Origin of the sequence: Neobacillus terrae (assembly GCF_011393025.1) — a bacterium.
Taxonomy (GTDB): domain Bacteria; phylum Bacillota; class Bacilli; order Bacillales; family Cytobacillaceae; genus Neobacillus_A; species Neobacillus_A terrae.
Genome location: NZ_JAAOEO010000005.1, coordinates 288,357 through 346,027 on the forward strand (window position 1 = coordinate 288,357; position 57,671 = coordinate 346,027).

62 protein-coding genes, 1 pseudogene and 1 riboswitch are annotated in these 57,671 nt (G+C 36.8%); of the genes and pseudogenes, 23 read left to right on the forward strand and 40 right to left on the reverse strand.

Annotated elements, in window-relative coordinates:
* Nucleotides 1–751 precede the first annotated feature (751 nt).
* Nucleotides 752–1,186 (forward strand): YfmQ family protein, encoded by a 435-nt coding sequence (locus G8761_RS09770; RefSeq protein WP_166026031.1) that lies wholly within the window; start codon nt 752–754, stop codon nt 1,184–1,186.
* A gap of 138 nt (nt 1,187–1,324) precedes the next feature.
* Here the strand turns inward: G8761_RS09770 and pdxR are convergent, their stop codons facing one another.
* The 7 genes from pdxR to G8761_RS09810 form a co-directional block, all read right to left on the reverse strand.
* Entirely contained in the window at nt 1,325–2,761 is a 1,437-nt protein-coding gene (gene pdxR / locus G8761_RS09775) for a MocR-like pyridoxine biosynthesis transcription factor PdxR (RefSeq protein WP_166026033.1), read from the reverse strand.
* A gap of 443 nt (nt 2,762–3,204) precedes the next feature.
* Complete coding sequence (locus G8761_RS09785; RefSeq protein ID WP_166026212.1) at nt 3,205–3,753, reverse strand: GNAT family N-acetyltransferase; 549 nt, start codon at nt 3,751–3,753, stop codon at nt 3,205–3,207.
* 96 nt (nt 3,754–3,849) lie between these two features.
* On the reverse strand, nt 3,850–4,833 hold the full coding sequence (locus G8761_RS09790; RefSeq protein ID WP_166026037.1) for a bile acid:sodium symporter family protein: 984 nt from the start codon (nt 4,831–4,833) through the stop codon (nt 3,850–3,852).
* 386 nt (nt 4,834–5,219) lie between these two features.
* Entirely contained in the window at nt 5,220–5,669 is a 450-nt protein-coding gene (locus tag G8761_RS09795; protein WP_166026039.1) for a GNAT family N-acetyltransferase, read from the reverse strand.
* 9 nt (nt 5,670–5,678) lie between these two features.
* A complete protein-coding gene (locus G8761_RS09800; RefSeq protein WP_166026041.1) occupies nt 5,679–6,185 on the reverse strand; it encodes an MOSC domain-containing protein in 507 nt (168 codons plus the stop codon).
* Between the two features lie 68 nt (nt 6,186–6,253).
* Nucleotides 6,254–6,679 carry an O-methyltransferase gene (locus G8761_RS09805; protein WP_166026043.1) on the reverse strand — a complete coding sequence of 142 codons (426 nt, stop codon included), beginning with the start codon at nt 6,677–6,679 and terminating at the stop codon, nt 6,254–6,256.
* Nucleotides 6,630–6,839 (reverse strand): hypothetical protein, encoded by a 210-nt coding sequence (locus tag G8761_RS09810; RefSeq protein WP_166026045.1) that lies wholly within the window; start codon nt 6,837–6,839, stop codon nt 6,630–6,632. The genes G8761_RS09805 and G8761_RS09810 overlap by 50 nt, the downstream gene beginning before the upstream one ends.
* Nucleotides 6,840–7,068: 229 nt before the next feature.
* Between G8761_RS09810 and G8761_RS09815 the strand changes: the two genes are divergently transcribed.
* The 3 genes from G8761_RS09815 to G8761_RS09825 all read left to right on the forward strand — a co-directional run bounded on the left by G8761_RS09815 (nt 7,069) and on the right by G8761_RS09825 (nt 10,170).
* Nucleotides 7,069–9,051, forward strand: coding sequence for a M6 family metalloprotease domain-containing protein (locus tag G8761_RS09815; protein WP_166026047.1), 1,983 nt, complete (start codon nt 7,069–7,071; stop codon nt 9,049–9,051).
* Between the two features lie 127 nt (nt 9,052–9,178).
* Nucleotides 9,179–9,859 carry a DUF421 domain-containing protein gene (locus G8761_RS09820; protein ID WP_420800237.1) on the forward strand — a complete coding sequence of 227 codons (681 nt, stop codon included), beginning with the start codon at nt 9,179–9,181 and terminating at the stop codon, nt 9,857–9,859.
* A gap of 98 nt (nt 9,860–9,957) precedes the next feature.
* Nucleotides 9,958–10,170, forward strand: coding sequence for an aspartyl-phosphate phosphatase Spo0E family protein (locus tag G8761_RS09825; protein WP_166026050.1), 213 nt, complete (start codon nt 9,958–9,960; stop codon nt 10,168–10,170).
* Between the two features lie 5 nt (nt 10,171–10,175).
* On the opposite strand, the gene G8761_RS09830 is transcribed toward G8761_RS09825, so the two are convergent.
* Nucleotides 10,176–10,550: a DUF4362 domain-containing protein gene (locus tag G8761_RS09830; protein WP_166026052.1), complete on the reverse strand. Its 375-nt coding sequence runs from the start codon at nt 10,548–10,550 to the stop codon at nt 10,176–10,178.
* Nucleotides 10,551–10,958: 408 nt separating this feature from the next.
* On the opposite strand from G8761_RS09830, the gene G8761_RS09835 reads away from it, so the two are divergent.
* Nucleotides 10,959–11,813: a DMT family transporter gene (locus G8761_RS09835; RefSeq protein WP_166026054.1), complete on the forward strand. Its 855-nt coding sequence runs from the start codon at nt 10,959–10,961 to the stop codon at nt 11,811–11,813.
* 796 nt (nt 11,814–12,609) lie between these two features.
* Here the strand turns inward: G8761_RS09835 and G8761_RS09840 are convergent.
* From G8761_RS09840 to G8761_RS09870, 7 genes are all read right to left on the reverse strand, one after another.
* The gene (locus G8761_RS09840; protein ID WP_166026056.1) at nt 12,610–13,095 is read right to left on the reverse strand and encodes a DinB family protein; all 486 of its coding nucleotides are present in this window, start codon (nt 13,093–13,095) and stop codon (nt 12,610–12,612) included.
* Between the two features lie 364 nt (nt 13,096–13,459).
* Nucleotides 13,460–15,034, reverse strand: a complete 1,575-nt coding sequence (locus G8761_RS09845; protein WP_166026216.1) for a SagB family peptide dehydrogenase — start codon at nt 15,032–15,034, stop codon at nt 13,460–13,462.
* A 22-nt stretch (nt 15,035–15,056) separates the two neighbouring features.
* Complete coding sequence (locus tag G8761_RS09850; protein ID WP_166026058.1) at nt 15,057–16,997, reverse strand: TOMM precursor leader peptide-binding protein; 1,941 nt, start codon at nt 16,995–16,997, stop codon at nt 15,057–15,059.
* A complete protein-coding gene (locus tag G8761_RS09855; protein WP_166026060.1) occupies nt 16,997–18,922 on the reverse strand; it encodes a putative thiazole-containing bacteriocin maturation protein in 1,926 nt (641 codons plus the stop codon). The genes G8761_RS09850 and G8761_RS09855 overlap by 1 nt, the downstream gene beginning before the upstream one ends.
* Nucleotides 18,923–18,975: 53 nt before the next feature.
* Entirely contained in the window at nt 18,976–19,173 is a 198-nt protein-coding gene (locus tag G8761_RS09860) for a hypothetical protein (protein ID WP_166026062.1), read from the reverse strand.
* Between the two features lie 241 nt (nt 19,174–19,414).
* The gene (locus G8761_RS09865) at nt 19,415–19,810 is read right to left on the reverse strand and encodes a heterocycloanthracin/sonorensin family bacteriocin (RefSeq protein ID WP_207789174.1); all 396 of its coding nucleotides are present in this window, start codon (nt 19,808–19,810) and stop codon (nt 19,415–19,417) included.
* A gap of 846 nt (nt 19,811–20,656) precedes the next feature.
* On the reverse strand, nt 20,657–21,934 hold the full coding sequence (locus tag G8761_RS09870) for an MFS transporter (protein WP_166026064.1): 1,278 nt from the start codon (nt 21,932–21,934) through the stop codon (nt 20,657–20,659).
* 1,201 nt (nt 21,935–23,135) lie between these two features.
* On the opposite strand from G8761_RS09870, the gene G8761_RS09875 reads away from it, so the two are divergent.
* Nucleotides 23,136–23,459: an antibiotic biosynthesis monooxygenase family protein gene (locus tag G8761_RS09875; RefSeq protein ID WP_166026066.1), complete on the forward strand. Its 324-nt coding sequence runs from the start codon at nt 23,136–23,138 to the stop codon at nt 23,457–23,459.
* Between the two features lie 43 nt (nt 23,460–23,502).
* On the opposite strand, the gene G8761_RS09880 is transcribed toward G8761_RS09875, so the two are convergent.
* The 4 genes from G8761_RS09880 to G8761_RS09895 form a co-directional block, all read right to left on the reverse strand.
* The gene (locus G8761_RS09880) at nt 23,503–24,048 is read right to left on the reverse strand and encodes a DUF1697 domain-containing protein (RefSeq protein ID WP_166026068.1); all 546 of its coding nucleotides are present in this window, start codon (nt 24,046–24,048) and stop codon (nt 23,503–23,505) included.
* Between the two features lie 21 nt (nt 24,049–24,069).
* Entirely contained in the window at nt 24,070–24,492 is a 423-nt protein-coding gene (locus tag G8761_RS09885; RefSeq protein ID WP_166026070.1) for a DUF1801 domain-containing protein, read from the reverse strand.
* Between the two features lie 109 nt (nt 24,493–24,601).
* Nucleotides 24,602–25,912 carry a hemolysin family protein gene (locus G8761_RS09890; RefSeq protein ID WP_166026072.1) on the reverse strand — a complete coding sequence of 437 codons (1,311 nt, stop codon included), beginning with the start codon at nt 25,910–25,912 and terminating at the stop codon, nt 24,602–24,604.
* A gap of 63 nt (nt 25,913–25,975) precedes the next feature.
* Complete coding sequence (locus G8761_RS09895) at nt 25,976–26,404, reverse strand: MerR family transcriptional regulator (protein WP_166026075.1); 429 nt, start codon at nt 26,402–26,404, stop codon at nt 25,976–25,978.
* Nucleotides 26,405–26,725: 321 nt separating this feature from the next.
* Between G8761_RS09895 and G8761_RS09900 the strand changes: the two genes are divergently transcribed.
* Nucleotides 26,726–27,343 carry a DUF47 family protein gene (locus G8761_RS09900; RefSeq protein WP_166026220.1) on the forward strand — a complete coding sequence of 206 codons (618 nt, stop codon included), beginning with the start codon at nt 26,726–26,728 and terminating at the stop codon, nt 27,341–27,343.
* Nucleotides 27,344–27,366: 23 nt separating this feature from the next.
* Entirely contained in the window at nt 27,367–28,353 is a 987-nt protein-coding gene (locus G8761_RS09905; RefSeq protein WP_166026077.1) for an inorganic phosphate transporter, read from the forward strand.
* 383 nt (nt 28,354–28,736) lie between these two features.
* On the opposite strand, the gene G8761_RS09910 is transcribed toward G8761_RS09905, so the two are convergent.
* Together G8761_RS09910 and G8761_RS09915 are read right to left on the reverse strand one after the other, a co-directional pair.
* Complete coding sequence (locus G8761_RS09910; RefSeq protein WP_166026079.1) at nt 28,737–29,270, reverse strand: histidine phosphatase family protein; 534 nt, start codon at nt 29,268–29,270, stop codon at nt 28,737–28,739.
* A gap of 365 nt (nt 29,271–29,635) precedes the next feature.
* Nucleotides 29,636–30,448 (reverse strand): uroporphyrinogen-III synthase, encoded by an 813-nt coding sequence (locus G8761_RS09915; protein WP_166026081.1) that lies wholly within the window; start codon nt 30,446–30,448, stop codon nt 29,636–29,638.
* Between the two features lie 122 nt (nt 30,449–30,570).
* On the opposite strand from G8761_RS09915, the gene G8761_RS09920 reads away from it, so the two are divergent.
* A complete protein-coding gene (locus G8761_RS09920) occupies nt 30,571–30,789 on the forward strand; it encodes a hypothetical protein (protein ID WP_166026083.1) in 219 nt (72 codons plus the stop codon).
* A gap of 55 nt (nt 30,790–30,844) precedes the next feature.
* Here the strand turns inward: G8761_RS09920 and G8761_RS09925 are convergent, their stop codons facing one another.
* Nucleotides 30,845–31,555 carry a YjjG family noncanonical pyrimidine nucleotidase gene (locus tag G8761_RS09925; protein ID WP_166026085.1) on the reverse strand — a complete coding sequence of 237 codons (711 nt, stop codon included), beginning with the start codon at nt 31,553–31,555 and terminating at the stop codon, nt 30,845–30,847.
* A 519-nt stretch (nt 31,556–32,074) separates the two neighbouring features.
* Complete coding sequence (locus tag G8761_RS09930; RefSeq protein ID WP_166026087.1) at nt 32,075–32,281, reverse strand: hypothetical protein; 207 nt, start codon at nt 32,279–32,281, stop codon at nt 32,075–32,077.
* 331 nt (nt 32,282–32,612) lie between these two features.
* Here G8761_RS09930 and G8761_RS09935 point away from each other — a divergent pair, with 331 nt between their 5' ends.
* Nucleotides 32,613–32,822, forward strand: coding sequence for an alpha/beta-type small acid-soluble spore protein (locus G8761_RS09935; RefSeq protein WP_166026089.1), 210 nt, complete (start codon nt 32,613–32,615; stop codon nt 32,820–32,822).
* Nucleotides 32,823–33,155: 333 nt separating this feature from the next.
* Nucleotides 33,156–33,395 carry a hypothetical protein gene (locus G8761_RS09940; RefSeq protein WP_166026091.1) on the forward strand — a complete coding sequence of 80 codons (240 nt, stop codon included), beginning with the start codon at nt 33,156–33,158 and terminating at the stop codon, nt 33,393–33,395.
* 333 nt (nt 33,396–33,728) lie between these two features.
* Here G8761_RS09940 and G8761_RS09945 read toward each other — a convergent pair whose 3' ends face one another.
* Both G8761_RS09945 and G8761_RS09950 read right to left on the reverse strand, forming a co-directional pair.
* Nucleotides 33,729–34,748 (reverse strand): STAS domain-containing protein, encoded by a 1,020-nt coding sequence (locus G8761_RS09945; RefSeq protein ID WP_166026092.1) that lies wholly within the window; start codon nt 34,746–34,748, stop codon nt 33,729–33,731.
* A 146-nt stretch (nt 34,749–34,894) separates the two neighbouring features.
* The gene (locus G8761_RS09950) at nt 34,895–35,104 is read right to left on the reverse strand and encodes a hypothetical protein (protein WP_166026094.1); all 210 of its coding nucleotides are present in this window, start codon (nt 35,102–35,104) and stop codon (nt 34,895–34,897) included.
* A gap of 848 nt (nt 35,105–35,952) precedes the next feature.
* Between G8761_RS09950 and G8761_RS09955 the strand changes: the two are divergent.
* A pseudogene (locus G8761_RS09955) lies at nt 35,953–36,078 on the forward strand (transposase); the annotation flags it as partial.
* A gap of 162 nt (nt 36,079–36,240) precedes the next feature.
* Here the strand turns inward: G8761_RS09955 and G8761_RS09960 are convergent.
* Together G8761_RS09960 and G8761_RS09965 are read right to left on the reverse strand one after the other, a co-directional pair.
* A complete protein-coding gene (locus G8761_RS09960; RefSeq protein ID WP_166026097.1) occupies nt 36,241–37,833 on the reverse strand; it encodes a long-chain-fatty-acid--CoA ligase in 1,593 nt (530 codons plus the stop codon).
* Between the two features lie 542 nt (nt 37,834–38,375).
* The gene (locus G8761_RS09965; protein WP_420800238.1) at nt 38,376–39,935 is read right to left on the reverse strand and encodes an acetate--CoA ligase; all 1,560 of its coding nucleotides are present in this window, start codon (nt 39,933–39,935) and stop codon (nt 38,376–38,378) included.
* A 575-nt stretch (nt 39,936–40,510) separates the two neighbouring features.
* Here G8761_RS09965 and G8761_RS09970 point away from each other — a divergent pair.
* Together G8761_RS09970 and G8761_RS09975 are read left to right on the forward strand one after the other, a co-directional pair.
* Nucleotides 40,511–41,044, forward strand: a complete 534-nt coding sequence (locus G8761_RS09970; RefSeq protein WP_166026101.1) for a GNAT family N-acetyltransferase — start codon at nt 40,511–40,513, stop codon at nt 41,042–41,044.
* Nucleotides 41,045–41,133: 89 nt separating this feature from the next.
* On the forward strand, nt 41,134–41,961 hold the full coding sequence (locus G8761_RS09975; RefSeq protein WP_207789176.1) for a DUF2935 domain-containing protein: 828 nt from the start codon (nt 41,134–41,136) through the stop codon (nt 41,959–41,961).
* 45 nt (nt 41,962–42,006) lie between these two features.
* Here the strand turns inward: G8761_RS09975 and G8761_RS09980 are convergent, their stop codons facing one another.
* The gene (locus G8761_RS09980; protein ID WP_166026105.1) at nt 42,007–42,888 is read right to left on the reverse strand and encodes a sulfite exporter TauE/SafE family protein; all 882 of its coding nucleotides are present in this window, start codon (nt 42,886–42,888) and stop codon (nt 42,007–42,009) included.
* 173 nt (nt 42,889–43,061) lie between these two features.
* On the opposite strand from G8761_RS09980, the gene G8761_RS09985 reads away from it, so the two are divergent.
* Both G8761_RS09985 and G8761_RS09990 read left to right on the forward strand, forming a co-directional pair.
* Nucleotides 43,062–43,481, forward strand: a complete 420-nt coding sequence (locus G8761_RS09985; RefSeq protein WP_166026107.1) for an RrF2 family transcriptional regulator — start codon at nt 43,062–43,064, stop codon at nt 43,479–43,481.
* A gap of 85 nt (nt 43,482–43,566) precedes the next feature.
* A complete protein-coding gene (locus G8761_RS09990; RefSeq protein ID WP_166026109.1) occupies nt 43,567–43,776 on the forward strand; it encodes a hypothetical protein in 210 nt (69 codons plus the stop codon).
* 182 nt (nt 43,777–43,958) lie between these two features.
* Here the strand turns inward: G8761_RS09990 and G8761_RS09995 are convergent, their stop codons facing one another.
* Together G8761_RS09995 and G8761_RS10000 are read right to left on the reverse strand one after the other, a co-directional pair.
* Nucleotides 43,959–44,321: a hypothetical protein gene (locus tag G8761_RS09995; protein ID WP_275940692.1), complete on the reverse strand. Its 363-nt coding sequence runs from the start codon at nt 44,319–44,321 to the stop codon at nt 43,959–43,961.
* A gap of 135 nt (nt 44,322–44,456) precedes the next feature.
* Nucleotides 44,457–44,783, reverse strand: a complete 327-nt coding sequence (locus G8761_RS10000; RefSeq protein WP_166026111.1) for a hypothetical protein — start codon at nt 44,781–44,783, stop codon at nt 44,457–44,459.
* A gap of 238 nt (nt 44,784–45,021) precedes the next feature.
* Here G8761_RS10000 and G8761_RS27830 point away from each other — a divergent pair, with 238 nt between their 5' ends.
* Nucleotides 45,022–45,267: a CBO0543 family protein gene (locus tag G8761_RS27830; RefSeq protein WP_338000935.1), complete on the forward strand. Its 246-nt coding sequence runs from the start codon at nt 45,022–45,024 to the stop codon at nt 45,265–45,267.
* Between the two features lie 727 nt (nt 45,268–45,994).
* On the opposite strand, the gene G8761_RS10005 is transcribed toward G8761_RS27830, so the two are convergent.
* The 6 genes from G8761_RS10005 to G8761_RS10030 form a co-directional block, all read right to left on the reverse strand.
* A complete protein-coding gene (locus G8761_RS10005; RefSeq protein WP_166026113.1) occupies nt 45,995–46,270 on the reverse strand; it encodes a hypothetical protein in 276 nt (91 codons plus the stop codon).
* 102 nt (nt 46,271–46,372) lie between these two features.
* Nucleotides 46,373–46,606, reverse strand: a complete 234-nt coding sequence (locus G8761_RS10010) for a hypothetical protein (protein ID WP_166026115.1) — start codon at nt 46,604–46,606, stop codon at nt 46,373–46,375.
* A 264-nt stretch (nt 46,607–46,870) separates the two neighbouring features.
* On the reverse strand, nt 46,871–47,539 hold the full coding sequence (locus G8761_RS10015) for a hypothetical protein (RefSeq protein WP_166026117.1): 669 nt from the start codon (nt 47,537–47,539) through the stop codon (nt 46,871–46,873).
* A 116-nt stretch (nt 47,540–47,655) separates the two neighbouring features.
* Nucleotides 47,656–47,802, reverse strand: a complete 147-nt coding sequence (locus G8761_RS10020; protein WP_166026119.1) for a hypothetical protein — start codon at nt 47,800–47,802, stop codon at nt 47,656–47,658.
* A gap of 196 nt (nt 47,803–47,998) precedes the next feature.
* On the reverse strand, nt 47,999–48,814 hold the full coding sequence (locus tag G8761_RS10025; RefSeq protein ID WP_166026120.1) for a phosphotransferase: 816 nt from the start codon (nt 48,812–48,814) through the stop codon (nt 47,999–48,001).
* 158 nt (nt 48,815–48,972) lie between these two features.
* Nucleotides 48,973–49,215, reverse strand: coding sequence for a hypothetical protein (locus G8761_RS10030; protein ID WP_166026122.1), 243 nt, complete (start codon nt 49,213–49,215; stop codon nt 48,973–48,975).
* Between the two features lie 244 nt (nt 49,216–49,459).
* Between G8761_RS10030 and G8761_RS10035 the strand changes: the two genes are divergently transcribed.
* A complete protein-coding gene (locus G8761_RS10035) occupies nt 49,460–49,651 on the forward strand; it encodes a hypothetical protein (protein ID WP_166026124.1) in 192 nt (63 codons plus the stop codon).
* Here the strand turns inward: G8761_RS10035 and G8761_RS10040 are convergent.
* Entirely contained in the window at nt 49,648–50,037 is a 390-nt protein-coding gene (locus tag G8761_RS10040) for a hypothetical protein (RefSeq protein WP_166026126.1), read from the reverse strand. The genes G8761_RS10035 and G8761_RS10040 overlap by 4 nt on opposite strands.
* Nucleotides 50,038–50,154: 117 nt before the next feature.
* Nucleotides 50,155–50,240: riboswitch (cyclic di-GMP riboswitch) on the reverse strand.
* 1,072 nt (nt 50,241–51,312) lie between these two features.
* Here G8761_RS10040 and G8761_RS10045 point away from each other — a divergent pair.
* Nucleotides 51,313–52,305, forward strand: coding sequence for a DUF3231 family protein (locus G8761_RS10045; RefSeq protein WP_166026128.1), 993 nt, complete (start codon nt 51,313–51,315; stop codon nt 52,303–52,305).
* Nucleotides 52,306–52,473: 168 nt separating this feature from the next.
* Here G8761_RS10045 and G8761_RS10050 read toward each other — a convergent pair whose 3' ends face one another.
* Together G8761_RS10050 and G8761_RS27635 are read right to left on the reverse strand one after the other, a co-directional pair.
* Nucleotides 52,474–53,448 carry an alpha/beta fold hydrolase gene (locus G8761_RS10050; RefSeq protein ID WP_166026130.1) on the reverse strand — a complete coding sequence of 325 codons (975 nt, stop codon included), beginning with the start codon at nt 53,446–53,448 and terminating at the stop codon, nt 52,474–52,476.
* A 284-nt stretch (nt 53,449–53,732) separates the two neighbouring features.
* Complete coding sequence (locus G8761_RS27635) at nt 53,733–53,855, reverse strand: hypothetical protein (protein ID WP_275940693.1); 123 nt, start codon at nt 53,853–53,855, stop codon at nt 53,733–53,735.
* A gap of 437 nt (nt 53,856–54,292) precedes the next feature.
* Between G8761_RS27635 and G8761_RS10055 the strand changes: the two genes are divergently transcribed.
* Complete coding sequence (locus G8761_RS10055; protein WP_166026132.1) at nt 54,293–55,774, forward strand: M1 family metallopeptidase; 1,482 nt, start codon at nt 54,293–54,295, stop codon at nt 55,772–55,774.
* 33 nt (nt 55,775–55,807) lie between these two features.
* Here the strand turns inward: G8761_RS10055 and G8761_RS10060 are convergent, their stop codons facing one another.
* Nucleotides 55,808–56,344, reverse strand: a complete 537-nt coding sequence (locus G8761_RS10060; RefSeq protein ID WP_166026134.1) for a GNAT family N-acetyltransferase — start codon at nt 56,342–56,344, stop codon at nt 55,808–55,810.
* Between the two features lie 313 nt (nt 56,345–56,657).
* Between G8761_RS10060 and G8761_RS28055 the strand changes: the two genes are divergently transcribed.
* The 3 genes from G8761_RS28055 to G8761_RS27130 are packed head-to-tail and all read left to right on the forward strand — an operon-like array spanning nt 56,658 to nt 57,437.
* Nucleotides 56,658–56,771 carry a TlpA family protein disulfide reductase gene (locus tag G8761_RS28055; protein ID WP_420800239.1) on the forward strand — a complete coding sequence of 38 codons (114 nt, stop codon included), beginning with the start codon at nt 56,658–56,660 and terminating at the stop codon, nt 56,769–56,771.
* A gap of 15 nt (nt 56,772–56,786) precedes the next feature.
* Nucleotides 56,787–57,077 (forward strand): peroxiredoxin family protein, encoded by a 291-nt coding sequence (locus tag G8761_RS27125; RefSeq protein WP_275940696.1) that lies wholly within the window; start codon nt 56,787–56,789, stop codon nt 57,075–57,077.
* Nucleotides 57,078–57,089: 12 nt separating this feature from the next.
* The gene (locus G8761_RS27130) at nt 57,090–57,437 is read left to right on the forward strand and encodes a tetratricopeptide repeat protein (protein ID WP_243449961.1); all 348 of its coding nucleotides are present in this window, start codon (nt 57,090–57,092) and stop codon (nt 57,435–57,437) included.
* Nucleotides 57,438–57,671: the final 234 nt, after the last annotated feature.

Below are 57,671 nucleotides of genomic sequence, written 5' to 3' on the forward strand. Positions count from 1 at the left end.
TCTTTCTCCTCGGTCGCTAACGACCTGCGGGGTCTCGCCTGGTTTGCTTTTCCCGCTGGAGTCTCGCCTATTTTTGCTCATAGTTTCTTCAAGTTGCAACTATCTTTTAGAAAAGAGCCCATGATTAAAAAAAATACGCTTTGGATTAGCCCCCAAAGCGTGTTTGTTTTTTATCGGTTAGGTAATTATAGATTTTCACCTTGTGGAAAACTCCGAACTAGGTTATTGTAATCCAGCTCCAGCGCCCAGCCCCTCGGGGTCATAAGCCAAATCACTTCAGAAATCAGGATTTCCTACGTGATTCGTCTTATGCCTGTTGGGGCTAACCAGGGCGCTTGCGCCTTTTGTTCTGCGTTATAAATTAACATATATCTCAGAGTGCATTTTAGCTTACAAGCTAGATATTGACTAATCATTATACGCACAAAAAACAGGTAGGATAAACCTATTGCTAATTCGAAAAATAACCCCCGTCAAATCAACATTTATGGGCAAATTAAATGTATTTTTACCTTTTTCAATCTTCCTTCTTTTAAATTGGATGGTGCATTTTCGGAAGAATTGGATGGTTAATAATTAATCAGGCAGCGTTATTATATATAAGTGTGATTCAATCTATACCCTTTTATATTTAAGAAAAGGTGGTTCCTGGTAATAGGAATCTCAAATATTTTCAAAGTGGTGAGACTGATATTGGCACCCCCTTTTCAAGGGTGTCTAAATCAAGCTAGAGTTTCGGAGGTGATGAAATATGACTTGGGTTGTGGTACTTTCTTTAGTTCTCATAAGTCTTGTTAAAATAGTAATGACCTGCCTGCCAACTGGTGTTGTAGAATGGCTAATCAGCAAATTTAAATTACATGCTGAACTAAATGAAGCAAATGCTATTATATCTATCAACGGAAAACCATTAGCGGTTGAAGATAAAAAACAAGTAATCAATTATTTTAACGAGGCTACTTTTTTACAACGTTATTATATATGGCCCGGAAACGAGGAAACGTATTTACATCCAGAGAACGGTATAACTCCTTTAGTCATTGATACAAAAAGAGGCAAAATGGATGTTAGGTTATTGGTGTTCAGCTATGCCGACCATATTGATGTCGTAAAACAATATAAAAAGAAAGTCATTGCCTATAGTGTACTTTCAGATGGCCTCCAAAAAGGGGCTATGTCATCATAAGAAAAACTTGGCGATTAGCGAGCCTTCGTTGAGAGCAGAGCCGTAGTTGCCATTATGCGATTAGAATTTATAGATTTAAATTCTTATTAGCTAAAAAAGACGGTCCTTTAAGACTGTCTTTTTATTTTTTAATTTATTCTAGGTGGATATTGTAGAAAGGGCATCAGCAAACCTTTTGATTCCTTCATTAATATTTTCTTCCTTTTCCCTTCCAAACGTAAAACGCACAAACCCCTTTTCAGATCCCATCGTGGAGCCAGGAACATATATGACTCCTCTTTTAATTGATTCTTCCAGCAATTGTACTTCATTAAACTCATTTTTAATCCTGCACCATAAATGAATTCCTCCCTGAGGAATGTAAAAATCAACTTGCTCCTTTAAAAAGTAATGAAGGCTCGCGACTATTTGGTCTTTTCTGTTTTCAAGCTCACTTACTAAACTTTTGATATGCATTTCAAACTTTTTGGATTCTAAAAAGTCATTTGCAATCCATTGACTGTAACTGGCATGTCCAAAGTCCACTTGTTGCTTGGCATCAGATAACCTTTCTATTACTGCCCTTGGCCCTATAATCCACCCTATTCTCAAACCTGAAGCGACAATTTTTGTCAGTGAACTAATATATAAAACATTTCCATTACAATCTTGTGATTTGAGAGTTTGAATTTTTTCACCTGAAAAGGAAGTTAAGCTGTAGGGATCATCTTCCACGACTGGAATCCCATATTCTGAAGATAATTCAAGAACTCTTTTTCGTCGTTCTTCAGCCATTAGTACACCTGTAGGATTTTGAAAAATAGGATTCAAAAATATCATCTTGATACGATGCTTTTTGTATAAATCACTTATATCGTCTGGATTTATACCTTCCTGATCGACTTTTAAATAGTACGTTTTAATTCCTGCTGATTTAAATATCGGCAGATTATAATTATATGATGGATTTTCTATAGCAACTGCGTCTCCGGGTTTCAACAAACATTGAACAACAAGATGCAAAGCTTGCTGAGCTCCGGATGTAATTAATATAGATGATGGGTTTGTTTCTATACTGCGGTATAGTTTCACATGGTTAGAAATAGTTTCCCTAAGCATAGCGTTTCCCTGGGGATGGTCATATCCCAATGTGCCTATAAAGGACCTGTTTGATGTAATCTCTCTAAGGGAACTCATAGGGAAAAGATCTTCAGATAATTCACCGCTTGCTAAATTTATTAGTTTATTTTCCACGGATTTCTGCCGTATTTTTTGAGTAACAGGTAAATTGGGCAAAAACGATCCAGCTTCAATGTACCTATTCCAGCTTGGGATTCGTTTTTTGGTAATTCCCCAAATATCTTTGCTGATTGTTGTGCCGCTTCCTCGGTTTCTTTCAATTAGACCTTTTGATTCCAATTCGTCATAGGCAGCAATTACAGTGCTTCTATTTATTCCAAGTTCTTTAGCGAAACTTCTTTCTGAAGGCAAAGATCTATCCGGAGGAAAAGTCCCATCACCGATCCCATTCTCAATATATCCAGCAAGTTGTTTATAAATAGGTACTCTAGATTCTCTGTCAGGTTGCCAATCCATATGCTACATCCTTAATTTAATTTAGGTATTGTTTTACTATAATAACTCATTACTAAAACCAAATAAATAATCTATAGCCTATGACTATAGATTAGACATTCATTCTTACGTTAACCAAATATAGATTCCTAGTGAAGTTAACGCCAAAAAAATAATCACTACATAAATTAAGGTTAAGTTAGTTGTATTTCTTTTGGTTGAACTGCTGTAGTCTTCATCAGACTTTCCGGTTAATAATAAAGTTGAAACTACAGATAAGATTAATATAAAGATAACCAACCCAAACATAATGTCCATGCTGCACCTCTTATCATTTTAATCACTTAAATACTTTAATCATATCGTAATGGGGAAATATTTTAACCATCCAATTTACATAAAAATCCACCATCCATTTTGAAAATTAAAACCATTAAAAAGTCCGCCACAACTGGCGGACTTCACTATATTTTATTATTCAATTCTTCTGCTAATACTCCATAAACAACGTGGTCTACGAAATGATCATATAACCATTCGGCTTGCCGTATCGTTCCTTCCTTTACAAAGCCCAGTTTTTCCGGAATGCTTCTGCTTTTTTTATTCCCCGCTGCAGCTCTAATTTCAACTTTATTTAATTTGAGATGCTTAAAGGCATAATCAGTCAAGGCTTTAGCAACCTTTGTCATTATTCCATTCCGCTGGTATTCTTCTCCCAGCCAATAACCAATATATGCTGTTTTGTTTGACCAATTGATACTATTGAACCCAGCGACTCCCACCACTTCACCGCAGAATAAAATAGCGGTAGTCATGCTCTTATTTGCTGCATAACCGTTTAAAGTACCCTGAATAAATTCCTTAGAATCCTCCACTTGGGTTGTAAAATCGAGCCAAGCCAGCCACTCTTTAAGATGATTCCTTGATTTGTCGGTTAGCTCAAAAACTCTTTCAGCATCATTTAAGTCTAATAATCTTAAAGATATTTCTTCATCAATATTATGTACAAACATCATACATCCCCCCTGTTGTTATCATACACAAATCTCTTTATAAAGAATACTAATGAAAAAACCACCATGTGCAGTGGCACAAGGTGGTTATATAGGTTAAACTCCTTTATTTACAGGCTGCATGTCAGGGTTGATATTTTGAACTGGTTCATTTTTATCTTTCATTCGGCTATAAATATTTGCGAGAACTGAACCGGATAGGTTGTGCCATACACTGAAGATGGCACTTGGTACTGCCGCTAATGGCGAAAAATGAGCTGTAGCGATGGCGACACCCAATCCTGAATTCTGCATACCAACTTCCATTGATACTGCTTTTTGTTTCGCCAGGTCCATACCACACAACCGAGCAAAGAAAAAGCCTAATAAAAATCCAAGAAGATTATGCAGGATTACTACACCAAAAATAAGCAAACCAGTTTGTGCTAGTTTTTCAGCACTTCCGGCTACGACACCAGATACGATTAACACTATAGCAATAACGGAAACAAGTGGCATTGCTTTTGCTCCGGCTTTTGCTTGTTTTCCAAAGAACTTTTTAATGATAAAGCCAACAAGTAAAGGAACAATGATTACTTGGACGATAGATAGGAATAAGGAAGCTACGCTGATATTAACCCATTTGCTTGCAAACAGCAGAATCAGCAGCGGTGTTACTATTGGAGCAAGAATAGTAGATACAGAGGCAATCGCTACTGCAAGCGCCACATTTCCTCTTGCAAGAAACACCATAACATTGGAGGCAGTTCCACTCGGACAGCAGCCCACTAAAATAACCCCCACCGCTACATCCTTTGGTAAATCCAGTCCGACCGCCAGCAAGAAGGCAATAACTGGCATGATAACAAAATGCCCGATAACTCCAAGTGACACTTCCTTTGGCCGTTTCAGTACTTCTTTAAAATCAGATAACTCAAGTGTCAGGCCCATTCCAAACATGACAATACCTAACAAAGGAACAATGTAACCTCCCACCCACTTGAAATTCTCTGGCATAAGATAGGCAAGGACAGCAAAGACCAAAACCCAGAGTGTAAATGTCTTACCAGCAAAGCCGCTGATCTTCTCGATGACTCCCATTAAAAACCCTCCAAATACTTTTCTAATTTTTCTAACAATTAATTTATTTTATTATACTAGTCCAAATATTTTTAAAAATCAATACATCATTGAAAAATATTTTGGTATCCGAAATAATGATAGCGCTTACTAAAATTATTCCTCCCAGAAACATGAAAAAAGCTTGCCTTCAAAAAGAAGAAAAGCTTTTCTCAATCTATTAGATTATCTACCAGGCGAAACTAATATAAAATCTGTCCTATAAGAAATTCATTTTGATATTACTTGGTTTTCCCTAACATTTAATTCATTCGAAATTGAATAAAATTTAATGTTTCTATAATCAATTCCATCTTAAAAAATTACCTTTGATGTTGCCTGTCTCTTATGTAGCTGCATATATCAAATTATAAGTTTATATAGTGTGTGGAGTTGGGGCGAATCTCGTCTTTATGAAATCCATATGCTTTATAATATTTAGCAGCCTCTTCGGTATCTGTATGTAACACTAAAACATTAAAATAGTTTTTTGCTTCCGAAACGATTGTATTTAATAAAAGTGTTCCTATCCCTTTTCTCCGGTAAGCATCAGAAACATAAAATCTCCTTAGCCTGCAAACTTTTTCATCCCCTGAAAACGGGTCTATATTTAATCCACCTATAGCAATCAGGGTTCCTTGTTGATTAAAGACTCCAAATAAAGACTCTCCGTCCTTATCAAAGGTATTCTCTCCATTTTTATAATCATTTACTAACCGATCAAGAAATCGGAAGCCGTTTTCCTTACTTTCCAAAACTAAATGAGAATACTCAATAGATAACAAATTCTTTATTTTTTCAACTTCGAAATCACACATTTTATTAAACTACCTCCAATTTTTAAAAGGCTCTGATGGAAGTTTAACTACTATAGAATTACCTGGCATTACTTCCCCGCCTTCCAGTACGATTCCCATGATTCCAGACTTACGAACAAGGTTTCCTTCTGCATCTTTACTCAGAACAGCTTTCATCAGTCCCGGCTGAAAATGGTCTATTTGGGAACAAGGGTTATGCAGGCCCGTTATTTTAACCTGAGCTGTTTGACCAATAAATAATATAGTTTCCTTTGGAAGTTCAAGAAGATTCAATCCAGTTGTTGTAATATTTTCACCCATTTGTCCAGGTTCAATGGTATAGCGGGACCCTAACTCCTCAAATAGTTCTGTATGAATAAGGTGTACTTGTCTTAAATTAGGCTCTTCTGGATTTTGTGCCACCCGTGATCGATGCTTCACAGTTACACCAGAATGAGCATCTCCTTCAACTCTTAATCCTTTCAATAATTTTATTGAAGTTTGATTTTGCTTACTAAAGGTATGTTTAGCGCTCATGCTGACAGCCGCGACATTTCCTCTAATTGTCCAGTTAATTATTTTTCTCCATCGTCTTCCCCCAGTGTTTATTTTTTCGTTAATAATAATAACCCTTTTCCAATGTTAGACTGATACGTTTTAAAGTTCTTATCATTATGAACCAGGTTCATAAAATCCTGTAATTCTGTTTGATGAGAAATAATATTATCCACCACTATTAATCCATTCTTTTTCAAAATGGTTCTTAAATGCTCCCACCATTCAACATACTCTTTTCGGTCGGAGTCCAAAAAAATCATGTCAATTGAATCCCTCTGTAATTCTTTTATGTACTCCCCTGCATCCTGAACAATTAGGTTTATCCATTTTTCCATGATCGCTTTTTCGAAATTACTCTTTGCCATCTCAGCTTTACTTGGAGAATATTCCACTGTTGTAACTTTTCCTTCATTCTCTGAAACGCTATCCGCAAGCCATAAAGTAGAAAAACCATTTGAAGTGCCTATCTTCAAGAATGTTTGTGGCTTTTATTAAAGAGGCCATAAATGAGAGGAATTGAGCCGTATCCAAGGTTACATTTCTCATTCTTTTCGACTTATTTGTTTCTTCCCTGTCATTCTCCACTCCAAAGTTTTCAAGCTCTTTTAAAAATCCTAATAGTTTTGAATCCATAAAATCACTTCTCCCATTAAATAGTTTAATTCTACAAAAATATAGAACTCCCCTTCAAACTGAAAAATAGTTCTAAAAAACTAACAATAAATCTGCTAAAAAATAAAACTCCACCTTTGGACTTACGACTTAATATTCATTTTGAAAATTCTGACATTTATTTATTCTTCCAATCTCATAACAATGGTAACATTTACTTGTTTATACATATTTTGGAGGGATGGATGTTATGAAGACATTGAAGAAGTCATTCATTTTTTTAGCTAGTTTTTTAACATTAGCATCTACAGCCTATGCTAAACCTAAACAGCCAGGATTATCAGAATTTCCGATGCCGGTTGATTTACAGTCATGGGAACTTCCCCGTGATATGACCTGGAATGATTATAAGCCTGTTCCGGGCATCGACTGGAATACATCTGACGTAAAACCTGATCGAGTCATAAGGGGAGCATTAATTCTAGTTGATTTTCCGGACAGACCCTTCATTTTGAGCCAGCAGCGAGGTGCTGAGATTGCCGGTAACCCTATCGGAACTGGGAATATTCCACGTGATCAGATGGGCAAGTTTTGGGAAGACTTCCTTAACAAACCTTCGAGTCTCAATCACTATCAAACTGTCAATGGTTACTGGAGAGAGAATTCCTTTGGAAAATGGAAAATTGAATTAAAGGCATTTGGCCCTTACCGTATGGATGGAAATGAGTTTGAATACGGACTGAATGAGTTTGGCCAGCAGGCAAATATGCCTTCAGGCTTTAAGGGCAGGAGCCTGAGAACAGAAGCTGTTGAAAAAGCTAAGGCGGATATAGCTGCATCAGGCGAAAACTTCGATTTCCGATTTGTCATACATTCCGGTTATGACGAGTCCGGTGTGTGGCAGGAATTTGGTGAAATGATGTTTCAAAATGCTGAATCCGTTACAAATCCCTTCGGCCCTGGCATAACTGGTATGCCAAATGCCGCAAAAACGCGCTATGTTCCATGGACTTCCTGGTATGCAGCGAAAGGGATTTGGTCAAGCGCCGGCGGTGGTACATCCCTCCAGGGTGAAAATGATGGAATGGGAACCTTTGCACATGAGTTCGGACATATTATGACTCTTGGTGACAACTACAATAATCCTTATGGAATTCCAGTATCCCGTTCCTACTCCGGTCCATGGGAATTGATGAGCCGCGGCAGCTTTAATGGTCCCGGCGGTCCTCACACCCGCTGGCAGGTTCCATCCCTTTTAGGCGCATCAGCTCCTTCTCATCATATGCTTCGGAATAAAATCAAGCAGGGCTTCCTTACACCCGATCAATATCTAAGCCTTGACCGTGACAAGCTTGCAGAAAGCGGTCCCGTTTTCACTGATATTGTTTCACGTGAGGTACCGACTGGTAATGCTTTTGAAAGGCAAGGTCTGCATGGCATTAATATAAGCATGGTAGATAACACCCCTGTTAACTCTTTAAATGATGATTGGCGGGCCGATATGCAGCGTGGTGCGCAGTGGTACAATAACTACACTCTGGAAGTTGTAGACCGGGTTGGCTTTGATTCATTCCAGCCTGATTCAGGTGTATTATTAGCAAAGACAAAGAACACGGAGGCTGCACCAAACATTTGGGTCATCGACTCTCATAAGGAAGATATTAATCTGCCTGATTTCAATAGGCCAGATGGAACAACCTCTATGCTATCCAAAGGAGATTACCAGCAGCTCGCAGATGGTCTTTTCAAGGCAGGAACCGGTGAAGGAGTTGTCAGCGAATATACTGATGAAAATAACCGGCTCCATTTTTACATTTTAGGAAAAAAACGTGACTCAGCCGGCGCCCTTTCCTACCGGGTTGCAGTCCGAAATATCGACGGTTCAGGTCCATATGCCCGCGGAGTTCAGGCATTTAATAGCACATCCGAATTTGCAGCTCCTGGAAAAATCGCTGTCTACAACTTCAATGTAACAAATACCGGAGAAGCGACCGATCTCATTCGTCTTAATGTAAAAACAGATGCCGGCTGGCAATTGCAGCTTCAAAATAATGTAATCGAAGTAGAAGCAGGAAAAACCGTAACTGTTCCAGTGTTTGTGAAAATACCTAAAAATAGCTCCGATGGAGTTCAGCCAGTTCCTACATCACTTACCTTTACTGCCACTTCGGAGACAGAAACAAGTAAGACAGTTAATGTTTTACGCATTGTTGGACCTGGAAACGGAAAATAAATGACTAATGTGTAAAGAGAATGCATTTTCGCATTCTCTTTTCTTTTTTTTATATAAGAAGCACATAAAGTTTGGAAATTTGTAACAATCTATACAGGACGAAAAAACATCTTTGAGGAGAAATATTATGGTTATGTACAAAGATATTACGATTGAATTGATAGTAGGCTTTTTGGCTCTTCTGGTTATGTTAAAACTATTAGGGAAAATTCAGTTTTCACAAATAACCCCTTTTGATTTTATCACTGGACTGGTAATGGGAAATCTTGTGGGTGATGCCATTTTTGATTCCAAAATTGGGTTAAAACAAATACTATTTAGTATTCTCGTTTGGGGTTTACTAATCTACAGTGTGGAGTTTTTAACTCAAAAATCTTCCTACCTTAGAGCCATACTAGAAGGCAAACCTACTATGTTAATTTATAAGGGACAAATTGTTTTTAAGAATTTAAAGAACAACTATATTGATTTAAATCAGCTGCAGCATCTTATGAGAAAACAGGGTTACTTTTCTATTTATGATGCTGAATATGTGATTTTGGAACGAGATGGACAGATCAGTGTTGCACCAAAGTTTGAGAGTGGAGTCCCAAAGAATCAAGACTTAAATATTCCTAAAAAAGAAGTTAACCTGCCCTTCGCTGTTATTATGGACGGGAAAGTAGTGGCTGAAAATCTTAAAGAAGCTGGCCGTGATGAGGAATGGCTTAAAAATCAATTATCTAAGAAAAAAATAAAAGAATTTAAAGAAGTGTTATATGCCGAGTGGCAGGAAAACCAGGGGCTAAAAGTAATGAAATATAGCTAAAATTTAGATATTTCACACTGCTTATATATACTTTTCTTGTTGCGGTTGGTATAATTTTGATTTGTAATATATTTTAATTCTTTGAAAGGAGAATCTCTATGAAGAATCAAGACACCCTCAAAATAGAAGCATCTGAAGAACTTTGCAAACACATAGAGTTCCTTAGAAAAGAGTTAATAAGGATTGGTTTAGAACTTGGATTAAACAGCAGCGAGGCTATTTCTATTAGCCAGGAACTCGACAAATACCTAGCTGTTTGCCAGAAATGCTGTCCACAAGAATGTCATCAGAAAACTATAAATATCGGCTAATCTTACTATTTATTTGGAAATGAGAGCAGTTCATGATCACCATCAACATTGGTACAATTGGTGAGAATATACTTTTTAAACGCTTCTGTTTTAAACACCATATTTTTGCAGTTAAATTTTCCAATAAACTTTCCATCTACACTATTCGAAACATGAATGTCTTTTCCATTGAACGTTAATGTTGTTACACCGCGTTGTCCCTCTATCCCATACTGAACATAATTAATTTTGGCTTCTTTTTGATTCTTTACATTTTCTACAAATCTATTTATGCCTTCCAGATTTTGAATATCATTATGTTTATTTATTACTTCCTCCATATTATTGGGAGAACATCCCACTATTCCCAAAACAATAAGAAAGATCAATAAAACCTTCATATTTTCACCCCTCTCCTTCTTAGACGTGAAGACTTTTTTAAAAGTTACTTTTAAATCGAATATAGAAAAAAATGAAAACCACATAAATAACCGTCGCACTCACAAAAGTTATTAGATTAAACTTAGGAGAAATAACGTAACCAAACACTGCTTGATTTTGAAGAGTGTTGACCTGGTCAAATTCAATTTGGGGTAATATAAGCTTGTTTTTATATAGCCTATTAAAAACAAAAATACAAAATATATTAAGTGAATGATGACTGAACCAAAAACTGCTTTAAATATTATTCTCATATCTGACTCCCCTATTTTTGATTGTTGTATCAATTCATTCCTTGGTAAGTTTCTTCTGTTTTTGTTATGATTTTCCTATAAGAATATCACTAAATTACAAGGGGACTTTTATGTATGAGACGCGGGATATCACTGCTTATAATAGCAACACTTCTTTGGGGTGGTAATTACATATGTGGAAGGTTTTTAGGACAGGCATTACCCTCAACTTTACTTAATACAATACGTTGGGCTATTTCTACCTTAATACTTGTAGGGATTATGGCTTTTTATAAAAAGAAATTGCCTGTTTTCTCAAAATGGAAGGAACTTCTCGTGCTAGGCTTCTTCGGTGTGTTTGCATTTTCAACCTTGAACTACCTAGGTTTAAGGTCAATAAGTGCCTCACAGGCTGGTATGATTTCTGCTGGTATACCAGTTGCAATCTTGATTTTTACACCCATAGTTTTAAAAGAGCAAGTTAAATTAAAAGCATGGATGGGTACCGCGATTTCCATTGCTGGCGTTATTATTTTGCTGCAAGGGAAACACCAGGCTCATTCACAGGGAACAATCATTGGGGACATTGAAATTGTCTTATCGTGTTTGGCTTGGGGGCTGTATACCGTTCTCGGTAAACGGTATGGAAAACAGATTGACCCGCTAACAATGACTGCAGGTTCTGCCTTCTATGGCACAATTCTAAGTGCCATCAGTTGTATTGGTACTGTAAAAACAAATATGATCCACATGTCAGCCAACGCTTGGCTCGCAGTTCTTTATGTCAGTACATTCGCATCAGTAGGGGCTTATTTCTCGTGGAACGCTGGTGTGAAAATTGTTGGTGCAGGAAAAGCCGCCCCATTTATTAATCTGCTTCCAGTATGGACAGTCATTTTTGGTATTCTGTTATTAAATGAACAAATATCTTTGATGTCATTAATCGGTGGAATTATTACAATTATAGGTGCTGTTTTGGCTAGCCTGTGATAATCCTTTCTTTCTTTCAGGAAAATAATCAAACAGGCAAATTTTGATTCTCCGAAAAAAATTCAAATGAAAATTATTGCCTTCCGACCCTGTATCGCCCAATCAAATTAAAGCATTTTATTATATAATATGTATAAATTAAGCCTTCAACCAGCCAGTTTATCTTAGGAACCTTGAAAGGTTCCTTTTTTAATGGATAAGAAAGTGTAAAGTTTTACCTTTTAAATTGTCTAGCTCCAGCGCTCAGCGAGTTTTCATCTTTGTAAAGCTTCCTTGAATATCTTGCATCAAGTATGACCTCTAGGTGATACTTGGTGCAGCTAGTGTCCATCCCGCTTCTCCCTACGATATGTCAACATCGAAATGCTTTGCATTTCGTTTATCCTTTATCTCAGTCGAAGTGGAGGCCCACAGGACGTGGCGACGTTAGCCTTTCTTCAAATGGCCATACGTCGGTGAACGGGCGCTTGCGCTCTTCTTATTCACACAGAATATCAAATGGCATTTTTAAAGAAACTACACCTTTGTCAATAAGAAAGTACTTCTGCTCACCCGTTTACCTCTTCCTTACTAGCATGAAAGCTTATAAGTCTTACTGTTTTCATTATTGGGTTATATTACGAATAATTTATTTTCTTTAAATTGGGGAAAGAAAAAAGTAATAATAAGTTCTTAGTTTTCAATTAAAAGATAAAAAACTGCACACTAATTTCTATGTGCAGTTTTCAATTAAATACATATCGGAGACGGTGAAACCCAATAATATGAATTATGACCAAATCTCAAACTTACTTTATTAAATTAATTTTCCCTTCAACTCTTCAATCTGAGCAAGATGTCTTTTTTCATGTAACCCAACAAACGGTATCCATTGTTTTAAACTTAAATCACCAAACGCCGGATGCGGAAAGGCCCGCTTTTTTAATAATGATTTATCAGCATCATTCACCAGCTTAGTTAAACCTTCTCTTGATTGTGAAAGCTTATTTTTCATTTCTTCTAGAGTAATAAACTCGTTGGAAGGAACCACAAATGATGGTGCGCCTATTTTTGTTGATCGAATAACCGCTAATTCAATTGGCTTAGGATCTACAACCTTCTCCTTTCCAGTTGCCAATTCACGAGAAATTGATTGAGTAATTACCTGCTCCATTAAATAAAGGTGATCTAGCACCTGCATTATCGACCATCTGTCCTCTTCCAACTGCTCATTCAATTGTTCGTCAGAAAGACCTCTCACAGATATTAAAATTTCTTGTCTAATTTTATTATTTTCTTCCATAGCTCGTTCACACCCATTCCAAATTTATAATTTTATTAAATCTAAAAAAGCTCTTTTGATTCCATTTTAGTAGAGTGTAAACATCTTAAGTTTTATTTATTAGTAGGTACTTCGGTCTGTAACTTATTGTTTCAATTTTCCGTTTCCCTAAATTCATCTTTTTCATAAAGGTCTGCCCGCATATCTTTGTTTTAAAGCTATTTTCTTTCTTACAAGGTATATAATTAAATGTATATAAAGTATGTTATCAGTCGGATTTGATTCTATAAGTTCTTTCTATTCTAACAAACTCGCAAAGCTAAATTCAATTTTCAAAAAGACATCTCTGATTAAAAAGGAATGCACATGGTCGAAAGTATAACAACTAGGTACGCAAACTTCCTTTTAACCAGGCACGGGGGCGGTATGGACCAACCGGAATTTGAATTAAGCTGGTCTTTCCCCTCGAACTAATTTTATAAAGATCATCACATTGATTTGCATCGAATCCGAGCAGTGGATGACCTCCCATTCCTAAGGCACACGCCGACAAGAGCAGCCGCTGAACAAGAATGCCGGCTTCCATCTGCTGGATGCGATATCCTCTATATCCTAATTTCTTAATAAGGTAATCCTTTTCTCCAACGGCATGCAAACACAGTGGGACTTGATACAAATTAACATTTGGCATGGTTAAACCAAATTGTAAAAACTCCCTATAATCCCCTTCGGTTATTCTGTTAAGCGAATGGGTGCTATAGTCATAAGAGTAGGCACCATTTGGAAGTCCCTCTACGTTATAAAAGGTGCCATACAAAGAAACCCGATTCTCAACATTCTCATCTGTGTCATCAAGGTCATTCTGATAAATGAAGGTATATGTTTCATTTAACAATGCTGATAATTGTGTTTGACTCACTTTTCCGATAGTAAAATCAATATCTGGAGAATACCGCTTTCTGCAAACAGAGGCCAGGTCGTATGAAAAAAGCTCCTTACGTGGCAGCAAGACAATCTCAGTATCTAACGCATGTTTCACACTTTTCTTTTGGTTTATCTTCACAAACGAGTTCGTTGTTTCATACATTGATGCTTCATTAAGTTCTTTTAGCACAGGATAATCCATTACTCTCTTTGATCGGTTATAAGAAGTATGCTTTAATAAGGCAACTTCACTGCTCAAGTCATCGGCAGAAATCTTTTCTTCATTTTTATGAACACCATCCGCACAATTGATTAATTGATGAATCGATAATGGAATTATGGCGTATACACTTTCATCCTGTTCGGATAGTCCAAGCAAATGATTGATAGCCCGGTCAAGAAATTGATAGCAAACCCGATTGGAGAAGCTCATCTGTTTCGCCACTTCTAACAATTGCCCAATCAGAACTCCTGCATCTAAGCCCTGGAGCCGGTATGAAAAGTTATTATACTTATAAAAATTTTTCCAAAACACAGTTGAAATAAACACAGCTCCAAAACAGTCTGAAAGATCGCTTCCATTTCCCAGACTTCTGGATAAGTAGGAATCATAATTCCCTTTTCGAAGCAGGATGAGGCGGTGATGAGCGGCACTGTAATGATAAATTCCTTCTGGCACTTCCTCCAATTTTAAATAAACGTATAATTCACTTGGATACAACCCCCCGCCAGAGGGAACAAAACGGCGCAAAGACTGGTTCCTCTCTTCTGCAGAACCTCCGGAATTTGCAGACTGAGAGTATTGAGTTATACCATATACATACCACAGGAATTGACCTACCTTTTTCAGACTAGGTTTGCCATCAAAAGCCCGATGCGTAATTGATAATGGCACCTCTGGCGGAAGCGGATACTCAGGCAAGCCTCGATACAATTTATATGAAAGGGGCGCATCTTCCCAATCCACCTCCCAATCCGGCGGAAAGATTTTTTCCGTATCAAAATGAAGGTTGTGTAGAAAAGTTTCAAGCTTCAACATTTTGCCTCCTGCTCTCCCATTATGGGAACGGATGAGGATATGGATTTAGCTGTGCATACGATAACGGCTGCTCCTTAAATCCAAGCTTCTTCGGCACCGTAAGTACCCTCTCCAATCCTTGTAAACGGGTAAGGTGATATCCAAAGGTCATTGGCAGCATTCCAGGAATTATGACCTTAACGCAGTATAATCCATTACGTTTCGTTATCGGAGACGTTTGGTCAACTACAATAACCTCAAGGTTTAACTGTCGGAACCTCATAAGAATATCCTGGAGATCATCCTTCAAATCCGGATTTTCAGGAGTCTTCTTAAATTCCTCTGCAAACGTACGTAAAGGACGATGATCCTCCAAAATAAAACTGAGCCGTTCCTCTGCTTCCCTCAAACCGTACAGCATCCCGTGGTCATCCATATTACGAACCGCGAAAGGATCAAGCAGCATTCCTTCATATTTCTTACGATTTTCCTCTAATTTTTCATCATGCCTATACATCATTCCCGCAAGCTCGTATATCGTGCTTTTAACAGCCTTTACAGGATCAGGGTTAGCACCGGCTGCACAAATAAGGTTCAGGCCCTTGGATTTTCTGTTTTTTGCCACTGCCCATACACTTGGAATACCGTGTTCCATCGTTGAATTGTAAAAATGAAGGTCATATCCAGTTACGTCACGAATTCGGTCGACCATCAGCTGTAATTCCTTATCGTTAGAAGATCTAAGGTCTAGTTTCGGAAGGGGGAGTTTAGCATACCAGGTTAACAAAAATGAGTCTCGTTCGACGACCTCCATAATAGCATGGAAAATAGCTTCCTCGAGGCTTCCCCCTAAAGCACATCCGTTGGAGGTTTCATAAACAAAACCCTCACCATGGCCTAAACTGTAATAAGCGAGTAATTCAGGTACTAGTACCGGCCTTTCCTGTAAAAATGAATATCCCCAGACCCAATTCATTGGCTGATTCGGAAGAAATGGTTTAAATGGGAAATCAGGCTTTTCATATTGTTCCTTTTCATGTAATCCTACTCTTAAAGGATTAAGGGCTATATCCCTTATATTTTGATAACTATCGTGAACTACAGTTTTTTTGCCTCTTGGCTCAATCCCGCAATATCGCTCTAACCCCTCTAATATGGCAGTGAGTTCACTCATCTCATAAGAGTTGGACCTTCCGGCTACTCCCTCGTTCGCTCCAAACAAAGGCATGTTTACATAGACATCAGCAAATGGCAGAGTGACATCCTGCATTTTCCCATTCATAACCCCAGTTCGAAAATCCAGATAATCTTTCACGAGTACTGTTTTAAATTCATCCATCGAACGGCATCGGTAACCTTCACGATTGATTTTAGGACTGGATTGTAATCTAATTTGAGCTAATTCAGGGTTGTCTTCCGGTAACGGACTGCAGTTCGGGCACTTTGGATCAGGCAGAAAAATGTGGCTGGAGTTTATTAACGTCCTTAGGTTCGTGATGTATATTCCTTCTTCTAGGAAAGTATGATTACCGTTAAGGATCTTTTGTACTTCGTTTTTTAGCAGCAATGTCATCTGCAATAGTCCCGTACGGGATGACCATGCATCCCGCTTTATCCCTCCTTTTTCGGCCATTATCATCTGAAGCTGCCACGTCTCTTGCTGTTCAGGTCCAGCTGTCATCCTCCGTAATTCTGCACAACGAGAACATCCCGGTTTATTTGGTCGTACTAACGGTCCAATGATTCCCTCCCCAAACATGACGAAACCCATAACCCACGGGATTCGCAGGGTCCGGAGTTTTTCTTCCGCCTTTTGATGTTCAGATGGATACCAGGCATCGTGAAGCACAAGAGCTAACTCCGTTTCTATAGTTACTTCTTCCAAATTGCTGATTCGGCCAACCTTATACTGCTCGGACAAATGTTCATGGACCCATTCTGCTAATAAGCCATCTCCGTAAATTTGAATTTGAGCAGCCATCAGGATTCCTCCTCTCGTAACTGCACACCAAAGACCCCAGCCAATTCATGCTTTAAAAATGGTTCGAATGAAAGATCATAAACCATGAGTCTCTTGTTTTTTCTGTTCAGATTCTTAATGGAGGTTTGTAATAGCTGAATATGTGTTAGTTCATCCAAAGAAGGTATATCCAGTTTGAAATCCTTTTCATTTAGGTAAACCGTTGATTCCGTTCTCCAGTCAATTGAATTAGGATCTTGATGATTCAAAAGCGCATTTTGCAACGCCCCCCTTAAGGCCAGAGTTGGATTTAAGCCTGGACTGCTGTATCGACGGCCATCCGTACAGACCCAAATCACGGGGAATCCCATAACATCTTTTTCAAAACCTATAACCGGTGCACCATTTAAGGAAGTCAGAGCGTTTAAATAATAACTGCAGCGCTGATCCTCTATTTTTCCCAAGTGTACACGAAAAGAAGTGTAAAGATGATCTCTTGCACTGTTTCTCAATTCCTCCTCTAATTTAGCTTGCAAGCCCCTGCAAACAGCTTCTTCGATGGTTTCCCCAGCACCTATGCCCATTGATCCAGAGGCACTTTTTTCTTTCTGACTTTGAAATTCGCTGATCAGTTGTGAAACATACAGTTCAATCCCAGCTAATCCAGCTTCCCTTTTGGCCTCCTCATGTGTAAAACCCGAACAAACGACCTTTGGCAGTAGCTCTGCAGGTCCTTCTGACAATGGGTTGACTGTTTGAACATAGCACATGGGAAGAGGAAGCTGTTTTAAGTTTCTTTCCTCCCAAAGGTGGAATATCCCTATTTCTTCAGAAGTTAATAGACTAAAATGTTCCAGGAGTCTGCTTGGCTCCTCTTTTTTATTCCTCTCTTGCTCAATTCTTTCATCAAGGTTTTCCACCAGTCTAGGAGAAAAACTTATGTTTGCAGCCAATGGATGCGGCAGGAATGATATCCAGTCCCCTTCCAGCGTTTCGAGGTTTAATAAGTAAATTTGATTACTTTGATTTGAACCTGCAATTCCAGTGGCTTTTTTGAAAAACTCAAAAACCGTCACATTTGTTAAAATGGAAGCGGCAATTGGTGAGAATGTTTGCAGCTGAACATCTGGCCTCAATGCAGATTGATGGATACGGCGCCATGCGGACTCCCAGCATCCATCAGATTCGTGATGAACCAAAGGCCCAGCAAGTCCCACCTGTTCCAGACAGATTGCGGGCATAAATACCTTCTTTTGATTTTTACAAACCATATTCAGATTTCTAAGTTCATCTACATCCGATGAAGCATATAGTATCCAATCATATGGCTGAACAGCCTTATGCCAAAAGCTTTTCTCCTCCACTCTTTTAAATGGAATCTGCTCGACCATCACCTCAGAGTCATCCTTCCTGGCATTGTGAACCAGTTCTTGAATACGCACTTGATTTGCAGTCTCAAAATCAGTTTCTATAAAATGGAATTTAGGAAGTCCCGATTCAAGTAATGCGGATGCGAGCGAAACCAAAAAAGGTCCAGACCCGACAGCCAAAACTTTTGCCTGTCGATATTCTTGAAAACGGTGTGCTGCTGAGTCCTTAAAATTTTCGATAAACTCAATTTGTGACGCATACTTTCCAAGCACAAAGCGATTTAATTGGTGTGGTCTATCTTTGCTTATATCTCGAATATAACCATTCTTGTACAGCGCCTCTCCAATCTCATATATCCTGTTCTGATAGGGAAGCGTTAATCCCTCTGTAAGCTCTCCCAATGTCAGCTCCCCGTTAAACATTGGCATTAGTTTTTCAATCCATTGATAAATTGTTCCTCCTTCCATTCGGAATGAACTCATGTTATTTCTAAAATACACGCCACCTTGTGGATCAGGCAGATAAAATGTATCCCTTTTTACCTTAAGACGTGAGTATGAGGTCAGATTTTCCATTCAGCTCCTCCTTCATTCAACGTTCTTAGTAATCACTATTATTCTATGTACTTTTATTTGTCCATTATGATTAACGAACAAAAGGCGCAAGTGCCCCGATCAAATGATGAAAGGCTAAAATCGCCACGTCCTGTGGCAACGCCTTCCTGACCCACATCCTCGAAAAAGCAAATGCTTTTTCTTCGTGCGATGCTTAAGCTGCCGAAGTTTTCCTTGTCCTGTGGGCCCACAACAGGCATAAGACGAATCACGTAGTCATCCTCGGAAAAGCTAAAGCTTTTCCTTCGTGCGATGCGGATGCTTCCGAAGTTTTCCTTGTCCTGATTTCTGAAGTGATTTGGCTTATGACCCCGAGGGGCTGGGCGTTGGAGCTGGATTACAATAACCTAGTTCAAGTTATCCACAAGGTAAAAATCTATAATTTCCTAAACGACAAGAAAGTGCCTCTGCATTATGCAGAGGCACCTTCTTTTAAGTTTATATTGAAACCTGTCACCAGCCTCCCCAGCAGTTAAAACAGCTCGAACAGCTAAAACAGCTAAAACAGCTGAAGCAGCTAAAACCGAAACCGAAACCGCCGCAACGGAAGCCACCACAGCGGAAGCCGCCACAACGGAAGCCGCCGCAACTAAAGCCACCACAACGCATTCCGCCGCACATCATGCCGCCACAACGCATACCGCCGCCACAACGCATACCGCCAAACTGGCGCTGATCTAGGCTCGGATCTATAGGAATTAATTCACCAACTTGAAAGTTATCCATTCCCAGCATTTGAAGGTCATTTTGAAAATTTTGCATTTTTTCCTCCCCTTTATATTTAAATTTCTGATTAACTAACCTTGAGAGCTGAAGAGTTAATTTGTTGTTTTGTAACTGAACTTTCACATTTCAGGTGTGCTCTCTCCTCCAAAATATGTTAACTTTTAGGGCGTTGTTACTGATTTAAGTGCCTATTTCCTTAAACAGCTTAGATTGGGCTTTATTATGCTCTTCATCATTTAACCTTCAAGGGAAATTCTGGTACCCCTTTTTAAGTAATGAATTACACGCTTATTTCATAGGAAAGGCTTAAAATTTCACAAGGAAGGCAGTCGGCTTAGAAAGAGAATTCTACTGTAAATTTTGAACCATAACTATATAGTTGGAGTAGTAAATCAACTTTTAAGTTCTTCCTTAAGTGAAAAGGCTCAACTATTTGCAAAGTCGGTTTCGCAATGGAATCAGCTAATTTTGATAGTATTTTATTTTATTATTTTTCAAACTTTGGGTATTTGTAAAACTATCTTGACTTCGAGGTTTTTTATTGGCAAAGGGCATGAACAGAGCTTATTGTTATTTTTAAATCGTGATTCGGATCCTGAGGAACGGCTACAGGTGATTGATAAAATTAAAATGCCGGGATATAAGAGTACTGTGGTAATGGCACTTTTTTTGCAGAATATCCTTCAAGAAATCTTATTCCAAATATTAATATAAGCAGGGTTAATACTAGAAGCAATTTATTATCTTTACTTATTAACATACTTCTTCCGTTATAATTATCCTTACTAAAAGCCCTCTTCAATTTGAAAAGGGCTTTCCACCATATATCATTTAAATGTTTATTCTCAATATAAAAACCCATGTCGGTAATTTCGTGTACATATAATTACAATTGCATTTATTCAACCGTTTAATCCAGCTAACTTATTTACTTTGAAAAAACTGCCTTTGATGGCAGCCAGAACAAAGTTATGTGGTTAAAGAAGCCTCTTTAACTTTGGAGACAGTTGTTTTTTTCTTAATTACTATAACAAATAAGCTTGCTAATAAGCAGAATATCCCTGCGAACAAAAACGCCCACGTATAAGAATTGAATATCTTATATATAAGACCTCCACAATATGCCGCTACTGCTGCACCAGCCTGATGCGAAGCAAAAATCCAGCCATATACTACTCCACTTTTTTCAGTACCAAAAATTTGTCTTGAGATACTAATAGTTGGCGGAACCGTAGCAATCCAATCTAATCCGTAAAATACTGAAAAGATAATCAGAAGGGTGACAGACCCTTTAAAAAGTGCAAAAGGAAGTAATACCAAAGATGCACCTCTTAGACTGTAGTACCAAAACAATAACCACCTATTATCAAAACGATCTGACAACCAACCGGAAAGAGTAGTTCCAGCCAAATCAAAGATTCCCATAAAAGAAAGCAGAGATGCAGCGGTAACTAAGGGAACCCCATAGCTAATACAGTAAGAAACAAAGTGAGTACCAATTATTCCACTTGTTGAAAGGCCACAAATAAAGAAACTGCCAGCTAAAAGCCAAAATTCTTTCACTTTAACTGCTTCGAATAAACCATTAAAAGCAATAACAATAGGATTAGTTTCCTTATATCCTTGATTGCTCTCCTGCATTTCTTCTTCCATCCCATATGGAAAAATCCCAATATCCTTTGGTGTACTTTTCATAAACAATATAATGATGATTAACATAACGAAACTCAAGGTCAAAATTAAGCCTATAGCCCAACGCCATGAATAATTCTCTATCACCATAGCTAGTATGGGAAGCAGAATTAACTGGCCGGTCGCTGTGCTTGCTGTTAGTATTCCAACTGCAAGTCCCCTTCTTTTTACAAACCACCTATTCGCTATATATGGACTTAGCACTGTTAAAAATAATCCGGAACCTAGGCCAATGATAATTCCCCAAATAACAATAAGCTGCCATGAGTTTTGCATCTTAAGTGTAAGCAGCGTCCCCGTCAACAATGTGGCCATTGAAATTATCATTATCTTCTTTAAGCCCAGCACTTCAATTAAAGCCGCCATAAAAGGACCTGATATACCGTATAAAAACAAACCAACAGCGAAAGAAAGAGAAATAACGGACCTATCCCAGCCAAATTCATTTTCAAATGGTTCAATAAAGACCCCTGAAGATGATCTTACAATGCCAGCAACAATAATAGATAAAAAAGAAATGAGCAGGATAATCCAGCTATAATGAAATCGTTTCAAAACATCACTCCACTCTTAGTAATAATGTTAAATTTATTATAATGTAGAAAACTGCCAATTAAATACCTTGCAATACATATTATCAAAAAATATATTCTATTAAATTTTAAAATTATAAACTGTATTAAAACATATGAATGAACAAAAGATTAAGATTGTTTATGAGCCTAAATCTTAATGACAAAGGAAAAGTCCTGCTTCAGTAGCCATGATAAAGAAATTAGTGTTTTTACAAAAGAATAACGTATGAAATTTCCTATTTCTTTCATAAAAGGTGTTACACTTATTTTAATATGTACTAGTACGAAATCATTTTGTTTTGGACTGAGAAAAAGCTTGCTGCTCGTTTATCTGAATTAGATTCAAACCGATATCGTGATACTTTGGAGATTTCTTCTTTAAACTTTCAGCTTGGTCAAAGTGAGAAATCGGCTCAAAACCGCCTTTATCTGGCAAATAGTCAACAATACATATAGTAAAAACTTGGTTTGGACGGGATCTCTACGCCTGGTATCAGCTGCCATTTCAATCCCTCATACTTAAAGTGGTTGGAGTGTTTGATTTTGGGATATCGGATGAAGGCCACAACTCGGGCATTGAGTCTTTGTTATATATCAACGGAAGTCCGTATCAAGGTGTGGATGCAAACCACAAGGAGGTCTTCTTTTCAGAAGATCTCTCTGGTCAGGACGTTCAGCTGGACTTTCGTTTATGGTCCTGACTTGAAGGAGGCGGACTCACCACTGAACAAGTACATACATTTAAAAAGGCTGACATCGGATGGCTTGATGGAGCCGAAGATGATTTATTTTTCACAATTTTTTTCTAAGTAAATAAGCACCGAATTGGTGCTTATTTCTTAAGCCTGTAAGCTCTTCTTTCGGCATATTCGGAACAACTCAGGCATAGTTTTAATCGCTTTCCTTTGTCATTAATAAATGTTCTTAATGGTTTAATTTTCCTTTTACAGATATCACATTTATTATTAAATATATTTAAAAACCCCATAATAACCCTCTCTTAATTCCCATTATTCACATGGATATGCCATCCTGCATGAAAGTGTCACTTCTTTATGGAACAAAATCCTACTTTCTTTTTGTTCTTCAATCATTTTTCTCTGGAGAGAAATATCGTTTTTTCTATGTGATTAACTCCACCGATGATATGATAATGTATAAACATTATAGGAGGTGGATGAATGTCATCTATCATTTTTATGGCCCTCTATCGGCCAAAGCCAGGAAAAGAAAATGAACTAAAAGAAATTTCAAAAGGACATACTTCAACATTAAGGGAAGAAGGTTTAATTACAAACCGCGAGCTGCTTACACTTCAAGCAGAAGATGGAACTATAATTGAAATAGCTGAGTGGAAATCGAGTGAAGCTATTGAGAAGGCTCATCATTCAGTAAAGGTTATGTCAGTTTGGAATAAGATTAGCTCGGTTGCTGAACTGACCAATCTATCCTCACTTGCTGAAGCCCAGGTACCTTTCCCCAATTTTAAACCAATAAATAGTTAAATAGCTTGGCTTTGCCCAAGCTATATTTTAATGTGCTGAAGTTTTAAGACGGTTTTTCCATATTGTAAATCATTGCTTCCAATTTTTTAATGGTTTTCCAATTACGGGATGTTACAGGGACCTTTAATTTTTGAAGCTGATTTGAAATCTTTGAATCCAGGATGCTTTTACGTAAATATAGATAGACATCTTTTCCTCTTATGTAACATTCTTCGCTTTCACTTTTAAATCTCAACAGCTGTTCAATGACCTCTATCAAAGGTTCCTTATCAAGCAAAGTAAGATGTATACTTTCTCCTTCTTTTAAGTCTTCTTGGTACGGACAATTCCTCATTACTTCATTCCACTCAGCTGCTGTTCTCAATATAACCGGTACTGAAAAACCGAATGTGTTTTTTATTTCTTCATGAATTAGTGATTGTAATTTTTCTGCAGCATTGTCTGATTGAAAAACAATATTGCCGCTTTGAATGTAAGTTTCCACTTTTTTAATGCCCATATTGAAGAACATTTTCTTTAAATCTTTCATCTTAATGATATTGTTCCCACCTACATTAATCCCTCTTAATAACGCTATATATATCGTCAACGAGAGCAGCTCCTTCTTATTTCATTTATCCGGATATGTTTCTTTCAAGTGCTTAATTGACTGCAATATCAATGCTTTTAATACATCAATATTTATATCCGATACCTTATTGATATAGACACACGCTTTTCCTGCTTTGTGTTTTCCAAATTCCTTTAATAAATGTTCTCGCTGTTGATCCCCAGTTGCAAAGTATAAGCTGATTTTTGCTTTCCGTGGTGAAAAGCCAACTAACATGGAATCGCCTTCGTGACCTGATTCGTATTTGTAATGATAGGAGCCAAATCCGATAATACTGCCTCCCCACATTTTCGCCTCATACCCCGATGATTCAGTGAAAATATCTAACAATTTATAAGCATCTTCTCGTTTTTTTGGCTCTACAGCATTTTCAATAAACTCTATCACACTGTTTTTGTTTTCTATAGTTTTGAATTCGTACATCGAAATCCTCCCCTTCTTAATCCCTGTATTTTCCAAATGCTTATATGTATTTTATACCAATTTTAAAAATAAAAAAATCCCTCCTACTCGCTGTAGGAAGGAAATTATCTTATACTGCAACTTCTTGCTTCATTTTCTTTACTATTTCTAATGACTTGATGTGGTAACCATCTATTTCAAGAATTTTAATATCATAATTCTCATAAGAAACGACAGTACCTTCTTCTATATCGATGTTTTGGGATAATATCCATCCGCCAATTGTGTCGATATCTGTTTCTTCCATATCCAATCCAAAAAGATCATTTATTTCATCAATCAGAACTTTTCCGTCCACAATTGTTTTATTTTCACTAATTTTATTGATCTCTGGTACTTCGTCTGCATCAAATTCATCACGAATTTCCCCGACTATTTCTTCCAAAATATCCTCAACAGTTACTAATCCAGCCGTTCCCCCGTACTCATCCATTAAAATCGCCATATGGACGCGGTCTTTTTGCATTTTCACTAATAACTCCTGGATAGCAATCGATTCTATTACCTGAATGACGGGTCGGGCAAATTCATTAATCGAGGTTGTTACATCAATTCCACTGATAAATTCTGTTAAAACCTCTTTCATATTGACCATACCTACAATATTATCTTTTTCTCCGTCCATAATGGGATATCTAGTATAATTTTCTTCCGTCACAACCTTAAGGCATTCCTCTAAGGATTGGGATTTATCAAAAGCCACAATTTCAGTCCGGGGCACCATAATTTCCTTGGCTGTCCTGTCATCAAACTCAAAGATATTATTCACATATCTATATTCGGACTGATTGATTTCTCCATTTTTATAACTATCGGAAATAATGATTTGAAGCTCTTCCTCTGAGTGTGCATTTTCATGTTCTGAAGCTGGTTTTAATCCGAATAATCCTGCAACAAAACGGGCCGAGTTATTTAATGCCTTAATGAAAGGATACATTATTTTATAAAAAAGAATCATTGGCCTTGCAAAAAGAAGCGTAACTGTTTCCGCTTTTTGAATAGCAAACGTTTTAGGAGCAAGTTCTCCGACGACTACATGAATAAATGTTACTACTGCAAAGGATAATATTATTGATGTAATTCGTGAAACAGATTCCGTTACATTCATATAAGCAAAAAGTGGATGAAGGATATGTTCAACAGTGGGTTCCCCCAGCCATCCTAATCCCAAAGCGGTAACTGTAATCCCCAGCTGACATGCTGATAAATACTCGTCAAGATTGCTTACAATGGTTTTTGCTGCTAAAGCACTTTTATTTCCTTCAGCAATGAGCTGATCAATACGTGATCCGCGTATTTTAACAATAGCAAATTCATAGGATACGAAGAATCCCGTGAATGCAATTAAGATTGCTATGATTAGCAAGTTTATAAGAATCAATGGTCTCCTTTCTTAACACTTAAGGTTAAGTAAGGAATACACCTCCTAGTAATATAAAAAATTCTAAAAACCTTCTACTTTTCCAAATAATAATAACAAAGTTTGAGCCAACGCAATTCCCTCTAGCGAAAGCTTGCTTACCAGCACTTCTTTTTGATTATGGTTTAATTTTTTAAGGATTGGCTCCATAACCATAATTTCCTCTTTAAGGTGCTGCATGATACTGCCAATCTGATCAAAATGCTTTTCTACTTTTTTATTATCAATACTGCCATCTGTCTTTAATAATTCGATTAAAGACTTTATCTCCTCAAGTGGCAGATTAAGATTTTTATAGTGTTCAATAAAATTCAAAATCTGGATGCTCTCTTCCCCGTACAATCGATAATTGGAGTCCGTCCTCGTAGGGCTGAGTAAGCCGATTTGAGTATAATAATCGATTGTTCTTTTGGAGATATTCATTAACTTAGCTATTTGACCAATTCGATACAACTTCCCAACTTACTCACCCCTCACATATTTATTATAATTTTACTATATTTATAACCATACAGTCAACGTGACAGTTAATCACATGGTTTCCTTCTTATGACAGAAACTTCTAAAAAAATTGATTTAACAGCTTTAAAACTGGAATGTTTATTAAAAATCAGGGAATTATAGGGGGTAAGAAATGGCCTCTGGTCAATTGTTAAAAATGTAAACCCATTGTAAAGTTTATGTAAATTTTTCAATAAGTTTCTTCCCTGAATCGGGAAACTTAGCTACTATAACATTTGTGACATATTAGTCATTAAAGAATTTGGAGGTAATATAATGGCCAAAAAGAAGGACAAGTTCGCAAATTACTTAACTGAGATTTCCTTAAATTTAAAAGAAAGCGCTGATTTCTTTTCAGATTACAAATTAAAAAATGTCAGCGATCTTAAGATTTTTTCAGAAAAAATGAAGGAATATGAAACTAAAGGCGATACCTTCGTTCATGAGGTTATTCAGGAATTAAATAATGCCTTTATTACTCAAATTGAACGTGAAGATATTCTGGCACTAACCATGAGTATGGATGATGTGTTGGATGGTCTGGAAGGAACTGCGGCTCTTTTCGAAATGTATTCCATTACTCAAGCTGATGAGTACATGCTTAAATTTGTTGATGCGATTAAAAATTGTTCTTCTGAAATTGTTGAAGCTATTAATTTGCTTTCGGCAAAAAAACTTCCTCAAATTAGAGAACATGCAATCAAAATTAAAGACTATGAATCAAAATGCGATGGAATTTTACGTGAATCCATTAAACATTTGTTTGTGGTCGAAAAAGACCCCATCAAGATTATTCAATATAAAGAAATATACGAGGAACTTGAAGATATTGCTGACTACTGTCAATCAGTAGCAAACACATTAGAGACAATAATTATGAAGAATTCTTAATTCCTTAAAATCTGGAGGCTGTAATGTCAATCATTATAACTATTATTTTCCTTGCCTTAATCTTTGAATTCATTAATGGCTTTCATGATACAGCTAATGCAATCGCCATGTCGGTTTCGACAAGAGCTCTCCCCCCTCGGTTTGCTGTTTTTTATGCAGGGGTTTTAAATTTCATCGGTGCCATTACTTCTCAGGCTGTTGCAAAGTCAATTGGAGGAAAGATTGCTGATCCTTTTAAGATTGAAAATGGTTTAGCCATCGTTATTGCGGCTTTAATTGCCGCTATTATTTGGAATCTTGTTACTTGGTACTTTGGAATCCCTTCATCATCGTCACATACATTAATAGGTTCGGTTGCTGGAGCTGTTATTGTAGGGTCGGGGTTCCATTCAATAAATTGGGTGGGATTTACTGACATTATTAAAGCATTAATTATTTCTCCCTTTCTCGCTTTTATTATTGGATTTATTCTCATGAAAATCCTAAGAGCATTATTCAAAAATGTAAATCCTCACCGTGCGACACGCGGCTTTAGGACATTCCAGATTATTGCCGGCGGGTTAGCGGCTTTTTCACACGGAGGAAATGATGGACAGAAAACAATGGGTATTATTGTTTTTGCCATGGTAGCAGGTGGATTTCAATCTACACTGGACGTGCCGCTCTGGGTCCAAATTATCTGTGCAGCAGCAATGGGTATAGGTACAATGATAGGCGGAATGAGGATTATTAAAACTGTTGCAAAAAGACTTTTTAAAGTTCAGCCAATAAATGGATTTGCTGCAGATTTATCTTCTTTTACCGTCATGCAGGGTGCTACCATGTTAGGCCTTCCAGTCTCCACAACTCATGTAGCTTCATGTTCTATTTTGGGCGTTGGTTCTGCTAAGAGATTCAAGGGCGTAAACTGGGGTGTAGCTGGAAAAATGGTTATCACTTGGATTATTACACTGCCTATATCCGCTGCTATTGCAGGTATAATCATTTCAATCATGAAACTCTTTATGTAAAACTTTGCAAGGGACATCAAAAGGTCCCTTGTTTATTTCAGTCCCAAACATTAGTACCCCAAACGAATTTCACGAACTTAAATGGTGTCATTAAATCCCCAAATGATTCTATAATCATTAAAGGGGTCACTATGTTCTTTTTTGTCACCCCTAATCCTTCTAATATCATAAAAGGGGTCACTATGTTTCCTTTTAGTTACCCCAAATCGTTCTAAAATCATGAAAGGGGTCACTATGTTCCTTTTTAGTTACCCTAAATCGTTCTAAAATCATGAAAGGGGTCACTATGTTCCCTTTTAGTTACCCTAAATCGATCTAAAATCATGAAAGGGGTCACTAATGGAACGTGACTATTCATAAGGCTTTCTGCAACTAACTATAATTCATTTCTCAAAGATATAGACTACCCCATTGTCTGGCCGTTTGAAATTCGGACCTTTAAATCCCCTTTTAAGCAGCTCTCTTCTCATATACATCATCACTCCGCCATGGCCGACGATCAGTATATTTTCTTTAGAACTTAAAGCCTGGTCCAAAACCCTGTTTATTCGATTTATAACATCTCTTTTTTTTTCAAGCTGTGATCTATGATTAAACAGCCATGCCAGCCTAATAAAAACCAGGTGGACAAATAGCGGCAGCTTAAGATTTGACCTAAAGAGCGGGGATAGCGGAATTTCCCTCAGCTCCTCCATATAGATGATATTTCCGTTATAACACTTCTCAGCTGTTGTTTGTGCTCTTGGCATATCGCTTGAGAAGCATTTTTCCCATTCGATATTGCGTAAATCTACTTCTATTTCTTTTACCTCCGATTGGTCATACTCATTTATCCAATCCATTAATTCGTTTGATGTAACAATTTTATTCGGATATCCTCTGGTTACTTTAAAATGACGAATTAGCCCTACTTTCAAGTTTCTATTTCCCCTTCACCTTTGTCTCTCTAGCAACTTGAATTTTACCAAAATATACCACGTCAATTCAAGTCTTTACTTAAGACAAAAGGCGCAAGCGTCCTACTTTAATGATGAAAGGCTAAATACGCCACGTCATGAGGCAACTCCTTTCTGACCCACTTCCTCGAAAAAGCTAAAGCTGACGAAGCTTTCCTTGTAGTGCTGGATTATAATCACCTTGTTCGGAGTGATCCATAAGGTGAAAATCTAAAGTTTCTTAAAGCACAAAAAACCGCCTGAAATAGACGGGTTTTAATTGAATTATTTCATCCCCATCTTTAAGAACAAAACGATTCATTCATAGAGGAGATATGACTTGAATACTACCTTAAGCTGCGATAGTAATGAACCAGCTCGATTACCATCGCTCCCATTCTTTCGTTTTCTGGAACAACCACCCTATTAATCCCCTCTTCTTTTAAGGCCTCTGCTGTTACTTTTCCCACTGCAACAGCTACAGTATTTACTTGAAAAGCACTTAAAAGATCTGCCAAATAGTCCTTTTCCCGAGCAAAATCAAAAAGGGATCGGACCTGTGTAGCAGTAGTAAAACAAACCGCATCCATCTCTTTTTTAATAACTTCTCCACAAAGTTTAGCGACCGTTTCGGTTTCCGGAAGTATATGCCGATAGGGAAGAATGAATGAAACCTCAGCTCCTCCATTCTCCAGAAATTTAATTAGTGCTGGAGCCTTTTCCCCATGGAGTTGAACCATTACTTTTTTACCAGAAAAATCAATTTCCTTGAGAGATTCAATAAGGCTCCTTGTAGTCCCATCATCATCTCTTACTTTAGGGGTAATTTCGAGTTTTTTTAGTGCCGACAGTGATTTATAGCCTCTCGATGCTATTTTAGATTCTCGGATCCTTCTTAAAAACCGTTCCTTAACCCCCATTTTTTCTGATATGTTCAGCAGCGTTTCTATACCAATTCCAGTGGTGAAGATAACCCAATCAGCTCCCTGATCAACAAATTTCAAGAGTTCTGGTTCTACTTCCTTCTCAGCTAAAAACACTGTTCCCTGAAGGGAACGCACAACGGGTGTCCCTCCTTGTTTTTCTATCAGTGTACTCATTTCATCCGTTTTCCGAGAAGCGCCAATTGCAATTCGTTTCCCGAATAAATCTTTTTCCATAAAAGTCATCCTTTTTTCTAGTAATTAAATGGTCTAAAACTGATCTCTCTTAAATATTTTAAAGTAACGATACTATATTAGCTTTTTATGTATCCATTCTATATGAAATAGGTGATGCCAAAATGTTCGTTGTATCTTTTTTTGAAAACAGAAATCTTTTATTAACTCAGCTGCTGAAGCGTGTTCCATCCGAAGGTGAAGATCTGAAAATTAAAGGGCGGAAAGCAAAGGTTTCAAGTGTTAATAGTATTAACGAAAAAAACGTTCAAGTGCAGGTTGTTTTAGAGACAGTTAATAAAAATAAACTTGTACTGGATAATTCAAAAAAGAAAAAGAAATAATTTTTTGAAAAATTATGAAGAACGCGCATCTGAATTGTGCGTTTTTTTATTTTGTTTAGCTTACAGTTTTAATCTCTTTCTCTAATAAAATTTGATAGAGTTCCACAAGTCTATAAATCTCATAGGTTGGGAGAATATCAGTATTATTTGGTTTCATTTTCCCGTTGAACCAGCATGTGTCCAATCCTGAAAGCCTTCCGCCTTGAATATCGGCGCTTAAAGAGTCACCAATAATTAATGTTTTTTCGGCGTTAAAGTTTGGAATCCTCTCAAAAGCATAATCAAAAAACTCCTTCATCGGTTTTTGAAATCCTGTATCTTCTGAGACGAATATATCCTTAAAAAATGGATACAAACCTGAGTCACGCAGCCGCTTATCCTGTGTTTTTGAAACACCATTTGTTACAACAAATAAATCGTAATGGTTATACAGTTCTTTTATTAATTCAAATGCACCATTTACAAGTTGATGTCCTTGATTTAAAAAACTGCGGTAGCTTCTTTCAAGTAGTTCTCCGTCAACTTCTATTCCATACTCACTGAATAAAAGCGAAAAACGTGTGTTCACTACCTCATCACGAGATTTTTTCCCTTCTTCAAAAGCCTGCCAAAGTCCCCAGTTTATTTTTTGATAATTTTGCTCCAGTTCTATTGTAAAAGGGAACTTTTGCTCTTCCAAAAGCAAATTTAATGCCAATTTTTCTGCAGACCCAAAATCAAGTAATGTATCGTCCACATCAAATAATAAAGTCTCATATTTTTTCAAAAGATATCTCTCCCGTTTTAATCTTGCTGTTTATCTATTATATTCAGCTTACCGTTTCTAACGGCCTCTCCTTCAAATTATACTGCTAAACAAGGGTCACTACCTTACTTTTAAACGAATATTTTGTCTGAATATACGAAAAGAACGTTTGCTGATGCCTTAGTTTTGCTTATCACACTTAAAATGGCAAATCATGTGCCTTTCGCCTGACTAGGACATCTCGGAAAAGCGGATGCTTTTCCTTCGTGCGATGATATTGCTGACGAAGCCTGCCTTGTCCTTTCCATCCTGCGTTTACAAGTTACGCATATAAATTCTGATGAGCTAAAAAAATCCTTCATAGGCTGTATGAAGGATACTGATCATTCATTATTAAGAGGAACGCTTTCCTCAATAGATATTGCTCGCAGGCAATATATATACATATACAGTAAATTATCCTTCAATTACCATTTAGGAATCACCTATTTTTTAGTGTGTCTTTTTTATTGGTAATTATGTTTTTAAAAATATTTCGCATTATATCCATATATATGAAGGAATTCGGTTTAAGGCTTCAGCAACCTTTTCTTTTAAATTAGAATTATCATGGAGTAATTCCTTAATGGTTATTTCCCCTGTTCTTAAATTCTTTGAAATTACATTCACAAATTCTTCTTTAACTCCAGGTAAAAGTCCCTCTAAAAACATGCTTTGCAATTCATCCGCAACCATTTTTTCTTTCATTCCATGAATCCTCCTAAAAAGTTTAGCGGGAAGGAAAAGTTTCCCTCCAAAGAAATTTTAGTCTGTTTATCTTACGATAAAATATGCTGATTGTTCTTATTTTTTTAGAAATAAGCTCAATATTTAAATGTCACAACGAAATAAATATTAATCGTTTAAATAAGTTTTTAATAAATCGTTATTTCTATTTCCTTAATTTCTCAGTCATAAACTTGAGCATGCATAAAACCAATAATTATGCATTCAGAGTTATTAAATACCCATTATTTACAAGTATTTATTCTCTTGATAATAGGGACATTAAGATTACATACAAAGGAGGTGAAACAACATGGCAGGAGGTAATAATAACGATCTATTAGTATCAGGAGCTCAACAAGCAATTGATCAAATGAAATATGAAATTGCTCAAGAATTTGGTGTCCAACTAGGAGCTGAGACTGTTTCTCGTGCAAACGGATCAGTAGGTGGAGAAATCACTAAACGTCTTGTTTCTATGGCTCAATCTCAAATGTCTGGATTCGGCGGAACTACTCGCTAATACAATTAAATAACATGGCTACAGGCTGTCTGCGAAAGCAGGCAGCCTTTTTAGTATACATATTTTACTTAATTTTATTATCTAGCTTCCTTGGTAATCAAAATTTTTTTATGATGATGGCTTTTCGTGTTATTTTCCTCACACCTTATTTTTACGTTGAGATGTACAATCGTAATACATACATAGCTGGAAATGGTGCTATGCTATCCTCTAATTTCGAGAGTATTTTTATCTTAAACTGCAGGGAGGTGTTTAAATGTTTAAATTTCTGGTTTTTGTTTTATCCCTATTAATTTAATTTTGATTGCTGTATTTATTGATGGGCTAATCCAATTGTATAGGCAGGAAAAAGAAGAACAAAAAAGTATTGTCAGAGAAGGAATGGAAGAATATTTAGATCAAACCTTTGGATTCGGAACAGCTAAAATATTTAAAACTGTATTTGATGCTGAAGGTAATGAGAGTTATTTAGTGTATTTGCCACAGTACGAGTGGTTCAAAGCCCCAAAATACAAATGGTTTGACGTTTATTCTAAAGACAACAGCTTTTATCATTGCGAAATGGAAGCATGATTCGTTACTTTAAGCAAATAAAGGTGCCCCTCATATAAAGGGCACCTTAGTTTCTTGATCTAGCTCCAGCGCCCAGCTAGTTTTCAGCCTGAAAAGCTTCTTTGAATATCTTCATTAAGTATGACCGTAGGTGATATTTGGTGCAGCTAGTGTCCATCCCGCTTCTCCCTAGAATAAGTCAACATCGAACTCAAGTTCTCCTGTGCCACAGCTTTTTCAGTGAAGCTTATGCTCAGCTCGTCGCAAAGCTGCATGTTGTCTATTCAGAGAATCCGTTACAGGAAGTTTACTCAGGTAGTTGCTTCGCTTAACGAGCGCTTGCACTTTTCTAATTTATATAATTGCCTTGCCTGCTTGTGCTAAAGCATGATGAATTCCATGCTGCAAGGTTTGAAAGGTTTCAAAGCGTGAAAGATTTATATTTGATTGGGTAAGGATTATTCCCAGTTCTGCTGAAATCCCTACCAAAATGGTTTGAGTGCCAATCAGTGAGGCAGCAGCGCCAATTTTTTCGATTAGGTTAACAGTATGATGATTAACATCCTTATCTATTCCGGTTAGGTCTAGGACCAGAAAATTCGCTTTGTGTTTAGGCAAATTATTTAAAGTGTTAACAATTAACTCTTCTGAACGATCTTCATCATACTTTCCGATTAGGGGAACTACAACTATTCCTTCGAGAACAGGAATCATAGGCGATGATAGCCTTTTAACCAATTCTACAAGTTCCTTTGTCTTTTTCTCTACCATTTCTTCAAGCTGCCTGATTTGTTCCGATTCTTTTTTACGGGATAATTCATGGATATTGTTTGAAGCAGTTATATCCGAAGGAAAGTATTCAATTATGCTGTATTCATGACCATCTAATTGGTCCTGTATAATCTTGTACCAGATATTTGTACCAAAAAGACCGCTAAATACCCCGGCGTAATGAGCTGGAAGATAAGTGGTACCTTTTTTCTTCCCTTGAGCAACGTTAATTTTGTGCTCCCAACTGTCCTTTATATACGCAACAAGTGTTTTTGTTTCAAAATTAAGTTCCTTTATCTCCGTTTTCCCCCAGCCCGCTGAGGCATAAGTGTTTGTTATCATATTGGCAGCTTCGGCTACATCAACATCTTTCATCTTTTCAAAATATTCCCCCACAACGAATCCCTGGCGATAACCAGTAGACTCGAATACTAGGCTGGAAGCTTCTTCACCTGAAATCTCCTCAATTGTATCAAAAAATGTTTTCATTGCTGAAGTGATCCAAAACAACACTGCGTCCTGTTCTTCGAAAAGAAACTTCCCTTTTTCCAGGTCCCATGCGAAATTAAGACCACCTACATTGATATTTGAATTTATGCTCATTTTTAATCACCTACGTATTATATTTTTCTTTTTCTATTTCCCAATATTCATAAAGAACCTTTATTTTCAGTAGGTTCCTCTTCTTTTATTCCTATTAATATTATGTTTTTTATTTCCCGAATAAAAGCCCGCCATTTTCGGCAGGCTTAAAATTTACTATTAAGTTGCCTAATCCTTTTTTCTAAACGTGAAATTTCATCTGGTAATGTTTCTAGCAGCTGATAATATAGCTCTGGATTACAGGGAATATCAGGATAAATTTCACGCATAGAACTAATACCCTTTTCCTTTAGGTTAGCCATGCGCTGGCGTGTTTCGGTTAAAGAGGATGTCAAATTTTCTAATAGTGTTGCCAAAATTGTTCCTCCTAAATTGTCGTCTAAATAACCATTTACCCATACTTTTAATTTGTAAACCATCATTTAATAATTTTTATTTAAATTGAATTTTAGAGCTAAGAACAAAAGGCGCAAGCGCCCTGGTTAGCCCCAACAGGCATAAGTCGAATCACGTAGTCATCCTCGGAAAAGCTAAAGCTTTTCCTTCGTGCGATGCGGATGCTTCCGAAGCTTTCCTTGTCCTGATTTCTGGAGTGATTTGGCTTATGACCCCGAGGGGCTGGGCGCTGGAGCTGGATTACAATAACCTAGTTCGGAGTTTTCCACAAGGTGAAAATCTATAATTTCCTAACCGATAAAAAAGCTGAGGAAGATGGCAGCTACAGACTGTAGAGGGGGACCTGTTGATTTCCGTTCCCAACCACTCGCTTTCCTCGTGGGAGGCGGTGAGCCTTTCAAACTTCAGTGCCCACGCCTGTGGGTCTCACGTGTCCCGCTAATCCCGAAGGACATTGAATAAGCCTCTTTGAATCAACACCGCACGAAGGAAATGCGGTAGCACAAGAATAGCATCCAGGTATTTACATCGCACGAAATTCCGCGAAAGCATAATGGAGGATTTTCGAGGAGTTTCTCGTGCCCACCACTTTAATCAACTGGGTTTAGGAAGTTGTTGTGGCAGTAAAACCAAGCCTATTTTAAAAGGGAAATATATATCTTGAGGTGATGAAGATGCTTTCGAAAAACAGTCAAATTCAAAGAGATCAGCTGGATGGATTCTTCCCGAAAACATGACAATATCTATGATGAATATTATGACTGTTACCTCTTTCATGCTGGTGAAGTATTGAAGTATTCGCCGATGCAAAGAGAAACATGGCATGCGTTGGACAACCTTGAAGGGACTTAAAAAATTGTCGATGAACGCGATGCTTACTTTCGCTGCCCTAAATTTAAAAAAGATGGCCAACTGGACATGGCGGGATCAGTAACGGACTTAAATCCGTAAATAAGAATGATATAATCCAATAGGAAATCTCAATAAAACCAAAAAGGGGGTTCCGAATACAGCATTCCGAACCCCCTTTTGTCGACAAACTTAAGCTTGGCAGATGGCAGCTAGACATTAGAACTCGTAACATTACTTGGATACTTTAATTAACTCTCTTCGGACCGCTCCAGTGCATTTCTCTTAAACGGTATTTTTGCAGTTTCCCTGTAGCGGTCTTTGGTAAAGATTCAACGAATTCAACAGCTTTCGGTGCTTTAAAGTGTGCCATTTCCGATCGGCAAAACTGTATAATCTCTTCTTCTGTAACATTTAAACCAGGTTTTAAAACAATAATAGCCAAAGGTACCTCGCCCCATTTTTCATCAGGAATGGCAATGACCGCTGTTTCCAAAACAGCTGGATGTTTATAAAGAACTCCTTCTACTTCTGTAGAAGAAATATTTTCTCCTCCAGAAATAATTAAATCCTTAGCACGATCCCGTATTTCAATAAAACCGTCCGGATGAGTAACTGCCAAATCACCGGTATGGAACCAGCCATCTCTAATGGCCGCTGCTGTTGTAACAGGATCTTTATAATAACCTTCCATTACTACGTTTCCACGTGTAATGATTTCACCTAGTTCTTCCCCGTTCCATGCCACTTCATCTCCATCCTGATGAACAACCTTTGTTTCTCCATTAAAAGCAAGCTCAATTCCCTGTCTTGCCTTAATAGCTGCTTGTTCTTCTGGTGACATAGAGTTAAATTCCATTTTCCACTCGCAATAAAGAATAAATGGGGAGGTTTCTGTCAGGCCGTAAACGTGCATCATATTTAAACCAAGAAGTTCCTGCGCTTTTTGAATTAATGCAGCGGCCGGTGGCGCCCCGGCGGTTGCCATGCGAGGATTTGTCTTAATTTCAACTTCCCTTGCCTTTGGTTCGTTCACCAGCATATTAACGACAGTAGGCGCTCCGCATAAAAGAGAAATGTTCTTCTTTTCAAATAGATCCAAAATAAGGGGAGGATCCACTTTCCTCAAACAAACGTGGGTGCCGCCTGAGGCGGTTAACGCCCATACCCCGCCCCAGCCATTCGCATGAAACATCGGCAAAGTGTGAAGATATACATCATCATGATCGACTCCCAAATGATACAAGAAATTAGCTGCATTTAAATAATTACTGCGATGAGTCAGCATAACCCCCTTTGGTTTAGAGGTTGTCCCGCTCGTATAATTTAAAGTGAGAAGCTGATTTTCATCAATTTCAACCTCAGGTAATTTAACAGTTGCCGGAGTATGCTGAAGAAAATCTTCGTAGTTTACACCACTTAAAGAGGTTTTTTGTCCCGGCACTGGGACAATTATAATTTGTTCAAGAGAAAGGTTCTCCACTATTTTTTCTATAGGATCACAAAATTCCTCATCAACAATTAACATCTTTGCATCACTGTGCCGGATGATATACTCCAAATCGCCTGCTGAAAGACGATAATTCAAAGGTACCATAACAGCTCCAAGTTGGCCGATGCCATAGAAACACTCCAGCATATAATGCGTGTTAGGCAGCATGACAGCAACATGCTCTCCCTTTCCTATTCCAGCATGAAATAAAGCAGCGGAAAGCTGATCCACTCTCTCTCCAAATTCTTTATATGTAAATTCCTTTTCACCATCAATAACAGCAATTTTATTAGGGTAATATTTGATTGCGCGCCTTTTCCAATCTAACGGGGTTAATGGGGATAACATTTAACCAACTCCTTTTATTAGATAATTTCAAATTCAACATTTTGCTTTTTAATGAGGTATTTTCATTAATATAGCCTTTGTTAAAGCACATGGTGATTTTAAGCAGATGGCGCGTGACTATACGAGAAAAGTAGTTCAAGGAAGACATCTCTTGCATATAACGCTGAGGAGAAAGAAGAACTGAAGCACCTTATTCAGCTCTGACAATTGCTGTAGGACCTGACTTGAATCGTTCTTTACATTAAGTAGGACTAGCGGCCTCGAGGGTTAAGTGCTGAAGTTGAAAGGCTATCGAACCGTCCATGGATTACCTCCTTATATTTAATAGATTTTCATTCCAGTCATGCTGAGGGTCCTTTTTCCCCTTTTTCTCTTTAAATCAGGATAACAGTCTCAAATGGCCTTTTAATGCAACATTTCATTCAAGAACATAAGTAATTATATATTGACAGAAAATTTTAAAAAATACAATTCTAATTCTGTTCAAAAAAACAAGAGAGCCTTTTCAGCCCTCTTAAGTGTGTTATATCTTGTTTTTAAAATTAAAGGTTGCGTAAATCTACACGTTTAATTTTACCGGAATCTGTTTTTGGAAGAGCTTCAATAAATTGAATGATTCTTGGGTATTTATATGGAGCAGTTAACTTTTTAACAAATTGCTGGATCTCTTTAACCAACTGATCATTTCCTGAAATTCCATCTTTTAATACCACAAAGGCCTTAACAAGGTTACCCCTGACCGGATCTGGAGCAGCTACTACGGCACATTCTTTGACTGCATTGTGTTTCATTAATGCTTCTTCTACCTCGAATGGCCCTATGGTATAACCCGAACTAATGATGACATCATCATTTCTGCCTTGGAACCAAAAGTAATTATCCTTATCCTTGGAGGCCCTGTCCCCTGTTAAAAAGTAGTTACCAAGATATGCCTCATTCGTCTTTTCCGTATTTTTATAATATAGCTTAAAGAGAGCAGGAAAATCCTTTCGAATCGCAATTGTTCCAATTTCATTGAAAGGAAGTGGATTTCCTTCCTGATCAACTACCTCAATAAATTCTTTTAGCAACGGTTGTCCCATGGAACCAATCTTTTCAGGGTCCACATTTAAATTTGCAATAAGCAGTGTGCTTTCTGTCTGGCCATAGCCATCACGAATCTGAATGTCAAAAACATTCTTAAAGACATCTATAACCTCTCTGTTCAAAGCTTCACCTGCAGAAACAGCTGTATGTAAATTAGACAAATCAAAATCTCTAATTTCTTCCAATTTAGCCATCATCCGATACTCAGTCGGTGTACAGCATAGAACATTAATTTGGTTATCCTGCAGAAGCTGCAAATATTTACGCGGGCTGAACCTTCCATTATAAAGATAGCCCGTTGCACCGGATCCCAGAATGGAGAGGAACGGACTCCAGACCCATTTTTGCCAGCCTGGTGCAGCAGTTGCCCAAACGGTATCATCCTCGCTAATATTCAGCCATTTTGTAGCAGCTGTTCTTAAGTGAGCATATCCCCAGCCATGGCTGTGAACCACACCTTTTGGCATTCCAGTGGTTCCTGAGGTATAAGCAAGGAAAGCATAATCTTCCTTAAATGTATCAACGGTAGTGAAGGTATCGGATTTCCCTTCCATCATATCTTCAATTAGCTTCCAGCCTGGAACCACTTCACCAAAGGTAATCATATGCTCGAGAAATGGCGTTTCTTCTTCTATTTTTTCAAATTCAGTTACAAATGGATGGTAAGCAATAACCGCTTTGGCTTCTGAGTGATTGAGACGGTAGCTCAAATCCTTAGCACGGAGTAATTCAGAAGCAGCACTAATAACCAATCCTGCTTTTAAGCATGCCAAATAAATGAAATATGATTCTATAAGGCGGGTTGTCATAACGACTACCCGATCCCCTTTCTTTAACCCAAGCTCTGTTAATCCATTTGCAAACTGATTGGCCTTTTTAATTAGTTCAGAATATGTAATGGTTAATTTTACTCCTGTGTCATTCTCAAGAATTAAAGCAGTCTTTTCAGAAAAATAACGATCAATCTCATTTGCAATATTGTACTTTTCAGGTGCAATTAAAGTATGTAATTCCAAGTTTGTCATCCTTCTTTTCCTTGAATTTAAATATATTGGCATCTAAGAGGTGCCATACTTTCTATTTTGTGTAAGAAACCCTAAAGTTAATCCTGTTTTAACAGTATAACATCTAGTGCTAATACTTGGTACTAATTTGATTTTAGACTTTGTTATTCCTTCTAATAGTTAATAAGAATATAATACTTTGTTCATTATTTGTTCATAAAAATCCTTTAATATTAATTTTGTTGCTAGGACACAAGCAATGCTTAATCATTTTCCCCCTTTTTTATATAAAGAGCTTGGCACCATCTGTGATGGTGCCAAGTTTTTTGTTTACATTGTTTCTTTAACAGTATCCGCTCCCTTTCAGCGGAATTACTGCCAAGCCTCCTCGCTCGTTCCTCACTGCAGGATCATGACAGTCGTTTTCCGCAAAACATTAAATAATCACCTCACGACGCGAAGTCGAATGCATTTTCGAGGAGTATCTCGGATTCAATGCATACTCTTTTGTGAAAAAAACAATAAAATTAAACTAGAACGCTAAGGGATTTTTCATTAAAATGTTAATTAAAGGAGGATTGAAGATTATGGATTTAAAATATGAAATTATTTCTGACGAGGAAATTGAATCCTGCAGAGATTTGTGCAACGAACTCATGGCTTTCCAAAAATCAAAGGCTTACATAACACCAGAACGTTTTGACAGCATGAATTTTGAAACACGGATGGTACCTTCTGTTAAAAGCGCCCTAAAAAATTACACTGTTATTGTTAAAGATGGGGAGAAAATAGTGGCTTATGTTTATTCCAATATCTCTCCAAAAGAGGCATATTCAAACGATTTCGCCACATTTTTTGACCTTTCTTCTGTCAACAACAATAATGTAGGTTGTTTATCCCAATTTTATATTAAAGATGAGTACAGAAAATATGGAATTGGGTCTAAGCTTTTCAACATGTCTATGGATTGGCTGAAGCAATATGATGATGTAGATGATTATTTTATTTTCGTATCAAATGGGAACACAAACGCTCTCGAATTCTATAAAGCAAAAGGCTTTCATGTTAGCCATAATATTTTGGATGGTTTTATAACAGTTTTACGAAAAAAGGCCGAGTAAAGTACTATACCTCATTTAAGAAAATCACTCTTATCCTCTCTTTTGTTTGTTCATAAGCAATACGGAAATGCCATAAACATTAGAAGTCTATGGTTATTTTCAATAAAGGGGGCATAAAAGTGAATGATGTTTTTGAGACAGCTGCAAGAAATGAACATCTTTTCTGGCTTCAAATATTAGGTGATCATTCCCGGTTTATTCTAGGGGCTTTATCACCCGTTCAGCAAGCGGAGATTGAAAAAGCTTCGATGTTTATCCAGATATTTGATACCCTTCTGGATCAGGCAAAATCAATGAATCCTATGCAAATAGCGGCAACTGCTGAAAGTCAGGTCTTAAATCTTAGAGAATTTAAACTTGAATTATTAAGGAAACATCTTGTCGGGAAGATAAAAATTCACCTTTCGCCCACCTTTATTAATCATATGGTCAATGAATTAGAGGAATATGTAAGAATTATCAACTATTTAAAATCCGGGCAAGTTCCCCCTGTTTATCATGAACTGCATCATCATCTCCTTTGGCTTTTGGACGCGGCCGGTCATTCGGATGCCATTTCAGCCAATTTAGATGCTGCAGAAAAGATATTACGAACTAATAGTGAATTATTTACGAAGCAATTTGAGAATTTTTATCTTAAGGCTGTTGAAATGGCAGGTTACTTAAGAATTAATCTGACTACCTTTCCCGCTCTGGCAAAATTCAATTCTGATATCCAGCTAGAAATAAAGTTATTCCAAAACTTTTTAAACGAAATAGAAGAACTTAGGTTAAGCAAGCAAGCATTGGGAACATTCGCTCCGTTGATGGCTGACCATATGTTTCGGGAAGAATGTTATTATCTAACGAAGTTAGCACAATCCGCGAATCTTGATATGCCAAACTGTAATCCTTCAAAACCCCGATTAGAAGATTAATTGATAAAAGTGCTGGGGAAACAAACCCTCAGCACTTTATTCATTTTATTCTCCTAAAGAAATGCTATTCATATTTCCTTTTCGCAGCTTTATTACCACATTTACGATGGCAGCCAGCCAAAGAAGAGACAGGCAGAGATACGTATAAATGCTTGCGGTGTGGGAAATGTTCATTGTTCCAAGAAGTGTTCTTATATTAGTGATAATAATAATCCCTCCAACCAAAACTCCTAAAAGTTTGGTTGGAATAATCCGGACAAGCCATGCTGCGATTGGGGCAGCGATTATACCGCCGATCATTAACGCAAGCACCCACTGGATATTAATTTCTGTCCATCCTAATGTGATAAGGAAGCCTAATGTAGAGGATACTGCAACTGCGAACTCACTTGTATCAACAGACCCGATTACTTTTCGGGGCTCCATGCTGTTGCTCGTAAGTAAGACAGGTGTAGCGATTGGTCCCCAGCCTCCACCTCCAGTTGAATCCATGAAACCTGCAATAAATCCAAGAGGCAGCAGCTGTTTTCCTGAGATGTTTTGTTTAGTTGCAGCAGTTTGTTTGAAAATAAGAAAACGGTAAATGACATAGAAGCCTAATAGAAGGAGAAAAAAAGAAATATAAGGTTTTATCAGGTTCCCCGGTATACTTCCTAAAAAGCAGGCCCCTAGAAAAGCTCCGATGGAACCAGGCAAAATTAATCTTAAAACTACTTGTTTATCAACATTTTTAAATCGCAAATGTGAAACGCCAGACGCCGCAGTTGTAACTACCTCTGCCATATGAACAGATGCTGAAACCACTGCTGGTGCAATCCCGTACATGAGCAAAAGCGAGGACGAAGTAACCCCATATGCCATTCCTAAAGAACCATCCACCAACTGTGCCGCAAGGCCAATAAGTGCCAGGACAACCAACCTTCTCAAAGCAAACACTCCTTTTTTTATTTAAACCTGAATAGAATAGATAAAAGGATTTTTATTTAACTGATTGTTGACTAATCTAATCAAGTTTTTAACCTAAATTATGTCGAAAAGGATGAGTGGGTTCTTTATGACAGTGAAAATAGGCATTTAACCTATATTCCAGGGGGGTTCAAATGAAAATCTCAACCAGAGGAGAGTATGCCTTAAGGGCTTTAATTTATCTCGGAACACGCAAAGATACCCTTACACCCATTGGAGAAATATCGGAAAAGACTTTGGTTCCTATTCCATACTTAGAACAAATTCTTTTACAGCTTAAGAGAAATAGTTATGTTGAAACCAAGAGAGGTGTAGGCGGAGGGTATAAACTAAGCAAAGAAAAAAACGAGGTGATTATCGGTGAAGTAATTAGGAAATTGGATGGCCCACTTGCACCTATGGGCTGCGTAAGTATTACCTCTTATGAAAGCTGCCCTTTAGAAGAGGCTTGTATGCTTAAACCCTTGTGGGCCTTAGTAAGAGATACGATTGCCGAGATGCTGGATCGAACAACCTTAGAGGATTTGATTAAGGGCAGGTTAAAGCAGGAATAAGCAAAAGGCTGCAAATGTCATGATATAAATACTTAGGAATAAAAAACTTTTTTAATCAAATCCTATCTTATTGGGAGGTGATAAGATGGCAAACCAACAAAACCGTAACCAGCAGGACAACCAAGTAACCGAGGGCATTAAGGAAACTGCGGGGGCTGCTTTCCATGCTGTTCACAGTGCATTAGAAACAACGGAGAATGCCGCAATGAGTGCAGTAGATGCTACATCAAACGCGGTAAACGCAGCCGCTGAAGGTGCAAAGAATATGGTTAACAAAAACGAAGAAAATGAATGAATCCTTCAATTTTCAGAGATAGGGATAAAATAAATTCCTTTTTTGACTGTCAGAATGAAGCATTTTATAATAATTAATGCAAGAACATTGTAGAAGGACAATAAGCAAAACCACAGGAATTTTCTCCCGTGGTTTTTTCTTTTTGCATATTTAAAGATTAGAGTGATAAACCTGATTCCTTTTTAAAACTCTCCGTCAAATGGTTGAAAAGGAATATTTAATCTGTTTTCTACCGCCCGAAGACGCTGATTTACTCTTTGCAGGCGCCGCTGAATCCGTTCAATTTCTTTTGATTGCCGTTCATTTTCTCTTTCAAGCTGATTCAGCCGACGGTTAAGCTGCTGCCATTGGGGCAACTGAAATAGTTGCGAGAATTGCTGTTGTCTGTTTGGATCGTAATTATAAAGTTCTGGCTGTACCAAATAGTTCATTTCATAATTTTGTTCTGGCTGTGCATATTGATTATAGTCATATTGCTCAGGCTGTACAAATGGATTAATGTCATACTGTCCTGGAGTCATATGATAATTTCCATAGTGATACATTTAGGCATCTCTCCCTTGGGTTAAATACCCTATAGATTATGTAGCCCGCAGAAGTATGAAACGGCATGTGCCCAGTATTTTCTTTAAACCTTTATAAACAGGGAAAAAGCATTCCATATGGATTCGCCGGACAATTTATGACTGTTTCTCTTCTATTTGCTTCCTTATCTTTTCAAGTTCTTTCAATGACAGTTCACCTAATGATTTTTTAATTTCTTCCTCAATATGTTTTCTGTTATTTTCTCTATAAAGCTCCCACCACTTGCGCAGGCCTTCAGTTTTATCAAGAATGTACTCAATGTCTATCTCTACTACTTCTTCATCTGAAATATAATTTAACACGGCACCCAACATTCGATTCAGATTTTCTACTTCAGAATTATTGTTTTTTTCGGTTTCAGGAAAAAGTTCTTTTACTTTATCTTCCGATATATCCTCACTGGCTGCGTTTTTTCTTGGCATTTTTCTCCTCCTGCTCGAATTCCCTCTAGTTGCCTTTAGTATTACCATTTGCTGATTTAACATTTTCTAATTAAACAGCAATACGATTGTTATTTTTCTATACTATAGGCAAACTAATGGAAACTATTTATGGAGGATATAATATGGGGAAGAAAAGTGAAAAATATGTATTAAAACTTCTTTTTGTCATAGGTATTGGTCTCTTTCTTAATTTAATAATAAAACCTCCAATTAAAGAATGGTTACTTGTTTTTTATTAAAAAGCTATTATGCTTCCTTCCTTGATAATGTTTTAGTCAAAAAAGGTTATTTAAAATACCCGATCCATTTATTTAAAACGTTTGACATAAGTGTTTTGTTTAGTTATCTTCTTTTTCCTGTAAGCTGTATTTATTACAATCAATTAACCCAAAAATCAGGAGTATTCGGTATTATTTTTAAAGGCTTACTTTTTAGCGCACCATCGGCTCTTGCAGAATCTTAGATTGAAAAAAACACGCAATTAATTAAATATAAAAAAAGCTGGACTTCGGTACACAGTTTTATTTCTATCTTCTTCTCTTTTGTTATAGTCAGATTTACTATGTCCTTCATTAAAAAATTTTCAGCAAAACAAGCATGATTAGCTAACTATAAAAAATGTGAAAAAACCAACACGCAGTGAGCTTCTTATAGCTCTCTTACCTGTTGGTTTTTTAATTTTTGGCTTTTTATGCTTGTCTCTTTATCTCCGTTCCAAGTACTTCCTTTGCAATGAATTTACATCGCATATAATGGAGGATTTTTGAGGGGTCAGTACCCTTCACTAATCAACATAGTTTCAAAAAAATGAGCTTTAATCAGTACAAATAAAATGAAATTAAAATAATGAATATTCCTGTTATCGTAAGGGTTTCTTGATTTTTCCTTTGTTTTCTTTTTCTACCTGCTGATGGATCTTGTGTTGCAGGTGTTCGTCTAGAAAAATTTCAGCTTGTGCGGAACCTATAAAACTTCTGCCGCCAAAATAGATTAATTTGTGAAGAGGCAGAGTAATATAGAAGCAGTAGAAACCCTGACAATAATCCCCATTTCCCAATGAATTCTGTTTCTAATTTAGCGTTTATTAAAAAAGTTAAGATTGGTAGCAAAAAGTAAGTTCCAACAATTAATAAACGCCTAACTTTAGTTTTTTTAGCATTGTTCTCCCCTCTTACTTTTAAAAAGATCATTTAATCAAAGGAGCCTGCATCACTTGAGGAATGGGAAAAATCACCTGAATGAGAGATTGAATGACTAAATTCACCTGAATGGTGATGATGTGAGTGATGGTGTATAGGATGATCTATTGCTTGAAAATTTGATGTGGCATCCATATCTGTTTTTAAACCATCAAAATCATTCTTTTTTGTAATTCTAAAGGTATTTTTATCCTTATCCGGCTGGTTAAAGAAACTCCAAATCATGCCTGCTATTATCAGAAAAAGAAATACATAAAATATGAACAAGTTCCATCTTCCTTTCTTGTTAAGGATGGGGGTATATCATTTATTATTTTATGAGGTAAATAAAAGACAAGTTCCTTATAATAAATTAAATCTAAACAATCCTTATATATAAATGATGACCTTTTCAGACTGCATAGAGGATTTTTGAATTTTAAAATTCAGCGGATCTACTATATAACCCGGATTTTTTGCCCAATCAATCATCTTTCCAAAGGAATCAGCTATCTCCATTACCGATTCCAAATGGTGATAATAAACATACCTTGCTGCGGCAATCTCCACACCAACCATATCATCAGGAATATTTTCAAGATTTGAAACGTTACAACCTACCAATTGAGTAAACTCCTCTCCACCTAATTGCAGGCAAATATCGTAAAAATACAGTGATATACGGTTTTCCATTTCATCTATTCGGTTTTGAATTCTCTGCCAGGATTTGGCATTTCTACAGACAAACCTCTCCAATCACTAATAACCTTCACTCCTGCAATATAAAATGAATTCTGTTCTATTACTTTCACCATACTTCCCCCTTTATTAATCTTGATAATTATCTTCTCTCCCATTTCTTTATTTCTTGGATAATTGAAGTAGAAATTAGTTTGAATTTTGCCTCAGAGCTCTTACAATTTCAAAATACTGTGTATCTCCTAAACCATAATCATCTTTGAATTCTTTTAGCAGGGCCGCAACAAGTTTTCTTTCCGGTACTTCTTTATGTTTCTGAATATATAATATAAGCTTACTGTCTTTAGTGAGATAGTTTAAATAAAGCTCGATACCTTTCTTTAATGGTTGAAGTTCTATATTCTCAGGTATAAATTTTTCAATTAAAACATGTTTATAAAGAGAATAATATCCCTCTGCTCTTAGTGTAAAAGAACTTTCAGGTTTATAATTGTCACCGATTAATTTAAGATCAATAGAATCGTGATATTTATTTTGGTCTAACCAGGCAAGTATAGTAAGGAGATTAATCTGACAAAACATGTCGGTATCAAACCATAATGAAAGATGAGTAAAGTTTTTGCAAAATAAAGGCTGCAATGGTTTTAGCGTAATATCATTATACTGAGCAGGAGTTACTTGATGAACCTTAGCACGTATTTTATTGAATTCAGATGAAAATATAGTATTACAAGTTTCACCACAGCACATAGCTTCATTAAAAGGGACCATTAATTGTTGATTAAGGAAATTTATCTGTTGGAAATGGTTGTACATTTCTTGTCCATTTAAAATATGCAGATTACTTTTCTGAATCATATCAACACCTCCAGCTTCACCGAGAATTAATTAATTTTTTGTTTAATTTTACATTCTTTAAACTCCTTTCATTTTCCTCCTAAACGTCCCTCTTTTGTTAAATAAGAAAAGCTGCCCTAAATGGCAGCTTCATCTTTCATTACATCTATTACGTTTATAAATCGCCTTTTTAAAATACGAAGAACAAAAGGCGCAAGCGCCCCGGTCAAATGATGAAAGGCTAAAATCGCCACGTCCTGTGGCAACGCCTTCCTGACCCACATCCTGTGGGCCCCCAACAGGCGTAAGACGAATCACGTAGGAAGAAATCCTGATTTCTGAAGTGATTTGGCTTATGACCCCGAGGGGCTGGGCGCTGGAGCTGGATTACAATAATCTAGTTCGAAGTTATCCACAAGGTAAAATCTATAATTTCCTAAACGACGAAAAAAACACCTTCCCAAAAGGAGGTGTTTTTACTTAATTTCTACTTTGAAGCTCTCTTCGTATTTTGTCTAAAAGGAACTGTTTCTCCTGATTCGGAACTCCTTCAACTAGCCTTGCAGCCATTACTGGCAGCATCCACTCATCAATACTTTTTACCGAAGTGTTTGTTGTTTTTGTATAAGCGATTAAATAGACCTTTGCAAATACTTTTCTTACTGATTGAATAATAAATTTAGTCACTTTTGGCATATCTGGCGGCAGAATAGAGTAACGGATAATTAGAAAGGTTCTTGCTACATCTCCACAAGAATTCCCAGAAGCACCGGTCATCCAGTCAAGTATCTTTGGCTTTTGATCATTCAAAATAATATTTTCAGTATGATAATCACCATGACAAACTTTATTATCAACTGGCAGTATTTTTAAATATTTAAGAATCTCTTCCTTTTCTATGTCGGTTAAAAGAGTGGTGCCAAGGATGTTCCGGGTCAGGTACTCCTTTTGCTCAGGTAATTTATTTGTAGAAATATTATGGTAAGAGGCTTGTAATTCCGCAAAAAGAGCAGCATTTTTCTTCAGAGAAAATGGCCGTGTAGAGATTTGCTGTGTAAAGCCAATGCCAGTAATTTTTTCACAAATAATGCCCCACTTTTGGTTGTATTCGATTAAATCTCCTAACCCAGGAGAAGGTATACCAAGCTGATTGATTACACTGCTTGTTTCATATTCTCTTTTAATAATATCAAACGGCACTTTTTCATAAAAAAGCTTTATTACCTTTTCACCTTTATCTCCCCATTCATATACTTCTGCGGTATTTCCTCTCCCTATAAGTCTCCCTACAGACATTGTATTATCTCCCTCTTTATTTTTTACAATAAAACGCATTTCTGTGATTTAATATATTCCTTTTATAAACCAGGTTTCCTTTAAATGAAAAATAGTAAAAAATAAAAAAAGAGCGACTTTTTTCGGTCGCTCATTCATAACTTATTTATAAGACAGGTTTATGCTAAAACAAGTAAATCCTCATGCTTTTCACTAGAAACCTTTAAAAATGCACTTTTAAGGTTATTCAAACACTCTTTTTTGATATTATCATCACAGACAAAATCAAAGCAAAGGTCATCCAGTAAAATTTGGTAAGCTCCTTTTAAAGAGGCATTAACGCTTCCAGATTCCTGCCAATTTTCCAGGGTATTCAATAATTCACTTTCAAAATATTCTACTGAACCAAATAAAAAAGTCATTAGTCTCTTCCTTCCGCAGCTAGGTTGGGAGCAGGATAGGCTTTCTCACTTTGTATAACCAAAACTTTAGTTAGTCAAAGTCAAAATACCTACTCTCTTCAACCTTTATTTTTAATTTTGATTTAATATCGACAAATATTTACAAGAAATTTTTATATTAGGTTTAAAGCTTTAATTATCTGGGTAAAACAAACTGTTAGTCACTCAGCCTAGAACATCTAAACATCTTTAGGGGGAATTTTCCATGAGCAGAAAGGATAAAAGAAGGTATACCGTCACAATAGGCGGGCAAAGTCAAACACAGCAGACAGTGATCATCGCTTCAAATGAAAAGGACATGTTAAAAATTATTCGAAAATATTACAACCACTTAATTACTGATGAAAAAGGAAAAGAGACAGGCAATATTTCCTTTTTAGAATCACCTTTAGCTTAATTATCTGCCCTTTGTACCGGTGTCATTATTGCACCCATGGATTCCAACAAAATCTTTGCATCTGAATTCAAATAACGAATCACTTCTTTTTTGATCAGCAGTTTTCCTTTATTCTTTATATAAACCTTTAATCCTCTTATATCAAACCTTGTAGCATATGTGTTAATAACGTTTATTTCTCCTAATTCCTGCCGCGTGAGTGTTTCAAAGTCGTTATCCAGATTTTTTACTAAAAACTCGAATAATTCCCTGGCATTTCTATTAAGCTTCCTTAAATGCTGGTGAAGATGAGCCATATTTGCTTCAATTAGCTTTCTTGTAGTGACAAAATCGGCTTCATCAGCACTTTTATTTATTTTTTCAATTACTTCCCTCATTTGGAACATTTAACTTCCCTCCACACCTGGTCCAAAAGACCTAAATTGGTATTTCTAAAAAAAGTCTACCAAAAAGTTTTGGCAGACTGAGAAGTTAATAAAACAGAAGTTTCTTGTCCCGAACTTTTTGGCGGCCCGACGATCATAGTAAAATTTACCTTAGACTCGTGGCTTTGCGTCCTTGCCTTTCAACAAGTTTGCCTTTTTCAGATAATTACTATTATCATAAATCTATTTTCCCGATTATTCAACAATATTTGACAAATTTTTAAAATAAATTTATATACTTATTTTTACAGCTGTTTTTATGCTCACAACCTTGAAAATATGAGATGTGGCCTCCTTGTAAGGTTTTCAGAATAATAGCGAAAACCAGTTCTTTTGGATACTCTTTTTATAGTACTGTCACTTTATATTATGGTTGATATTAATAACACATATTAAGGCCATATTTATCTTTTGAAAATACATTGCGTCTGAATTTTTTACTTGCTTGCTCCATACCTCTCCTTTCCTTTATTTCCTTTTAAAAACCACCAAGCTTCTGCTTCCCTTAATTGTTTATTGAATTTGGATCAACACAAAAGAGTTTTCATCTGCATACTGTTCCCCTATAGACTCTTTCACACAAAAGATTTACATCCTCCAAATATTCTTGCCAGATATTGCCCGCAAGATCTATTGACGGTCACACATCCTGTCCATAGAGCAAAAAAAGGACAGGTTGCGCAATTATTCTTTGAAGGTTTATATTCACGATACCCTTCTTTATCCGTGGTCTAAGAGATGTAATCATGTTTTCGGAATAAACCATCCTTCGCACGCGGTCATGTATAGAGTTGGCCGGGAAATTTCATTAAGTTCACCGTTCTCCCAGCGGAAAGCAATTGTATGGGAACGGCAATAAACAGGACCCCTCTACAGTATGAAAGGAGAGCATGTATGCTCTCCTTTTTTAATATAACTTCTCCAAGTGTTTTAAGCTGCAGATGGAGCTCTTAACATTTCACTAAGTCGAGAGAGTATTCGTTGGAATTCGCGAATAAAGTCCATCAATCTGTATAACCTATGCTGGAAATTTATTTTGTATACAATTAGCAGGATGATCCTAAGAAATTCCATTTCCCTTCACTCCCCGTTGAAGTTATATTAGGTGTTATTAACCACCACTCTTTATTGTTCTTTGTTAGTTAAAATATATACTTTTGTCCTGAATAATACATAAAAAAGAAAATATTTGTAAAAATTACTTTAAGTAAAAGTTATTTACAGGGAGTGGTAGGAATGACTGAAAAACCCGCACTATCTGCGAGTGAGCTTGCAACATTATGGATGACTTTTCAAGAGAAAACCTTTATTTTACGGTTTTTGGAATACATTATCCCTAATGCCGATGATGAAAAATCCTTAAAGATTCTGACTGAATTATATGGTCACCTTGATAAATACATAGAGAAATTAACCAACCTTTTTGAAAGTGAAGGAGCAGCTTTACCAATTGCTTTTTCTTCGAAAGATGTAAATGTAAATGCTCCAAAATTATTTGAAAATGGCCTTGATATAATGATCCTTCGAGAAATAAAGCAAATGAGTATGGGCTTGTATACATTGAATATGGGAATGTCCTTCCGGGAAGATGTTATAGATATATACAAGGATTTAACTTCAATCACACAGGAATGCTATAAGGACTGCATCCAATATTTATTGGAAAAAGGAATACTTACCAGACCGCCGCACATTCCTATGCCTTCTAATTATGAATTTGTGAATGATTTGAATTATTTAAGCGGATATAATCTGCTTAAAAAAGCAAGGCAGATTGATGCTCTTGAACTTGCGAACATCCACCACAACATGGAAACCAATAACGTCGGAATGACATTAATGTTTGCATTTTCCCAGGTTGCTAAGGATTCGGATATAAAAAACTATTTCCATAAAGGAATAGAATTATCGAGAAAAGTATTAAAAGCAAATACGGAATTTCTATTAGAAGACAATATTTCACCAACAGTAACTTCCATAGGAAACGCAACAAATTCTAAGGATAGTCCCTTCTCAGATCGCTTAATGATGTACTTTAATTATATGTTAGCCAACTTTACGCTTGGTGCAAATTCCTTTAGCTTTGCCTTTACACTAAGAAGTGACATAAAAGTAGAATTTGCATTACTTGCTAAAGATGTTGCAGGTTATATTGATGAGGGTACTAAGCTTATGATTAAGAACGGCTGGTTTGAGAAGCCGCCTCAAATCAGTTTATCTTATTCCTAAAAAGGAGAGGTTGTCCATTAACAGGACAACCTCTCCTTTTTCAAAATTAATTTTTCTCTTCAAGTAACCCAATAAGATGGGCTCCACTTTTCGGTGCAAAATACCCAGATTATTCCCGTCAATTATAAAAAGAAAAAAGACCACTTTGGCCTTTTGATTTTACTTCATTTATTTTTCCAGAGCATGGTCCAGGAATTTCTTCATCTTCTTCTGATACTCCTCTTCTGAAATAGTGTAAGCCTCCGTATGGCCTGCTCCATGGACAATCCAAATCTCTTTATCTTTGGTGGTGGCTGCGTCGTAAATTTCATGTGCCATTTCAGTTGGAACTAGGTCATCCTTATCCCCATGAATGATAAACAACGGTAATTTGTTTTTCTTTACGCTATTAAGCGCAGAAGCTTCTCCAAAAGTATATCCGGCTCTTACTTTTGTAATGAAGCTTGTAATATACATGATCGGAAATGCTGGAATATGATACAGGTATTTTAATTGGTGAGATAATTCAGCTTTAACAGTCGTATAACCGCTATCTTCGATAATACCTTTTACCTCAGGAGGAAGCTTTTCTCCGCTCGCCATAAGGACTGTTGCCGCTCCCATTGAAAAACCATGAAGGAAGATGGCATTTTCTTTCTTTTCATTTATTAATAAATGAACCCATTTTACATAATCTTTACGTTCATGCCAGCCATAACCAATATAATTACCTTCACTCATGCCGTGGCCCCTGGCATCCGGTTTTAAAATATCATATCCCAGATCATAGTAATATTTCGTAATTCCTGGCATTTGTTCGCTGCTGCCTTTATATCCGTGCGCCAAGATTACTGCTTTTCCATTCGAATGTTTGTTCTTCAAAAAGCGGGCCTTTAACTTTAAACCATCATAAGTTTTCATTTCGACGATTTCAAATTTCTGCTGGCCGGTCCATTTCATAAGTTCTGCCATTTTAACTTGCTCTTCTTCAGTTCGCAGCACACTGGCTGCAACTGCGCTACTTCCGCCGCCATGAAGCTCAGGTCCCTCCTGGCTTCGGTTGATTGCTATATTATAAAAATAATTGCCGGCTACTCCAAGGCCAATGGCAGCTACTAACACCACAGCAATGCCGGATCTTATCAATCTCTTTTTCAATTTCATTCCCCTTTGCCTACTTTTCTCTTTATCTATTTTCAAGGCCAAAAAATTTTTAACATGGTTCCTATTTGTTTTTATAGGATTTGTAAAGATACCAGTCACTCCATCCGCCTGTTAAAACAGCGGTTAACATAATAAATATAAAGCTGGGAGTTCTTGCTTGCAGCCACTTAAAAGAAAGTATCTATACGAAATACCAATCCCATTGTTAATAGTCCGAAAAGAGTCTAATAAAGTAGTCTTTCATCCTGCGGCTACATTTTTATATTAAAAAAACAGAAGTAAAATTACTTCTGTTCCTGAAGCTCCATTTTTTTAATTAAAAACTCGATCGCTTGCATTTCTTCTCTAGTCAGGTGCTGCCCTATTTCTGGATTCATTAAAATTGTTTTTGCTTGTTCAATTGTCACTTAAATCTCTCCTGTCTTTATTTCCTATTTTCTATCGGCATAAGATATCTAATTTTAAAGTGTTAAAATATGGTTGAAATTTTTCTTTCATCAATTGGCTGTTTAGGTGTCTATTAAGAGAGCGCTTTCAGCTTTTTATATGCTTTTTTAGGAATCTAATTTTTTCACTTCTCATTCCTAATACCACTAAGTAATTAGCCTTTCTTTACTATCACTTCTCCTCTAAAACTTCAGTAAATCTAAAATCCTATTTATTTTAACACAACTAATTACTTTTTTCGACAATAAATTGCAAATTTCTTACCAGACAAAGGGACTTTTCCCCTAAAAAATAACGTATTTTGATGAAATTTTTTTTTAAAAAAGGAGCAAATTTTACCAAGGAAATTTATTCCTTTTGTTTAATTATTAAGAGAAACGAAAAAGGAGGAAAGATAATGAAAATGAAAAAGCACTCAAAAATCGCTGCGTCCTTAGCCCTTACAGGAATTTTAGTATTACCGGCCGCTGTTTCAGCTAAGACCATTCCCTTAAATGTGTCTGATTCACAAAGCTATAACACAAGCGGTACTATATTAAAAACAAGTGATTCGAGACTATCAAAAGTAAGCAAAGAACGAGGGCCGGCAAATCCCCATTATAAAATGAATGTTTCTTATGACTCGAGCAAACACCAAGTAACCGGCTCATTAAATGTTGCCTTTGAAAACAATTTGAAAATCGATTTAGATGAGTTATATTTCAATTTATGGGGCAATGCTGACATGTTTACTGAAAATGGCGGAGGAATGGAAGTATCCAATATAAAAGTAAACGGTCAGGAGGCAACATATAAAACAAATGGAACAGCCTTACATATTACAGGTATTTCCGTTAAGAAAGCAGCTCATTCGGATGTTAGTATGGATTTTACTGTAACTCTTCCAAATCAGCAGGACCGGTTTGGCTGGTATAAAAACACTGTTTCACTCGGAAACTGGTTCCCAATTTTATCAGTCTACGATAATGAAGGCTGGAATGTGGACCCTTATTACAATTACGGTGAATCATTCTATTCCTTAACTGGCGACTTTGATGTAACTGTTACAACAGAAAAAAATCAAATCATTGCAGCAACCGGAACAGAGATTGGCGAAGCTAAAATCACTGATAATCTGGCAACCCACAGATACAAAGCACATGATGTTCGTGATTTTGCTATGCAAATGGATCCGGGTTATCATGTTAAATCAGCTAATGTCAACAATACTAAAATCAATGTCTATTATACGAATGAACAGGCTAAATACGCTGATTCCATGCTTGAATCGGGGATAGACAGTGTTTCATTGTTCAGTGAAAAGTTCGGTGAATACCCATGGCCGGAATTAGATATCACTGGAATGGAAGGCTGGTTTGGCGGGATGGAGTATCCTCAATTGGTCATGATTAGTATTCCTAGCTCCAGCCCAAGATCACAAAACTGGGTTAAATCTGTTACCGCTCATGAAATTGGCCACCAATGGTTCTACGGTATTATCGGGGATAATGAGTATGATGAGCCTTGGCTTGATGAATCCTTCGCAAGCTTCTCAGCCGCCCTGTATGATGAAACACTTGACCAGTTAACCTCACAGCCTGCTAATAACACTTATTATCACTTGTCTTCGCCTGTTTCCGCATTTACCGCTAAGGCCAATGAGGGCGGTATTAGCTATTATTATGGAATGATTTATGGATATGGCTCAAGAACCCTTAATGATTTAAGATTAGAACTGGGTGATGAGCAATTCTATCAATCTATGCAGGCATATTTTAAGGAAATGAAGTTTGGCGTTTCTACAACAGCTGATTTCATGAGAGTCATGCAAGAAACTTCCGGCAAAGACCTGAGTTCATTCTTTGAAAGCCATCGGGTTTTTGTAAGTGACCAGGAATAATCATGAATAGGCCCCAGTGTTTTTACTGGGGCTTTAAAAAACATCTTTGACCTTTACTTTCCATATCATATGGTCATACCCTTCGCCCCAAAAATCCTTTAACAAATAATCCGGTTCCCCAAATTTCTTATTCCAAATTTTTTGGGCATTACGGTAGCCGCTATCTAAACAAAACTCCTCGATTCCCTTTTTCATTAAAGTTAGGTAAATTTCCCTCAATAATAAATTTCCTACCCCGTTCCTTTGATAGTCTGGATGAACAAAAACCGTTCCTACCTCTGGAAGATCTTTTAATACATTGTTGGTACAGGTTTTGATTAAATTACTTGCCGGCCCATATTCAATGGAACCAATGATAATATCCCCTTCTAAAGCAAACAAAAAATACCTGTTTTCTCCATTACTATTAATATCACTTTCCAAGTATGCTTTCTTCATCTCAATCTCTTGCTCTAAATCCTCCAGGTTATCCCCTATGCCTTCTTTATTAAAAGTATCGGTAATCACAATTCTAAAAAAATGATTTAATTGTTTAAAGCTTTCGATACTCGGTCTTCTAATTTCTAACACTTCACTTCCCCCTTTACGATTTCAGGAGTCTATCAATTAACAAATCAATTAAAAAATAGGCCAGGGATAAACCTACAACAAAGCAAAGGAATTTAAGAAGGTGGGTCCTCCATTTCGTTCTATCATTAGAATAAACTTCAAGGAAGGTTAAAATGCCTAAAATGAAAATAAAAACATAGTTTGATATATTAACCACCCTTCTTCCCTTTATACATTCTTATTTCTATATTAAAAAGGTGATTCCTCTAAACTAAAACATTTGATATTTAAAAATTGAAAACAATCACTTTAGACTATTACTAGGAGGGATATTATGCTATTAACCAAAATGAAGAATTATTCTTTTAAAGACTTAAATGGTAATACCGTGGCCATCAGTGATTATGAAGGAAAAAACACATTAATATTTATGTGGGCTTCCTGGTGACGCTGTCGTGCTCAACTGCCAGGCTGGCAGGACTTTTATGAAAAATATATGGACAAAGATTTCGAGGTTTTATCGGTTTCCTCTGATTTACAAGGCGCTGATGTTGTAAAACCTTATGCAGCGGCTACATCATTTACTACTGTTATAGATAAGGATAATTCTTTAGCAAATTATTTTGGATTTAAAATTGTACCAAATGGAATATTCATCGACAAAGATGGGGTTATACGGTTAATTAAACAAGGGTTCCATGTCACTAACCACGAACATCTTGAAGCTGTGGAGAAGTTAATAAACGGGAGCTAAGAGACGGTTGTTTTGGATGATGAATATTATAATCCAGCTAATCTCGCTAATGGCATAGAAACACAACTAGCGGAAACCAAGTTTAAGCTCGGAATGGAATATTTAAATAACGGAAAGAAGGAAGAAGCATTAAAAGAATTAGATGAGGCTCTTCTTCTCGATACCGATAATTTTTTAATTCGAAAGCAGCGATGGTATATCCGTTACCCTGAAAAATTCTCCCCTGCTATTGATATAGAGTGGCAGCAGGAACAAATTAAAAAAGAAAAAAAACAAGAACAAGAATCCCTTTTAAAGGATGGGGTGACTTGTGGTCCGGAAGGCTGCCTTATACCCGGAACAAATACTGAGGCAAAATAATGCCTTCTGAATTTATGAACTTAAGTTCTGATTAGCTAAAAAACTATTCCGCAAAATGTGGAATAGTTTTTTAAATTATTCTTTATTAAAATCAAGGATTCTTAATGGATTACCGGAATGTTCTTTATAAATCGCATAACGTCGTGGAGGAATATCCACTGGTTCCTTTACAAATTCCTTGTTTTTAAAATAAGTAAGCTAATATGACTACAGGTGCAATCTATCATCACTTTG

Bases quoted from the DNA above. Each gene is read 5' to 3' on its own strand.
- G8761_RS09770 (WP_166026031.1), top strand. From the start codon at position 752: ATGACTTGGGTTGTGGTACTTTCTTTAGTTCTCATAAGTCTTGTTAAA.
- pdxR (WP_166026033.1), bottom strand. From the start codon at position 2,761: ATGGATTGGCAACCTGACAGAGAATCTAGAGTACCTATTTATAAACAA.
- G8761_RS09785 (WP_166026212.1), bottom strand. From the start codon at position 3,753: ATGTTTGTACATAATATTGATGAAGAAATATCTTTAAGATTATTAGAC.
- G8761_RS09790 (WP_166026037.1), bottom strand. From the start codon at position 4,833: ATGGGAGTCATCGAGAAGATCAGCGGCTTTGCTGGTAAGACATTTACA.
- G8761_RS09795 (WP_166026039.1), bottom strand. From the start codon at position 5,669: ATGTGTGATTTCGAAGTTGAAAAAATAAAGAATTTGTTATCTATTGAG.
- G8761_RS09800 (WP_166026041.1), bottom strand. From the start codon at position 6,185: ATGAGCGCTAAACATACCTTTAGTAAGCAAAATCAAACTTCAATAAAA.
- G8761_RS09810 (WP_166026045.1), bottom strand. From the start codon at position 6,839: ATGGATTCAAAACTATTAGGATTTTTAAAAGAGCTTGAAAACTTTGGA.
- G8761_RS09815 (WP_166026047.1), top strand. From the start codon at position 7,069: ATGAAGACATTGAAGAAGTCATTCATTTTTTTAGCTAGTTTTTTAACA.
- G8761_RS09820 (WP_420800237.1), top strand. From the start codon at position 9,179: ATGGTTATGTACAAAGATATTACGATTGAATTGATAGTAGGCTTTTTG.
- G8761_RS09825 (WP_166026050.1), top strand. From the start codon at position 9,958: ATGAAGAATCAAGACACCCTCAAAATAGAAGCATCTGAAGAACTTTGC.
- G8761_RS09830 (WP_166026052.1), bottom strand. From the start codon at position 10,550: ATGAAGGTTTTATTGATCTTTCTTATTGTTTTGGGAATAGTGGGATGT.
- G8761_RS09835 (WP_166026054.1), top strand. From the start codon at position 10,959: ATGAGACGCGGGATATCACTGCTTATAATAGCAACACTTCTTTGGGGT.
- G8761_RS09840 (WP_166026056.1), bottom strand. From the start codon at position 13,095: ATGGAAGAAAATAATAAAATTAGACAAGAAATTTTAATATCTGTGAGA.
- G8761_RS09850 (WP_166026058.1), bottom strand. From the start codon at position 16,997: ATGGCTGCTCAAATTCAAATTTACGGAGATGGCTTATTAGCAGAATGG.
- G8761_RS09855 (WP_166026060.1), bottom strand. From the start codon at position 18,922: ATGGAAAATCTGACCTCATACTCACGTCTTAAGGTAAAAAGGGATACA.
- G8761_RS09875 (WP_166026066.1), top strand. From the start codon at position 23,136: ATGTCATCTATCATTTTTATGGCCCTCTATCGGCCAAAGCCAGGAAAA.
- G8761_RS09885 (WP_166026070.1), bottom strand. From the start codon at position 24,492: ATGTACGAATTCAAAACTATAGAAAACAAAAACAGTGTGATAGAGTTT.
- G8761_RS09905 (WP_166026077.1), top strand. From the start codon at position 27,367: ATGTCAATCATTATAACTATTATTTTCCTTGCCTTAATCTTTGAATTC.
- G8761_RS09915 (WP_166026081.1), bottom strand. From the start codon at position 30,448: ATGGAAAAAGATTTATTCGGGAAACGAATTGCAATTGGCGCTTCTCGG.
- G8761_RS09920 (WP_166026083.1), top strand. From the start codon at position 30,571: ATGTTCGTTGTATCTTTTTTTGAAAACAGAAATCTTTTATTAACTCAG.
- G8761_RS09930 (WP_166026087.1), bottom strand. From the start codon at position 32,281: ATGAAAGAAAAAATGGTTGCGGATGAATTGCAAAGCATGTTTTTAGAG.
- G8761_RS09935 (WP_166026089.1), top strand. From the start codon at position 32,613: ATGGCAGGAGGTAATAATAACGATCTATTAGTATCAGGAGCTCAACAA.
- G8761_RS09945 (WP_166026092.1), bottom strand. From the start codon at position 34,748: ATGAGCATAAATTCAAATATCAATGTAGGTGGTCTTAATTTCGCATGG.
- G8761_RS09960 (WP_166026097.1), bottom strand. From the start codon at position 37,833: ATGTTATCCCCATTAACCCCGTTAGATTGGAAAAGGCGCGCAATCAAA.
- G8761_RS09970 (WP_166026101.1), top strand. From the start codon at position 40,511: ATGGATTTAAAATATGAAATTATTTCTGACGAGGAAATTGAATCCTGC.
- G8761_RS09975 (WP_207789176.1), top strand. From the start codon at position 41,134: ATGGTTATTTTCAATAAAGGGGGCATAAAAGTGAATGATGTTTTTGAG.
- G8761_RS09985 (WP_166026107.1), top strand. From the start codon at position 43,062: ATGAAAATCTCAACCAGAGGAGAGTATGCCTTAAGGGCTTTAATTTAT.
- G8761_RS09990 (WP_166026109.1), top strand. From the start codon at position 43,567: ATGGCAAACCAACAAAACCGTAACCAGCAGGACAACCAAGTAACCGAG.
- G8761_RS09995 (WP_275940692.1), bottom strand. From the start codon at position 44,321: ATGTATCACTATGGAAATTATCATATGACTCCAGGACAGTATGACATT.
- G8761_RS10000 (WP_166026111.1), bottom strand. From the start codon at position 44,783: ATGCCAAGAAAAAACGCAGCCAGTGAGGATATATCGGAAGATAAAGTA.
- G8761_RS27830 (WP_338000935.1), top strand. From the start codon at position 45,022: ATGGTTACTTGTTTTTTATTAAAAAGCTATTATGCTTCCTTCCTTGAT.
- G8761_RS10015 (WP_166026117.1), bottom strand. From the start codon at position 47,539: ATGATTCAGAAAAGTAATCTGCATATTTTAAATGGACAAGAAATGTAC.
- G8761_RS10020 (WP_166026119.1), bottom strand. From the start codon at position 47,802: ATGTGGGTCAGGAAGGCGTTGCCACAGGACGTGGCGATTTTAGCCTTT.
- G8761_RS10025 (WP_166026120.1), bottom strand. From the start codon at position 48,814: ATGTCTGTAGGGAGACTTATAGGGAGAGGAAATACCGCAGAAGTATAT.
- G8761_RS10030 (WP_166026122.1), bottom strand. From the start codon at position 49,215: ATGACTTTTTTATTTGGTTCAGTAGAATATTTTGAAAGTGAATTATTG.
- G8761_RS10035 (WP_166026124.1), top strand. From the start codon at position 49,460: ATGAGCAGAAAGGATAAAAGAAGGTATACCGTCACAATAGGCGGGCAA.
- G8761_RS10040 (WP_166026126.1), bottom strand. From the start codon at position 50,037: ATGTTCCAAATGAGGGAAGTAATTGAAAAAATAAATAAAAGTGCTGAT.
- G8761_RS10045 (WP_166026128.1), top strand. From the start codon at position 51,313: ATGACTGAAAAACCCGCACTATCTGCGAGTGAGCTTGCAACATTATGG.
- G8761_RS10050 (WP_166026130.1), bottom strand. From the start codon at position 53,448: ATGAAATTGAAAAAGAGATTGATAAGATCCGGCATTGCTGTGGTGTTA.
- G8761_RS10055 (WP_166026132.1), top strand. From the start codon at position 54,293: ATGAAAATGAAAAAGCACTCAAAAATCGCTGCGTCCTTAGCCCTTACA.
- G8761_RS28055 (WP_420800239.1), top strand. From the start codon at position 56,658: ATGCTATTAACCAAAATGAAGAATTATTCTTTTAAAGACTTAAATGGT.